This is a genomic window from Neoakkermansia glycaniphila (assembly GCF_001683795.1).
Taxonomy (GTDB): domain Bacteria; phylum Verrucomicrobiota; class Verrucomicrobiia; order Verrucomicrobiales; family Akkermansiaceae; genus Akkermansia; species Akkermansia glycaniphila.
This window is the reverse complement of record NZ_LIGX01000040.1, coordinates 1-56,436: the sequence shown is the minus strand read 5'-3', so window position 1 is coordinate 56,436 and position 56,436 is coordinate 1. Positions and strand designations below refer to the sequence as shown.

General features: G+C 54.4%; 55 protein-coding genes, 2 tRNA genes and 1 pseudogene (1 of these 58 only partly in view). 44 read left to right on the top strand and 14 right to left on the bottom strand.

The genetic code is table 11. From position 1 onward, the window contains the following. The 5 genes from AC781_RS11575 to AC781_RS11555 form a co-directional block, all read right to left on the bottom strand. A protein-coding gene (locus AC781_RS11575; RefSeq protein WP_067777628.1) for a GAP1-N2 domain-containing protein crosses the window boundary here: on the bottom strand, positions 1 to 1,551 show its 5' portion. The gene continues 873 nt to the left of window position 1, outside the view; the window shows 1,551 of its 2,424 coding nt (coding positions 1-1,551); it begins with the start codon at positions 1,549 to 1,551; its stop codon lies beyond the left edge, outside the window. Between the two features lie 18 nt (positions 1,552 to 1,569). Continuing rightward, positions 1,570 to 3,489, bottom strand: coding sequence for a hypothetical protein (locus AC781_RS11570; RefSeq protein ID WP_067777627.1), 1,920 nt, complete (start codon positions 3,487 to 3,489; stop codon positions 1,570 to 1,572). A 170-nt stretch (positions 3,490 to 3,659) separates the two neighbouring features. Continuing rightward, positions 3,660 to 3,926, bottom strand: coding sequence for an HU family DNA-binding protein (locus AC781_RS11565; RefSeq protein ID WP_067777626.1), 267 nt, complete (start codon positions 3,924 to 3,926; stop codon positions 3,660 to 3,662). A 191-nt stretch (positions 3,927 to 4,117) separates the two neighbouring features. Next, a complete protein-coding gene (locus AC781_RS11560; protein WP_067777625.1) occupies positions 4,118 to 5,050 on the bottom strand; it encodes a CAP domain-containing protein in 933 nt (310 codons plus the stop codon). Between the two features lie 33 nt (positions 5,051 to 5,083). Then, the gene (locus AC781_RS11555; protein ID WP_067777624.1) at positions 5,084 to 6,751 is read right to left on the bottom strand and encodes a S8 family serine peptidase; all 1,668 of its coding nucleotides are present in this window, start codon (positions 6,749 to 6,751) and stop codon (positions 5,084 to 5,086) included. 123 nt (positions 6,752 to 6,874) lie between these two features. Here AC781_RS11555 and AC781_RS11550 point away from each other — a divergent pair, with 123 nt between their 5' ends. Then, a complete protein-coding gene (locus tag AC781_RS11550; protein WP_218107275.1) occupies positions 6,875 to 7,648 on the top strand; it encodes an acyl-[acyl-carrier-protein] thioesterase in 774 nt (257 codons plus the stop codon). A gap of 24 nt (positions 7,649 to 7,672) precedes the next feature. Here AC781_RS11550 and AC781_RS11545 read toward each other — a convergent pair whose 3' ends face one another. Next, a complete protein-coding gene (locus AC781_RS11545; protein ID WP_083077039.1) occupies positions 7,673 to 9,547 on the bottom strand; it encodes a M60 family metallopeptidase in 1,875 nt (624 codons plus the stop codon). A gap of 663 nt (positions 9,548 to 10,210) precedes the next feature. Between AC781_RS11545 and AC781_RS11540 the strand changes: the two genes are divergently transcribed. The 7 genes from AC781_RS11540 (at position 10,211) to AC781_RS11510 (ending at position 17,175) form a co-directional block, all read left to right on the top strand. Beyond that, complete coding sequence (locus tag AC781_RS11540; protein ID WP_067777621.1) at positions 10,211 to 11,128, top strand: phage capsid protein; 918 nt, start codon at positions 10,211 to 10,213, stop codon at positions 11,126 to 11,128. A gap of 25 nt (positions 11,129 to 11,153) precedes the next feature. Continuing rightward, positions 11,154 to 11,579 (top strand): hypothetical protein, encoded by a 426-nt coding sequence (locus AC781_RS11535; protein WP_067777620.1) that lies wholly within the window; start codon positions 11,154 to 11,156, stop codon positions 11,577 to 11,579. 75 nt (positions 11,580 to 11,654) lie between these two features. After that, positions 11,655 to 12,254: a hypothetical protein gene (locus AC781_RS11530; protein WP_067777619.1), complete on the top strand. Its 600-nt coding sequence runs from the start codon at positions 11,655 to 11,657 to the stop codon at positions 12,252 to 12,254. Between the two features lie 4 nt (positions 12,255 to 12,258). After that, positions 12,259 to 14,685 carry a phage tail protein gene (locus tag AC781_RS11525; RefSeq protein ID WP_067777618.1) on the top strand — a complete coding sequence of 809 codons (2,427 nt, stop codon included), beginning with the start codon at positions 12,259 to 12,261 and terminating at the stop codon, positions 14,683 to 14,685. Beyond that, positions 14,682 to 15,080: a hypothetical protein gene (locus AC781_RS11520; protein ID WP_067777617.1), complete on the top strand. Its 399-nt coding sequence runs from the start codon at positions 14,682 to 14,684 to the stop codon at positions 15,078 to 15,080. Before AC781_RS11525 ends, AC781_RS11520 begins: the two co-directional genes overlap by 4 nt. After that, positions 15,077 to 15,607: a hypothetical protein gene (locus tag AC781_RS11515; protein ID WP_067777616.1), complete on the top strand. Its 531-nt coding sequence runs from the start codon at positions 15,077 to 15,079 to the stop codon at positions 15,605 to 15,607. The genes AC781_RS11520 and AC781_RS11515 overlap by 4 nt, the downstream gene beginning before the upstream one ends. Next, a complete protein-coding gene (locus AC781_RS11510) occupies positions 15,604 to 17,175 on the top strand; it encodes a hypothetical protein (RefSeq protein ID WP_067777615.1) in 1,572 nt (523 codons plus the stop codon). Before AC781_RS11515 ends, AC781_RS11510 begins: the two co-directional genes overlap by 4 nt. 68 nt (positions 17,176 to 17,243) lie before the next feature. Here AC781_RS11510 and AC781_RS13820 read toward each other — a convergent pair whose 3' ends face one another. Genes AC781_RS13820 through AC781_RS11495 form a run of 4 tightly spaced genes read right to left on the bottom strand, consistent with a single transcriptional unit; the run spans position 17,244 to position 20,358 of the window. Then, entirely contained in the window at positions 17,244 to 17,507 is a 264-nt protein-coding gene (locus AC781_RS13820) for a hypothetical protein (protein ID WP_141675899.1), read from the bottom strand. A 24-nt stretch (positions 17,508 to 17,531) separates the two neighbouring features. Next, a complete protein-coding gene (hxsC, locus tag AC781_RS13485) occupies positions 17,532 to 18,617 on the bottom strand; it encodes a His-Xaa-Ser system radical SAM maturase HxsC (protein ID WP_083077037.1) in 1,086 nt (361 codons plus the stop codon). 11 nt (positions 18,618 to 18,628) lie between these two features. After that, on the bottom strand, positions 18,629 to 20,041 hold the full coding sequence (hxsB, locus tag AC781_RS11500; protein WP_067777613.1) for a His-Xaa-Ser system radical SAM maturase HxsB: 1,413 nt from the start codon (positions 20,039 to 20,041) through the stop codon (positions 18,629 to 18,631). Further along, on the bottom strand, positions 20,038 to 20,358 hold the full coding sequence (locus AC781_RS11495) for a hypothetical protein (protein ID WP_067777612.1): 321 nt from the start codon (positions 20,356 to 20,358) through the stop codon (positions 20,038 to 20,040). The genes hxsB and AC781_RS11495 overlap by 4 nt, the downstream gene beginning before the upstream one ends. A 133-nt stretch (positions 20,359 to 20,491) precedes the next feature. On the opposite strand from AC781_RS11495, the gene AC781_RS11490 reads away from it, so the two are divergent. Further along, positions 20,492 to 21,658 (top strand): hypothetical protein, encoded by a 1,167-nt coding sequence (locus AC781_RS11490; protein WP_067777611.1) that lies wholly within the window; start codon positions 20,492 to 20,494, stop codon positions 21,656 to 21,658. Between the two features lie 307 nt (positions 21,659 to 21,965). On the opposite strand, the gene AC781_RS11485 is transcribed toward AC781_RS11490, so the two are convergent. Then, positions 21,966 to 22,247: a hypothetical protein gene (locus AC781_RS11485; protein ID WP_141675898.1), complete on the bottom strand. Its 282-nt coding sequence runs from the start codon at positions 22,245 to 22,247 to the stop codon at positions 21,966 to 21,968. Positions 22,248 to 22,572: 325 nt separating this feature from the next. On the opposite strand from AC781_RS11485, the gene AC781_RS11480 reads away from it, so the two are divergent. Further along, positions 22,573 to 22,776 carry a hypothetical protein gene (locus AC781_RS11480; protein WP_067777609.1) on the top strand — a complete coding sequence of 68 codons (204 nt, stop codon included), beginning with the start codon at positions 22,573 to 22,575 and terminating at the stop codon, positions 22,774 to 22,776. Between the two features lie 147 nt (positions 22,777 to 22,923). Here the strand turns inward: AC781_RS11480 and AC781_RS14230 are convergent, their stop codons facing one another. After that, on the bottom strand, positions 22,924 to 23,448 hold the full coding sequence (locus tag AC781_RS14230; protein WP_067777608.1) for a hypothetical protein: 525 nt from the start codon (positions 23,446 to 23,448) through the stop codon (positions 22,924 to 22,926). Positions 23,449 to 23,503: 55 nt separating this feature from the next. On the opposite strand from AC781_RS14230, the gene AC781_RS11470 reads away from it, so the two are divergent. From AC781_RS11470 to AC781_RS11325, 30 genes are all read left to right on the top strand, one after another. Further along, a complete protein-coding gene (locus tag AC781_RS11470) occupies positions 23,504 to 23,725 on the top strand; it encodes a hypothetical protein (protein ID WP_067777607.1) in 222 nt (73 codons plus the stop codon). Positions 23,726 to 23,774: 49 nt separating this feature from the next. Next, entirely contained in the window at positions 23,775 to 23,999 is a 225-nt protein-coding gene (locus AC781_RS13480; RefSeq protein ID WP_071133501.1) for an AP2 domain-containing protein, read from the top strand. Between the two features lie 22 nt (positions 24,000 to 24,021). Beyond that, a complete protein-coding gene (locus AC781_RS11465) occupies positions 24,022 to 24,387 on the top strand; it encodes a hypothetical protein (RefSeq protein ID WP_067777606.1) in 366 nt (121 codons plus the stop codon). A 258-nt stretch (positions 24,388 to 24,645) separates the two neighbouring features. Continuing rightward, complete coding sequence (locus tag AC781_RS11460) at positions 24,646 to 25,251, top strand: hypothetical protein (RefSeq protein ID WP_071133502.1); 606 nt, start codon at positions 24,646 to 24,648, stop codon at positions 25,249 to 25,251. A 294-nt stretch (positions 25,252 to 25,545) separates the two neighbouring features. Continuing rightward, positions 25,546 to 26,124: a hypothetical protein gene (locus tag AC781_RS11450; RefSeq protein ID WP_141675897.1), complete on the top strand. Its 579-nt coding sequence runs from the start codon at positions 25,546 to 25,548 to the stop codon at positions 26,122 to 26,124. Beyond that, positions 26,121 to 26,786 (top strand): hypothetical protein, encoded by a 666-nt coding sequence (locus AC781_RS11445; protein WP_067777602.1) that lies wholly within the window; start codon positions 26,121 to 26,123, stop codon positions 26,784 to 26,786. The genes AC781_RS11450 and AC781_RS11445 overlap by 4 nt, the downstream gene beginning before the upstream one ends. A 188-nt stretch (positions 26,787 to 26,974) precedes the next feature. Continuing rightward, positions 26,975 to 27,418, top strand: a complete 444-nt coding sequence (locus AC781_RS11440) for a hypothetical protein (protein WP_067777601.1) — start codon at positions 26,975 to 26,977, stop codon at positions 27,416 to 27,418. Then, entirely contained in the window at positions 27,415 to 28,092 is a 678-nt protein-coding gene (locus AC781_RS11435) for an ImmA/IrrE family metallo-endopeptidase (RefSeq protein ID WP_067777600.1), read from the top strand. The genes AC781_RS11440 and AC781_RS11435 overlap by 4 nt, the downstream gene beginning before the upstream one ends. After that, a complete protein-coding gene (locus AC781_RS14415) occupies positions 28,082 to 28,549 on the top strand; it encodes an HNH endonuclease (protein WP_067777599.1) in 468 nt (155 codons plus the stop codon). Before AC781_RS11435 ends, AC781_RS14415 begins: the two co-directional genes overlap by 11 nt. Next, a complete protein-coding gene (locus tag AC781_RS11425; protein WP_067777598.1) occupies positions 28,549 to 29,361 on the top strand; it encodes a DNA adenine methylase in 813 nt (270 codons plus the stop codon). Before AC781_RS14415 ends, AC781_RS11425 begins: the two co-directional genes overlap by 1 nt. A 3-nt stretch (positions 29,362 to 29,364) precedes the next feature. Then, complete coding sequence (locus AC781_RS11420; RefSeq protein WP_067777597.1) at positions 29,365 to 29,652, top strand: hypothetical protein; 288 nt, start codon at positions 29,365 to 29,367, stop codon at positions 29,650 to 29,652. Positions 29,653 to 29,655: 3 nt separating this feature from the next. Then, positions 29,656 to 30,186 (top strand): hypothetical protein, encoded by a 531-nt coding sequence (locus tag AC781_RS11415; RefSeq protein ID WP_067777596.1) that lies wholly within the window; start codon positions 29,656 to 29,658, stop codon positions 30,184 to 30,186. Further along, a complete protein-coding gene (locus AC781_RS11410; RefSeq protein WP_156850371.1) occupies positions 30,134 to 30,778 on the top strand; it encodes a hypothetical protein in 645 nt (214 codons plus the stop codon). Before AC781_RS11415 ends, AC781_RS11410 begins: the two co-directional genes overlap by 53 nt. Before the next feature lie 27 nt (positions 30,779 to 30,805). Beyond that, positions 30,806 to 31,897, top strand: coding sequence for a hypothetical protein (locus AC781_RS11405; protein ID WP_067777594.1), 1,092 nt, complete (start codon positions 30,806 to 30,808; stop codon positions 31,895 to 31,897). Positions 31,898 to 31,902: 5 nt separating this feature from the next. Next, positions 31,903 to 32,277, top strand: coding sequence for a helix-turn-helix domain-containing protein (locus AC781_RS11400; protein WP_141675896.1), 375 nt, complete (start codon positions 31,903 to 31,905; stop codon positions 32,275 to 32,277). After that, positions 32,274 to 32,729 carry a hypothetical protein gene (locus tag AC781_RS11395; protein ID WP_067777592.1) on the top strand — a complete coding sequence of 152 codons (456 nt, stop codon included), beginning with the start codon at positions 32,274 to 32,276 and terminating at the stop codon, positions 32,727 to 32,729. Before AC781_RS11400 ends, AC781_RS11395 begins: the two co-directional genes overlap by 4 nt. Positions 32,730 to 32,791: 62 nt before the next feature. Continuing rightward, positions 32,792 to 33,937 carry a hypothetical protein gene (locus tag AC781_RS11390; RefSeq protein ID WP_071133506.1) on the top strand — a complete coding sequence of 382 codons (1,146 nt, stop codon included), beginning with the start codon at positions 32,792 to 32,794 and terminating at the stop codon, positions 33,935 to 33,937. Next, positions 33,934 to 34,521 carry a hypothetical protein gene (locus AC781_RS11385; RefSeq protein ID WP_067777590.1) on the top strand — a complete coding sequence of 196 codons (588 nt, stop codon included), beginning with the start codon at positions 33,934 to 33,936 and terminating at the stop codon, positions 34,519 to 34,521. The genes AC781_RS11390 and AC781_RS11385 overlap by 4 nt, the downstream gene beginning before the upstream one ends. Then, the gene (locus AC781_RS11380) at positions 34,518 to 35,063 is read left to right on the top strand and encodes a hypothetical protein (RefSeq protein WP_067777589.1); all 546 of its coding nucleotides are present in this window, start codon (positions 34,518 to 34,520) and stop codon (positions 35,061 to 35,063) included. The genes AC781_RS11385 and AC781_RS11380 overlap by 4 nt, the downstream gene beginning before the upstream one ends. After that, positions 35,060 to 35,662: a hypothetical protein gene (locus AC781_RS11375; RefSeq protein ID WP_067777588.1), complete on the top strand. Its 603-nt coding sequence runs from the start codon at positions 35,060 to 35,062 to the stop codon at positions 35,660 to 35,662. The genes AC781_RS11380 and AC781_RS11375 overlap by 4 nt, the downstream gene beginning before the upstream one ends. Continuing rightward, entirely contained in the window at positions 35,659 to 36,096 is a 438-nt protein-coding gene (locus tag AC781_RS11370; protein WP_067777587.1) for a hypothetical protein, read from the top strand. The genes AC781_RS11375 and AC781_RS11370 overlap by 4 nt, the downstream gene beginning before the upstream one ends. A gap of 5 nt (positions 36,097 to 36,101) precedes the next feature. Beyond that, a complete protein-coding gene (locus AC781_RS11365) occupies positions 36,102 to 36,311 on the top strand; it encodes a hypothetical protein (protein WP_067777586.1) in 210 nt (69 codons plus the stop codon). 5 nt (positions 36,312 to 36,316) lie between these two features. After that, complete coding sequence (locus AC781_RS11360) at positions 36,317 to 37,012, top strand: M15 family metallopeptidase (RefSeq protein WP_172801830.1); 696 nt, start codon at positions 36,317 to 36,319, stop codon at positions 37,010 to 37,012. A 4-nt stretch (positions 37,013 to 37,016) separates the two neighbouring features. Further along, positions 37,017 to 37,406, top strand: a complete 390-nt coding sequence (locus AC781_RS14140) for a hypothetical protein (protein WP_067777584.1) — start codon at positions 37,017 to 37,019, stop codon at positions 37,404 to 37,406. 8 nt (positions 37,407 to 37,414) lie between these two features. Then, positions 37,415 to 39,076: a portal protein gene (locus AC781_RS11350; RefSeq protein ID WP_067777583.1), complete on the top strand. Its 1,662-nt coding sequence runs from the start codon at positions 37,415 to 37,417 to the stop codon at positions 39,074 to 39,076. A gap of 10 nt (positions 39,077 to 39,086) precedes the next feature. Continuing rightward, positions 39,087 to 39,314 (top strand): Bbp19 family protein, encoded by a 228-nt coding sequence (locus AC781_RS11345; RefSeq protein ID WP_067777582.1) that lies wholly within the window; start codon positions 39,087 to 39,089, stop codon positions 39,312 to 39,314. After that, on the top strand, positions 39,311 to 39,823 hold the full coding sequence (locus tag AC781_RS11340) for a hypothetical protein (protein ID WP_067777581.1): 513 nt from the start codon (positions 39,311 to 39,313) through the stop codon (positions 39,821 to 39,823). Before AC781_RS11345 ends, AC781_RS11340 begins: the two co-directional genes overlap by 4 nt. 31 nt (positions 39,824 to 39,854) lie before the next feature. After that, positions 39,855 to 40,706, top strand: coding sequence for a hypothetical protein (locus AC781_RS11335; protein WP_067777580.1), 852 nt, complete (start codon positions 39,855 to 39,857; stop codon positions 40,704 to 40,706). A gap of 106 nt (positions 40,707 to 40,812) precedes the next feature. Beyond that, positions 40,813 to 43,098, top strand: coding sequence for a glucosaminidase domain-containing protein (locus tag AC781_RS11330; RefSeq protein ID WP_067777579.1), 2,286 nt, complete (start codon positions 40,813 to 40,815; stop codon positions 43,096 to 43,098). Next, the gene (locus tag AC781_RS11325; protein ID WP_067777578.1) at positions 43,095 to 50,999 is read left to right on the top strand and encodes a MuF-C-terminal domain-containing protein; all 7,905 of its coding nucleotides are present in this window, start codon (positions 43,095 to 43,097) and stop codon (positions 50,997 to 50,999) included. Before AC781_RS11330 ends, AC781_RS11325 begins: the two co-directional genes overlap by 4 nt. On the opposite strand, the gene AC781_RS11320 is transcribed toward AC781_RS11325, so the two are convergent. Together AC781_RS11320 and AC781_RS11315 are read right to left on the bottom strand one after the other, a co-directional pair. Further along, positions 50,996 to 52,189: a tyrosine-type recombinase/integrase gene (locus AC781_RS11320; protein WP_067777577.1), complete on the bottom strand. Its 1,194-nt coding sequence runs from the start codon at positions 52,187 to 52,189 to the stop codon at positions 50,996 to 50,998. The two genes, AC781_RS11325 and AC781_RS11320, sit on opposite strands and share 4 nt — an antisense overlap. A gap of 149 nt (positions 52,190 to 52,338) precedes the next feature. Continuing rightward, positions 52,339 to 52,428: transfer RNA gene (locus AC781_RS11315), tRNA-Ser, on the bottom strand. A 266-nt stretch (positions 52,429 to 52,694) separates the two neighbouring features. On the opposite strand from AC781_RS11315, the gene AC781_RS11310 reads away from it, so the two are divergent. The 4 genes and pseudogenes from AC781_RS11310 to AC781_RS13470 all read left to right on the top strand — a co-directional run. Then, positions 52,695 to 52,785: transfer RNA gene (locus AC781_RS11310), tRNA-Ser, on the top strand. Between the two features lie 145 nt (positions 52,786 to 52,930). Next, complete coding sequence (locus AC781_RS13475) at positions 52,931 to 53,857, top strand: HamA C-terminal domain-containing protein (protein WP_083077035.1); 927 nt, start codon at positions 52,931 to 52,933, stop codon at positions 53,855 to 53,857. 1 nt (position 53,858) lies between these two features. Beyond that, entirely contained in the window at positions 53,859 to 55,973 is a 2,115-nt protein-coding gene (locus tag AC781_RS11305) for a DEAD/DEAH box helicase (protein WP_067777576.1), read from the top strand. Between the two features lie 51 nt (positions 55,974 to 56,024). After that, a pseudogene (locus AC781_RS13470) lies at positions 56,025 to 56,436 on the top strand (IS5 family transposase); the annotation flags it as partial.

Below are 56,436 nucleotides of genomic sequence, written 5' to 3'. Positions count from 1 at the left end.
CGGGGAGAGTGTGAGGGTGAACAGGGGGTCGAATGCGCCACTTTTCCGGTAGGAGAAGCTATATTCGTTACCGGATTTTTCGAGTTTGACAGGGTGGGCGTCGCTGGCGATTTTTTCGCTCATGCCGGATTTCGCTCCCAGAGGGATGATGGCGATGCGGCCTTGGGTGAATTGGCCTCCCTGATCAAGATAGTTCAGGCTTTGGGCGGGTACGGGATCTCCGTATTTGATGGCGTCGGAGCAGGAGGAAGCCGCAGGCTGCTGTACGGGGGCAGGCTTGGCTGGAACGTCAGGGGCGGGCGGCGGCGGCGTTTGCGGTTTGTCCGGTGCAGGGGCGGGAGCTGGGGGTGGCTCCGGGCGATCCGGGGGGTGTGCCTGTGCGTTGCGGGCGCCCGGGAGGTCGCGGGCGATGGCGGGCGTCGGAGCAGGCGGCGGGACGATCAGGGGCGGTATGGAAGGAGTATCTTCCTGAACGGCAGCCATGCTCTCCGGCGATGATGCGGAGTCGCTCCCTCGCTGGGTGTAGAGGTAGAATGCCGCAAGGCACAGGGCGCAGGAGATGGCGAAAGCCAGCCACATTTTCAACGAGGAATGGGATGTTTCCGTTTCTTCCTCGTCTTCGGGGATGTCGTCTTCCCGGGAATCGGATGTATGTTGCGCACGAATGCTTTCTTTCATGCTCCGCATGTGGAGGTGGGGAGGCGGAGTGCCGGGGATTTCGGGCGCATCCTCGATGGAGATGCCGGGTGCATCGGGAATGGAAGAGTGGAGGCCGGGCGCTGAGGAGGCCGGAGGAGTCAGTCGGCGATCGACCCGAAGCATGCTGCGCCGCCCGGTTTCGGCCTGTTTTTCTTCCGGAGAACCTTGGCGTATGCAGATGCACGTAAAGTCGGCCCCTTGGTAGTTGGGGTCGAAGTCGGTCGTCCATGTGAATCCCCAGCCTTGGCGCGGGCACTGAAAAGAGGTTTCGTCCAGCAGGCGGAGTGCGATCTCCGGAGTGGCGTCGGGCGGGAGGAGGAGGTAGAGTCCCTGCGTTTGAAGGTCGAGAGGGTGCCGGGAGTTGTTCTCATGGCCTGTCAGGCTTTCCCAGAGGGAAGGAACTCCGCTTGTTGCTGGGGTTGCCGGTTTCCAGGGGGTGTCGTCTTCCAGCAGTTCGGGATTGTTCGTCCATTCCGTTTTCCAGAAAGCCTGCCGTTCGAGAGCGAGGGCGAGTCCGGCCGGGGTGAAATCCGTGTGCAGCCGCAGGTCGTCCACGTCCTGTTCCGTGAGGACGAGGTGATGCGCCGTGTGGTTGGTGCGGCCCGTGTAGTCGGAACCGGAATCGGCGATGGAGGTGAGGATGTGGAAGTTTGAGGCTCCGAGGGTGATTTGCCTGTAGGCGAAGATGCGGCGCGTGCCTTCCGTTCCGGTGGTGCGGCTGAATGTGCTGATGCGTTCCAGCGAGGCAGTCAGAGCGGCACCGAGGCTTCGGTTGCGTGCGACGGTGCCGAAGCCCGTGCGCCCGGCGTCCAGAAGACGCGGTGCGCTGGTGTAGATGAGCTGGCAAGCCATGAGAGTGGAGGGTGAGGGTTACAGGGAAGGGATGAGGGTGGGTTCGAGGCGGCTGAGGAGCCAGAGGGTGGGGTCGCAGATATGGATGGGGGAGAGGTGCGCCGGATCGGGGCCGATTCGTTTCGTGCTGTTGTCCGTGTCGGTGAATTCGACGGGAGGCGTGCCGAATGCGGAGGCGGCAAAGTACCGGACGTCCGAGGAGATGGCTTCGACGGTGGTGCAGATGGACGGATGGAGGCCGAAGAGGAAGCGTCGGAGGTGTTCCGAATTGGCATCGATGTTGTGCTGCAGGATGCGGCCGTTTTCGGATGCAGGGAGCAGGGGGCCACCTTCGAGGAGGTGCTGCCATGTATCGCATTTGCCGATGATGAAGGCGAACGGCGTCCGGATGCGTTCCTGTGGCGCGAGGTTCAACAGGGTTTTGATGCGGACTTCCATTTCCGTGAGAATGGTGCTTTGCTGGTCGATGGCGCGGCAGGCGTTCTGGAGCTGGGGGTCGTTGACGTCTTTGAGCATCCGGCGGAAGTCCGGGTTGACGGTGGGATCGAACAGGAAGCAAAGTCCGTCTGCGACGGCGACGTGTTGCGCTCCCGGAGAGTCTTCGCTGTTGCGCCCAGGCTCGAAGTGTTCGCCCGCGTTGTCGTAGAAGACGAGGCCCGTGGGGCTTTCGTCCGAACCGATGCCGGAGATGGTGTAGATAAAGGGCTTGGGCAGGCGGGTCATGCGGCCGTGCCTGGGCAGCGTTTCGTAGAGAGTCCCTTCCAGATCGGTTTTGGTGAGGTAGGCTTCTTCAGGCGAGGATGCGGAGAAGAGCCGCTTGCGCATGTCGTTGATGATGGCGTTGCACGTCGGGTCAGCATCGCGGAAGGTAAGGCCGTATTCCCGGGGCAGGCTTTGCTCGAGCTGCTGGAGCAGGGCGGCCAGATAGTAGGATTTCCCTGATGAGGGCGCGCCGACGATGGAGAAGATGCGCTGGCGCAGTTTCAGGAAGAAGGCGGGCAGGCGGCGGCGGCAGTGCGGGCAGGCGAAATCGGTGCAGGGTACGCCTTTCGCATCGAGGGCCTGCCCTTTGTCGTTGAAGCTGGTGGCCCAGAACCGCTGCATGGCGTCTTCACCGAGCAGGGAGTCGCCCCGGAGATCCGGATGGGAGGCGATGTTCATGATGTCCGCGAGCGTGAATCGCTGCCAGCAGACCGGGCACAGCAATTCGCCGTGTTCGGGGTCGATATCGCGTGCGGGCTGTTCGGCTGAGGGAGCCGACTGGGCTGCCGAAGGGGGTTCATGGCGGTGCGCCGAGCGCATGGGGCGCGTGGCTGCCGTATCGGGCACATCGCAGCCGACGGCTTCGCAGGCCTGTCGCACGGCGGCTTCCGGCGGTATGGGCGGCAGGTTCGCCTCTGCCGGTTTCTGTTTCTTCGATGCCGCAGCGATGGGGTAACGCGAGGAAATGATGGGCAGAAGGTTTTTCAGGTAGAAGGCGGAGCGGTCCAATCCCTCGAATGTGGCGAGGCAGTCCTTGGGGAGGCTGGCTGAGGCTGTTGCCAGCTGGCGGAAGGCGTAGGGGCCGTGCCATGCCTTGTTGGGTTTGTCGTACAGGTACCATGCCTGCAGATTGTAGGAGGAGAAATTCGGCATGTTGTCCTCGTCGCCGTACCAGCAGATGAAGCAACCCATGGCAGCGGTGAACAGGTACAGTTTATTGGGCAGCAGTTCGGAACTTGCCGTCTGTTCCGTGCCGTTGACTGTATAGGCGCCGATGCTTCGTTGCGGGAAGAATGTATAAAAATTTCTTTTTCGGGAAAAGGAGCCTGCTATATCGGCGTCCATGTCCGCTCGAACCGTGTTGTCCCTCGACTTGCCGATGGAAACGAGGTCGCCTTGTGAGGCACGCAGTTTACCCGAAAGACAATCGAATATATACAACGTAGAACTGGACATGAGTCCCATAAAGCTACACGCGCAGGCAAATCAAGTCAAGCCTTTGCTGTAGCAAAATGGGCTTTTCCTGCCAGCATTTGCCGTTGGAGGACGGGCAATCCATGGATAGACAAAGAACCTTCACCCATGCGGAGTGAAGGTTCTGAAAATGAACTCGAATGAGTTTCTTCTTACTTTTTGAGGGCAGAGGATGCCTTGAATGCCACCGTCTTGGAAGCGGGGATCTGCATCGTAGCGCCTGTCTTGGGATTGTGGCCAGTGCGAGCCGGACGGGACTTGGTTTCAAACGTCCCGAAACCGATGATCTGAACCTTTTCGGTCTTGACTGCGGTCGTGATGGACGTAAGAACTGCGTCGAGGGCTGCAGCAGCGCACTTGCGGGTTGCACCTTCACCGAGATTCTTCTGGATGGAATCGATGAGTTGAGCTTTGTTCATAGGCCTCTAAGCTAGCACCGCAGGATGCCTTTTGTAAAGGCAAATCCACAACTTTTAGAGAAAAAGACGCTGTTAGTAGTGAAAAAAATGCGCCAATGGGGCCATGGCGGCCTTAAAACGGTGCCGGAGAGGCAAAAAGTCCTCATTTTGGTAGATAAAATGAGGACTTGACACCGATTGGCCCGCAAGACTCAAAACAGCTCGACGACGTACTGATCCGTGAAATCGCCGGATACGATACGTACCCAGTAGATGCCTTTTCCTTTGGCATTGGCCGGAAGCTGCGGTTCGAAGACGAGGTTGCGCGGGTGGGCATAAATCTGCCCGACGGCAATTTTCTTGCCCTTGGGTTCCGTGTCGGTCGGGAGGGCGGCTTTCGGCGAGGACGTGACCTTCCACATGTTCACCTTCGTGTCCTTGTCCAGCGTCACGCCGTCCGGCGGGTAGTAGCTCCAGCCGTTTCCGAGCATCCATTCCTTCGGGTAATATCCCCGGCCCGGGTAGCTCCATCCCTGTTCGGCCCGTTCGTTCCGCGTGCCCTTGCCGAATACGCGCATGGCGCTGAAGTCGCCTTTCTGGCCGAAGCCGACCTTGTCGAGGTTGTAGCTCATGCTGTTGCGGCGGTGTCCGCGTTCGGCGCGGTTGTTGTCGCCGGGGTCGTTCATGTAAACGTGCATGGAATTCGTCAGGGTCCCTTTTCCGGCAAACAGGTTGCAGGATTCGGTATGGCCTCCGAGATCGTGGGCGATCTTGTTGTTCTGGGCGCAGACGCGGGCCGCTTCCTGAGCCTGCGTGTTGAACTCGGAATCGGCCGCGACTTCGGAGTATAACCCGCTCAGGTAGCGGTAGGAATTGAGCGTGTTGACGGCGGCCTGTACATCGGGGGCGATGCCCGATGGCGCTTTTCTGGCTGCAATGAGCTTGAGCTGCTTGCGGATATCGCCCTTGCTTCTGGGATACAGGGCGAGGCGGCCCGCTTCCTTTTGGGCTTCCGGGGAGGCCTGCGCGGCGGGCTGTGCCTTCTGACGGATGCCCGGAGCGGTTTCCTGTGCCGAGACCGGGTGGAAGGCGAGGAGAATGCCGAACAGGCAGCCGGGCAGGTAGAGACGTTGTGTGGTTTTCATGTGCCGGATGTGTGTGATGCGGTGAAAGAATGGTCAGCGGGTGGCGGGGGGCGGGGTGATGCTCCATGCGGTTGCGCTGGGTTCGCCTTGTGCGGGAGGTGCGCCGTAGGTCATGCGGTCGAACGTGATTTTCAGGCAATAATCTCCGTCTTGCGGTATCTGGAAGCGGATGTGCTCGACCGTGTTGTTCGGTGTGGCGGATGCGGCTACCGGAATGGGTTTGCCGGGTGCGGTGGGATCGATCCGGCATAATTCGAGGTTGAAATCGGCCATTCCCCGGTAATCGATTTCCGGTTTTTCGACAGGACTGGGTTTGCCGTCCTTCAGAAGCCGGTCCAGCTCTGCATCGCCGGGCGCCTGGGCAAAGCCCTTGATGGCGCAATCCTGAAACCATGCCAGAGTGGCGGTCACCGTGGAGCCGGACGGTATGTTGCCCAACGGGATTGTTTGCGATTGCCCCTGTTTCAGCGAATAAAGGTTCCAGAACTTGGAAGGAGCCGCTTCACCGTGCTGCTTCAAGGCCTGCGCGAGGTTGAGGAAGCCTGCGCCGAATTTATAGTCGAGGCCCTGCGTCGTCAGCCAGACGTCGGCCTGATCGCGGTAGGCGGCATGATGCGCGCCGTTGTCCCATCCTTTCGGCTTGTCGGCGGCATTGAGGAGGACGGCTTTCAGAACGCGGGCGTCCGTGGCTTCGGCGGGGAATCCGTTCTTTCGAGCCGAGGAAATGAGCAGGCAGGCGCCGCCCGCCACGATGGGCGCTGCTACGCTGGTACCCGAGGCCTTGAAGAAAAGGTCGTTGCGCTTCGGGTCCTTCGGGTTGATGGTGGGTACGACGATCATTTCTCCCGGTGCCGTGATGTCGACCCCGGCTCGTTTGCCCTCCTGCTTGTTCGTGTGCGGATTGATGAAATCGACGGGCAGATGGCAACTGTTCGGGCAGAGTTCATCGTAGGCCGGGGCATTGCCCTGTGCGCCGACGGCTATATTGTTGAATCCCGAGGCGATGGTGCTGACCTTGCCCCGCTGGGCGGGGTTGGGAAAGGTACCCGTATTTCCGGCTGCCGCCACGAAGAGAGTTTCCGGGTGCGCCCGGCAGAAGGAATCCAGCAGGTAGGAGTAGAATTCGACCGTGGGTGTGGGCCAGACGGTGCCCCATGAAGTGTTGATGACATCGGCCTTGCCGAAGAAGCGGCGGTAGGTGGTGAGCAGGGAGGTATGCGAAAAGGGCGGGGCTGCGGCATTCTGCGGTTTCTTGAAAAAGGAAGCGGAATACAGGTCGGCTTTCGGTGCGATGCCCATGGCTCGCGGATTGTCGGCGGATCCGGCAGCGATGGCGCCGCATACGCCCGTGGCATGGAGATCGCTGTAATCGGCGGTGGCTTGTACGCCGTAGTACAGCCTGTCCTCCGGAATGCCGGTGAAGATCGCATGGCCTCTCCACAGCGTGCCGGGTTCGATGTTGGCGACGCGCACGCCCTCTCCCCGGATGCCTTTTTTGTAGAATGCATCGGCTCCGATGCGCTCGTTCACGGAATAGCGTTGGCGGGAATCGTTGCGCCCGGCGGCCTCAAGGTAATCCGTCCATGCCGATACCGGAATGGTTGGCTGAGGCGTATCGGTCGCGAGGCTCGCATGCAGCAGGGACATCCCGGCAAGGCTGCACACGGCGAACGGCCGTAGAAAGAGGAAGGAACGGATCATCGTGAATGGCGGTGGAATGATGCGAAAGGATACGTATTCAACAACATCGATATTCTGTCATACATGGCATGGCTTGGCAAGGATGGATTGGAAATCCACGGGAATTGTGCTATGAAACGCTTGATGGATACGTGGCAGAGTTCGGCGAATGTGTGCAGTTACGAATGCGATGCCTCCGGGCTGATGCGTCCGGAAAGCCTGCTTCACTGGATTCAGGATGCTGCCGAAACGCATGCTGCCGCACTCGGATTCGGTTACGACTGGGGCATGGCGCAGGGGCTGGCCTGGGTGGAAACGGCGGTGAACCTTCGAGTCCTGCGCTGGCCTGCATGGAAGGAGTCAACGGCCTTTCGCACATGGACGGGCATCGCCTCACCCGTGCAGGCTCGGCGGCGATTCGAGCTCTTCGATTCTGCGGGCAACCTGCTGGCGGAAGCGGATTACCTGTGGGTGCTGATCGACACGGAACGCCGTCGCCCCGTGCCTCTGAAGCGCATGGGCGAACTCCTTCCGAAGACGGAATGCCCTGCCTGCGTGCCACCGCCTCCGGTGTGGGAACCCGGCTTGAATAACGGAGACCTGCAACGGACGTTTCGCGTGACGGGCCGGGACATCGACTTCAACGGGCATGTCAACAACGCCTCGTACCTCGTCTGGGCCTTGGATGATCTGGGCGAACGGCAATATTCGGCAGGACGCCTCCGGGAAATCCATATGGCTTTCCGCAAGGAAACGCTGCTGAATGAAGAAATATCCATCTCCTGTGGCATCGTTCCGGGAAGGACTCGACACCTCGTTACGGCGGGCGGGCAGCGCCGCGCCGAAATCGACCTCGTCTGGCAATCAAGGGGCTTCGGTACAAAGAAAAAGGGCGAAGCACCGGAATGCACGCCCTGAAAACATTGTCCGCTGACCGGAAGCCTATTTGCCTGCCGTGTAAACCGGAAGGCGCTTGCCGTCCCAGCTCACGGCCATGATGCGAGTGGAACCTTCGGGGAACACCACGCGCGTGGATGAATTATCCGGAGAATCCGTGCCCACCATCGTCACGCGAACCAGATCGTCGCCCTTGTACGTCTCGAAAACGGCCACATTCTTCCAGACATCGTGCGACACGATGCGGGAATTGCCGTCGCCCGACACGCCCTCGTTCTCCTTCCCGGTGACGGGCAGCTTCTTGGCATAGGCATCGAGGGAATTCACGCTGATATAATAGATCACGGGACTGTCCGGCTTGCGGTACTTCTTCGCATAGTCGGCAAGCTCCTTGCACTCTTCGGCGGTAATCGTCAGCTGGGCGCGGCGGTAATCGTCCATATCCTTGTCGATTGGCTTCAGCATCCCGGTCTTGGTAAAGAACTCCGTCAAATCCTGCTTTGTGGCATCGCACACATTCTTCATGAAATCGAGCTGAAGGCGGCCGTTGCTCTTGCCCTCCTGGCTCTCGTTGCGCACCTTCTCGAAAATATCCGCGAGGAAATCGGGATTGCCGCGCTTGGCTGCCATGAAATAAAGCTGCAGCTGCCACAACGGCACCAGCTTCACGAAATGGTCGCCGCCGTTCTCATAACCCTGCATCTTGTCCGGTCCCTTCTGGCACAGCCACTGTTCGCCGTTCACGATGGCGGCATTCAGGAATGCATTGAAACGGCCGCCGATCATATTGCCGTCGCCGCCGTTGATGCGCTCGTGTTCAAGGCGCATGCTCTTCGGATTCAACTTGAAATTGGCCCATGCCGAAAACAGGTTATTCGTCACTTCCGTGGTGGAAACCCACATCATGCCCGGGCGGGTCTGGTTCACATGGCCGAACTCGTGGGAAATCCCCCATGCCTCCTGCGGAATCCTGTCGGGATTCGCCACGCTGTTCATCGTCCCCTTGTGGAACGCTGCGCCCAAACCGTCCGCATGCATGAAACCGCGCCAGATCACACGGCCCAGAATATGGTTGCGGGGAACCTTGTTGTACTTCACGAGCCCCATAATCTCATGCTGGTAACGCATGATCTGATCGTACAGATTGATCAGCTCCAGCCCCTTGTCCGGGCAGGACTTCCGCAGCTCCTCCACGGAATAGATCAGCTGCACCTGCTTGCCCTTGATATCGATCACCTCGCAAACGGTATTCGCGAGAAGCTTCTTCCAATCCTCATTCGTATTTTTGGAGGAATCGAACACGCCGTTCACCTTGCCTCCGGCCACATGGACGGACACCTGCGGCGCATTCTTGAAATCGTCCGTATAATAGCTGATATAGCCAAGCCCGTTATTCTCCATCTTGATCACGTTCACGCCATTCTTGAGAATATATGACTTCTCCTTGCCGTCGGGACCGAAATCGTGCACCTTCAGCTCCACCTTCTCATTGCCGGCTCCCTGCATGATCACCAATGCATCTTCCCCCGCCGTGAAATAAATGCCCGTGGGATTCTCGAAACGGCTATAACCGCTCGTCTTCAGACGCTTGGCCAAAGAATCAACTGGCTCATAGGCCATATACTTGCCCACGCGCGGGTGAACATTGTACGTACCGGCACGCAGCTCCTCGGCCAGGCGGCGCACGGCAGGATCGGGCAGGGCGGCGATATCCGCAAGCTTCACATTCTTGCGAAGCGAGCCAAGCAGGCTATTCGTAAACACCTTGGCATTGGGATCGTTCTTATCGGCAAACGCATAGGCAGCGGCCTTGGCGGAAGAAGAAGCCGGAGCGGAAATGCCGGACAGCGGAGCCAGACAGCAACAGACGGTCGAAGTCAGAAGCATCCGGGAAACAAACGAGTGGGAACGTACTTTCATCAATGGAAACAAGGTTGAATGATACTAAACTACGGAAAACGGGAGCAAATCTTTCACGGGAAAAGACGACAAGAGGTCGTCTCAATGTAAAATGAAACTGAAAAACAATGAGTAAGATATATAAATGATGGAATAATATATGAGACATCCCTCCATCAGCTCCATACTCTGTAGACTCCGGTGTCACCAAACGGTGTGTCCAAAAGTGTCACTAGGTGACACCAATGTGACCTAAAGTGTGCGTCAGCAAATTGACACACTTTGCAGCACTTGGCAACAAAAAAGCCCCATTTACAGGGGCTTGCGGTTTACTCTGCGTTGCTTTTTCTGGCGGAGGAGGTGGGATTTTATATTTTATCGTATTTGTTTGTTGAGAATACGTTTATTTGTTTTTCTTGATAATATATTGTTTCTTGTTACGCGGTTTTTGATGGTGCGTTTCAAGGCGTTTTCGTTTTCTGTCATAACAGGCGCGGCCGGGTGTTGTATCTGGTCGGTTGTTGCCAGTTCCGATTTTTCGGGGAGCTGGTAAGTTCATATCAGCGCAAGCTTCGCAGATAACCGGTTGTTTCGACGGTCGGCCTGCTTGATGGGGTAAGCGTAGCAGGGGCCCTGTTCAGGATAACCCAATGCGTTCTAATCAATTCAAAAATTAAAACGAATATGGGTAACAACGATATACCGGCCTTTTTCCGGCCGGAGTTTGAAAACAATTTCCGGCACGCGACGCAGCAACAGGTTTCTCGGCTGAATGATTATTTGACTGTTCGCACCGGAGCTTCCGGGAACAAGTACGTATGGGATATTCTCGATGCGAGCGAAGCTCACCTTGAGACGAATAACCGTCTCGGACGTACGATTGTCGATGAGGTGACGGGTACGAGGCGTACCGTGACGCCTGAGATTGTGCGAAAGACTTCCGTTCTGGACAAGAACGACAGTATCTTTCTCGGTACGCAGTCCATTGCGACATCCGATCTTTTGCATGTTCACAAGATGGCTTTTGCCCGCAAGGAAGATGGACTGATTATTGGCGGCGCTTTCGGCGTGAATTATGGTGGCATGGAAGGCAATACGCCTCTTACGCTGCTGGAGTCCCAGAAGATTCCCGTGAATTATACGGATAGCGGGACACCGGTCGATTGCGGGATTACGATGGACAAGCTGCTTACTGTTCGCGAGATTCTGGAGTCGAACGAAGTGCTGTACGATGATGAAGAAAACAGCGATCCGTTGATACTGCTGATTTCTCCCGCCGTGAAGAAGCAGCTTCTCGGACTGGACAAGCTGACGAGCGCCGATTATGCCGAGGTGAAGGCTTTGGTGGAAGGCCGCGTGAAGAAGGCTCTGGGCATCCGCTTCGTGACGACGAACAAGCTTCCGAAGGATGCCAACGGCAACACGCGATGCCTGGCCTACGTGCGTTCCGGCCTGAATTTCTTCCCGTGGGCTGCTGACGATATTCGTGTCGATTCCCTTCCTGAGCGAAACTATGCGATTCAGGTGTACACCGAGAAGATGTACGGGGTGTGCCGTTCCGACGAGCTGAAGTTCGTGGAAGTGGTGTGCAAGACCAAATGACCAACGATAGAAAGGAGTAGATGATATGTCCGATTATTTGACAGACGATATGCAGTACACGCAGCAGCGTGTGCAGGGTAGCATGACCCGCCGTGCGGAGATGACGCAGGGGTATTTGACCTCGAAGCGTTGCCGCATTACGCTGCCTGCCGGGGTTGTTTCCGGCGACAGTATCCGCGTGACGAGGCTGATGCCGAGGCAGGTGCTGATTCCGCACCTGTGTTCGCTGGCCGTGAGCGGTTCCGTGACGAACTTGACGGTGAAGGTGGGTACGGATAAGGAGCCGACGAAGTTTGCCGATTCGGTGAATCTTGCGTCGAGCAAGGCGTTTATTGCGAAGGATGCCGGTTCTCTGGATGAGGACGCGGATCTTGTGGTGACGCTGACGGCCGCCCCGACGTATACGCAGGGTGCGGTGCTGGATTTCTGGCTGATTTTTTCGGCCTTGTAGTCTTGTGGGTAAAACAAGTGTCCCCCGTTCCGCTTCAGTTGTTTCGGGCGGGGCGGGGGATTTTTCTTTAACGATATGGCAACAAAGCTTGAAGTAGTGAATATGGCGCTCTGCCGGATGGGCGAGGGGTGCCTTTCCGCGCAGGATCTGGCGGATCTTTCCAAGAAGGAGGCGGCGGTGGCGGCTGCTTTTTACGGGCAGGCGGTGGCGAGCGTTATGCAGCGGTATACCTGGGCTTTTGCCCTGAAGGGCGAGCTGATGCCGGTGGAGGAGACGGAGGACGGGAAGGCGGCGATTTTCCTGCCGGATGATTTTTTGAGGATGGATTCCGTGGGTGTGCTGGCGACGTGGCTTGTGAGGGGGCGTGAGGTTGTGTTTGCTGAGTGTCCGCGGGTGGAGGAGGTGTTTGTTTCGTATGTGTCGTCCGATGTGGCGGAGGAGGAGTGGCCCGCGTTGTTTACGGATTGCGTGGTGTTGTCGCTGGCTTCGTATCTGGCCGGGAATCTGGCTGCGAATTACGAGCTGGCGGCGCAGTTGACGGCGACGCTGGATCAGGTGGCTCTGCCTGCCGCGATTTCGTACGATGCGAAGACGACGAGCAGCGACAGAAGGAATCAGAGTGTGGCCGAGCGGTTCCGAGGGTCCGCTCTGTTGAAATCACGTTTGGGCTGGTGAGACGATGAAGGAGATTTTTGTGAGTTTGAATGCCGGTGAGGTGAGTCCGCTGATGGTTTGCCGACTGGATGTGGAGCGGCGGGCCGCCGGGATGGAGGAGGTGAAGAATCTGCTTGTGCTGGAGCATGGGGGCGTGGCGAAGCGGCCGGGGATGGAGATGGTGAAGGCGGTGGAGACGGCGGATGAGGGGAGCAGGCTGGTTCCGCACGAGGCGAAGATGACGGATCCGGCGGTGCTGTGGATGTTCGACCGGCGGCTGTATACGGTGAGGCATGGCGCGGTGGTGCCGGATGCTTTTACGGCGACGGCATTCAGCGGGGCGGCGGCGCGGGATTTGCAGTACACGCAGGTGAACGATATTGTGTTTTGCGCGCATCCGGAGGTGCATCCGTTCCGGCTGGAGCTGGCGCCGGGCGCGGCTCAGGTGGCGCTGAAGGAGCTGACGCTGACGCAGCAGCCCTGGGAGACGCTGGTGCAGCAGGAGGCGACGGTGCAGTATGTGCCTGCCGGTACGGGGGTGGACGATGCGGTGACGCTGAAGGCGGACCGGGATTTGTTTGCGGCGGCGATGGCCGGGAAGGAGTGGATTCGGCTGACGATCCATTGCAACGAGTATACGGCGCGGCTGAAGGCGGAGCCGGATGCTATCGGCGAGAAGAACGATGTGGGTACGGCGGTGTACCATGAGCCGGGGGCGCGGATGTATCAGGAGGTGGCGGACGGGAATGTGGTGGGCGGGGTGTGGCGCTACCTGTACGAGTGCATGCGGACGTACGGCGGGCCGACGAAGGACGGGCGGCAGATGAGCGATTGCTACCTGCAAGGGCAGATTGCGATGTACCCGCGCTATGTGGACGGGGATTGGGAGATCAGGACGACGGGGCTTTGGGGGGCGAGCTATGTGCTGATGAGGAGCTACGATACGCGGGCGGATGATGCGGACTGGCGCCGCTGGGACTGGCATGCGGTGAAGTCGTTCGAGCAGTTGACGGATATGAGCCAGATCAGCCGGAATACGTCGAGCAGCACTACGACGGGGGAAGGAGCGTCCAGCACGACGCAGAGCAGCGGTATGGCCGTGGCACGACCGAATTACCAGTTTTCCGGGACGGAGAGCAAGCCGTGCCATTTGATGCTGGTGATTACCCGGATTGTTCCGGCGGATGTGGCGACGGGTAGCAAGGACGGGAAGGTGATGGTGACGATCAAGGCGTGCGACCGGCCGTATACGCTGCAAGTGCAGTCCGTTCAGAATGCCCGGCAGGCGACGGCGAAGCTGGGGAAGCAGTATTTGCAAGGGATTTCGCCGGGGTATACGCGGTATTGGAGTTTCGGGGCGTTCGGGCCGAAGAACGGTTTTCCTTCCGCGATCGCGTTCCATGAGAACCGGCTGTATTTCGCCGGGACGCGGGGGAAGCCGCAGACGGTGTACGGGAGTACGGTGGACGATTACGCGAATTTCTGGATGAGCAGTCTGGACGATTCCGCGCTGGCTCTGACGATTCTTTCCCGTAACCGGAATGCGGTGCAGTGGATGCTTTCGGCGAACGGGCTGCTGGTGGGGACGGGTAGCAATGAGTGGCTGCTTCATGGCGGTGGGAACGGCGGGGCGGTGACGCCGCAGAGTTTTTCCATTTCGTTGCAGTCGTCCGTGGGGAGTGCGGACGTGCAGCCGGTGCAGGCTCCGAACAGTGCGCTGTTCGTGGCGCGGGGCGGCGGGGATGTGTTCGAGACGGCGTTCACCTACGAGAGCGCGAGCTACCATGCGACGAGCCTTTCGGTGCTGGCCGAGCATTTGCTGCGGGATGCGGGCGGGGCCGTGGAGATGGCCTACCAGATGCTTCCCTGGCCGATGATCTGGGTGGTGGCGCGGGACGGGCGGCTGTTCTGCTGTTCGTACAATAAGGATCAGGGGGTGGTGGCGTGGTCCCGGCATGAGGTGGATGCCGGGGAGCCGGTGCTTTTCCGGTCCGTGTGCGTGACGCACGATCCGACGGACGGGGAGGCGAGCGGGTACGATATGGTGTATTTGTCCGCCTGGCTGCCGGAGAGCGGTCGGGCGGCCCTGCTGCGGATGCGCTGGAAGCCGGAGGCGAGGCTGGCCGCCGACGTGCTGGACGGGGTGCAGCACGCGGTGCGCGCCCGGATGGTGTCTTTGCCCGTGGATGTGTACGGAGGCGCCTTGCAGCATACGATGAGCGATGTGAAGCGGGCGTGCAATATGGGGGTGAGGCTGCACGCCGGGAGTTCGTTGCAGGTGGGTATCGCCGGGGAGGGGATGAGGGCCGTGGATTTCAAGGACGGGGGCCGCTGGGGGTTCGTGATGACGCCATGCGGTTTCAAGCGGGATTTGCGCTTTGTGGTGGAGCATGACGGGCTGGAGGAGATGAGCCTTCTGGCGGTGACGCTGGACTGGAATATACGAAAATGAAGACGATGTACGAGGCGAAGCTGGTGACGAATGACGGGTGGCGGGAGTTTGCCGCATGGTTCCCGGAAGGGGGGCTGCGCGGGGAGCTGGTGTCTCCGGTGGGTGTGTGTGCGGTGGCGGACGGGGTACCGGCGGCGGTGTGTTGGCTGTTTTCCTGCCCGACGGCGGCGGGCGGGTGCCTGATGTGGCTGCACCTGATGGCGACGAACCCGGCGCTTCCGGCGGCTGTGCGGGCCGGGGCGCTGCGGTTCGGGCTGCGGTGCGTGCGCGGGTATGCCCGGGAGGTGGGCGCCGCGACGATTCTTTCTTCCGTGGAGGATGCGCGCCTGTGCCGGGTGGCCGGGCGCATGGGCTTCCACTCCCGACAAGGTTTTACGATTTCGATGCAACCATGACAGGCTTATCCATTATGAGCGGGGCTGCTTCCGCAGGCAGTACGGCCATGCAGTACCAGGCGCAGCGGCAGCAGGCGCAGGCCGAGCAGTATTTCGCGGATTACAATAGCGGGCAGGCGGCGAGTACGGCCGATTCCATTTTCCGGGATGCGCGCGAGAATGCGCGGCGGTCCGCGCTGGCGGAGGATCGCTACATGGGGGCGCTGCGCGCCCGTACGGCTGCGGGTGGCGCCGTGATGGAGGGTACGCCGGAGATTGTGGAGCGCGATGCGGCGCGGGAGTTCGATACGCAGGTGGAGGATCTGATGAAGCGGGCGGCGAACGATGCGGCGGCGGTGCTGCGGCAGGCGGAGATAGGGCAGTACCAGGCGCGGCAGGCGGCAAGCGGGTACCGGCAGGCGGCGACGGGTACGTTGCTTTCCGGCGCGGCGTCGCTGGGATCCATCGCGAGCAACTGGCATGCCTATTCCGAGCGGCAGAATGCGTACAGCAAGCTTCTTCCCGGTATTCAGACTCCCGGCTTATGAGCGATATTCTTTCAGCTTTGTCCGGTTCTCCGTTCGCTTCTCAGGCATGGCGGTTGCAGAATATTTACGCGATCAAGCCGAAGTCCGGCCCGGTGTGCAAGTTCAAGCCGAATGAGGCGCAGCGGATGTACTACAACCGGATGTGGTACTGCAACCATATTCTGAAGGCGCGGCAGATGGGGTTTTCGACGCTGATTTCGATTGATAATCTGGATGCTCTGCTGTTCCGGCCGGGGACGATTGCCGGGATTATCGACAATACGGAGGATGATGCGAAGAAAAAGCTGCAAATCGTGAAGCGGGCTTACGAGTACCTGGACGATCCGAAGGTGCATCCTGATACATGGAAGTTCGGGGCGTGGCTGAAGAAGCAGGTGGCGATGAAGGCGAGCGCGTCCGAGATCAAGTTCAGCAACGGTTCTGAGATTTATTGCGGGGTGTCGCTGCGCGGCGGGACGTTGCAGCGGCTGCATGTTTCCGAGCTGGGGAAGACGGCGGCTTTTTCCCCGGCGAAGGCTGCGGAAATCAATTCCGGCGCCCTGAATACGATCGAGCCGGGGCAGATTATCAATATCGAGAGTACGCACGAGGGCGGGCGTACGGGGCTGCACTACCAGAAGCTGCGCGCGGCGATGAAGAGGGTGGGGCAGGAGCTGACGGAGATCGATTTCCAGTTCCATTTCTACCCGTGGTTTCTGATGCGGGAATACAAGCTGGATTACCCGCACATCAAGGTGCGGCCGGAGATCGTGCGGTATTTCGACGAGCTTTCCCGCGAGCTGGGCCGGACGTTCACGCACGGACAGATGCTCTGGTACGATCGCAAGCAGGAGCAGCAGGGCTTCGCGATGCTGAAGGAGTTCCCCTCAACTCCGGGGGAGGCTTACCAGGCGATTGTGGAGGGGGCGATTTACGGGACGCAGATTGCCGCTCTGCGGGCGCGCGGCGGGGTGGCGGAGTGGCCGCTTGATCCTTTCGCGCCGCTGTACACGGCCTGGGACATCGGGTCCAGCGACCATACGGCGATCTGGCTGGTGCAGATGACGGCGGCCGGTCCGCTGTTCGTTGACCACTACCAGGCGAATATGCAGTACGCCGCGCATTATGCGGACGTGGTGCGCGGGTGGGAAGCTCAGTACGGGCGGAAGGTGGCTTCACACCTGCTGCCGCACGATGCGGCCGCGGTGATCCGGGGGACGGTGCAGAACTATACCGCGCTGCTGGAGGAGTGCGGGCTGCGGAATCTGACGGTGGTGCCGAGGACGCGGGACAAGTGGCTGACGATCGGGAATATGCGCGCGCTGCTGCCGCAGTGCCGCTTCCACGCCCGGCTGGACGTGGAGGAGGAGGATATGAACGGCGAGGTGAAGATGACGCCGCTTGCGATGCTGGAGGCATACCGCACGAAGGAGACGGCGGCCGGCGGCGAGATACGGGAGGCGCCGCTGCACGACGAGACGAGCCATACGGCGGATGCCGCCGGGTACTTCGCCGATGCGTGGAAGCTGGGGCTGCTCAATGTGCATACGGAGGGCAGGGTGAAGCCTGCGGCGACGCGGAGGTGGTAAAAGAATATTTATAAAAGAGCTATTGCTCACTATGTGAACAATAGCTCTTGAAGTTCTTATTGTGCAAGTTAGTAACTTGAACGATGAGAACTGTGCGAACTATGAGAGCTGTGCGAACTGTGGGAGCGGTGAGAAGAATGCGCCATCTCTCGAGGCATATCCTTATCCACAATGGCCTGGTCGAAATACAAAGGAGAAGTTTCCTGTGTATTGGCGATTTGTTCATTGCGCGCTTCCAATTCAGAACGAATGCTCACATCAGTTTCCGCTTTAGCTCCTCCTGTCAATGACAGAAGACCCAAAACGGATGTCAATATGGATGCGAATTTCATGGTTCTTTATTGTGTTGTGGCTCGTTATGGAGCCAGTGTAATGGGAGTAATGCCTTGAGTCAGGTATGAACCGCTCGTCAAGAATACTCCACAGCATTCATCTCTTTTGGTACAGGATTCGCAGGCAGCCACGTATCCCTGTTTCCAGTCCGAGATTGACCTTGTCGCAAAGTGCCGATAAGGTTCTGGTAAAAGACAAAGGGGGATATTGTAAATGGAAACATTCATCCCCATATCGTCAACAATTTTGACGGCATGGCACAAACGATCGATGTATTCAACAGGATCAACCCATATTTGCTCATAATTCTTTTGGGCATGACCTATAATTTCCTGTCCCATGAATGCTACATGGTCGACAAATGGAAAATTACGATAGATGAATCGCGCAAAATCTTTCAAATAATGATGATTCTTTTGCGTAATTACCGGACGTATTTCTATATGTTGTCGAAGTTTTCCCAGATTGCCTATACCTTTAATTGTTTTAGCGAACCCTCCTTTCAGGCCATTGATTGCTTCCTGTAAATCAGCCACATCGGAATGCAGGGAAACACAAAATGTTGTATTCAAAGGAGCTGCTAATGCCAACTGCTTGGCCCTGTCAAAATTGGACAAGGCTACGGCATTGGTCAGGATATCTACCTGGCAAGATGGGAACTTTTCATTGATGAGTTGAAAATATTGAAGGATGCGTTCAGGAAATAATGTTGGCTCACCTCCTGAAATGCAAATGACTTGCGGATTTTCTTTGAGAAGTTCGAGGATTCTCAAATTTCTTTGATGCACTGATGGGTCATCCTTTTTAGGGGGCTGAGGACACATAATGCATCGAACATTACAAGCATCCGTGGTAAAGAGGGAATTATGAATGGAATCCTGTTTCCACACCAGATAACAGGATCCATCCGGCTTTACAACGACGATATCACCTTCATTCAAACAATCTGTATTTTTTGCAATGGCTGGATACAAGAATGCTTTCCTCACCGTATCCGAAAGTAGTAGTGTATTTTTCCGGTCGCGATATGTTTTACGTTTGGATACGCGCAACGTTTCTCCATCAGGATGTAATCGAGAACTGACTATTTGTAATTGAATGTTTCGCATCGATTCAGTTTCTATTTAACGATCCAAGAATGAACAATATCCGAGAAATCATGGTCTTCCAGCCGAGAGAAAATATGCTCGAAAATACCTTTTTGTTTTTGGCAGAAAAAGCTATTGGGTCGGGCATTTGATATGTTGCCTGTTTCAAGATAATTTCTGAATACATCAACCCCGCAGTACGTCCTGAATGCACATTCTGAACACCCGGGCATACATTCAATACAACTTGAGGATACAATCTCTTTGAGAATATCACTCTCAAAGATTTCCTGATATGTGTTGGTAAATACATTCCCCATGCGGAAGTGGGTGTTGTTCATGCGAGCAAGCATGCGCCCTTCATCAGCGGGATAAACATCGCCATTGTAATCATAGATTACTCCGCTAATTCCTGCGCCCGATGGAGATTGCAGGTCCACAAAACCCGTGGAGAACGGAGTGAGAATACGGCGAGTTAAAAGTTCTGTATAGAATTCAATAAATTTTTGTCCTCGTTTATTGATTTCCACGATGTATTCGAGCCCCTTCTTATACATCTCAATAAAGCGATCCGGCGTATAGAAGAGTTTATTTTTATAGGCATCGCCATATGGGTTTAGACAGCGGAAGAATATTCCTGTGAATCCAAGCTTGATATATTCGTCGATGATTTCTTCAATGCGGTCAAGAGAATCACTGCTCGCGGTCATCAGAGCTGCAACCTTATCATGTCCAAGAATCTCCCGCGCATGCTGCAAGCTTTTCACGAATTTATCGTAGCTACTGGTACTGGTGCGCATGAGGCGGTGGCAATCATGGAGATCACGCGGACCATCCAATGATGTCGAGATATAGATATCATGCTCTTTGAAAAAAGCCAAATGTTCATCATTCAGAGCGAAGATATTTGTGCACACAACGAAAGATAAATCTTTTTTTGCCTGTTCATTGATCTTTTTCGCATAAAGAACAGCCGTTGTTAATGTTTCCCAATTTAGAAGAGGTTCTCCTCCCTGAAATTCTATTTTAAGATGCTTGTTTGGAGCTTTGAAAATAAGATCGATGATCTTCATCGCCACTTCCGGAGACATATCGTATTTATAGGCATCTTCTTCTTCGCTAGAAACTTGGCAGTATTCACATTTATGATTGCATTTCAATGTGATTACCATCATATGCAGCACGGTGAAATCACGTAAGAAAGCTTTGCGTGTGCGATATTTGGCTGCACTTAACTCAATAGCCGTTCCCAAATGTTCCGGTTTGGAAATAAAGTGCCGACTTTCCAGTTCATGCAATAAGTTATCAGGCAGCGCATCGAAAATACCATGCCTGATATCATCGAAGTGTTGTGGCAGAAGCCATGTATAGTCTCCACATTCGTTGACTAGGAGAATACGATGCCCAATGCGGCGATATTCAAAAGGCAGTAATTGGTAGTTCATTGTATCTTTTTGAGTTCTTCATCAAGATTGGCAATCGGAGCAAAGGCTTGTTTTACGATAATATCGCGTATGACGCCGAATTGTTTGTTCAAATCAAGCCGGATCTGGCTATCAATGAGGAGGGTTCTCAATTTTTGCTCGAAATCCTGCGGATCGCTTGATTCAACAGCAAGGGGTGTTACTTCTACTACAATGTCAGAAGTATTCGGTGAAAGTATATTGATGCTGGCAAAAGGAGACAATTCCCGACATGCTGCAAAAATTGCTTCTTTTTCATATATCTTGCCGTCAAGAATTATTTTAAGAGGTTCAGACATAAACGTAATGAAGATGTTTGGATTATGCCTTGCAAGGAAGATAGAATCAATGTTATTTTTCTAACTAAATTTAATTAGTAGTATATTTTATATTTTATTTTGTTAATGTTAATGATATAATAGATTCATAAGTATGAATGATATGATAAGGGATTCTCTAAAAAAGACAGGATTTTCACACTATATCAATACAATAATTATTGTATTGATAATCATTTGGCTCGCAATCTTGAGTTTTTTATATTGTGAGGATCATCAGATTAAGAATCAACGTGAAGAACGCTTAAATGGAATTTCCCAAGATGTTCAACAATGGAAATCGCGTGTTGATCATTTGGAGATGACGTTAGAAAGCATGAAATCCATTCATTCAATAGATGATTGCGAGGTTCTTTTTGAAGATTTAAAAGAAAATGGGATTGCCCGGAGGAAGGCTGAAATACTGTATGGTAAGATATGGCTTGAAGACTGGGATCTCAGTTCCGAAGAATCGCGACACATGCGGGCGGTGCGCATGGTAAACGATCTTATTTATGGTGGAGGAAACGATGGTTATAAAAAGATGGCGGACGATATGGGATTGCCATCTTCTACGTCGGATGAGGAATGGTACCAATTTTTCAAGAAGCGTTTTTCCGATCATAAGCGATCACAATTTGCTCAGAAGCAGGATTCACTGGTGGAAATAAAAGAACGACAAGACCGATTGGAGGCGCAAATGCAGGAACTATCATCGAAGTTGGATATCCTGGGACGGTTCACATATGGATGGTTCAAAAACGTCACTTCGCAAGAAAAGGATTCCTCTGTTCCTATTGCAAAGCCTGTAGACGAGGATTCAACGGCTCTTAATCATTTACAAACGGAATATGATAGTATTGAATGTACTTCCAGCGAACGCAGGATGTTACATGATTTGTTGAAGAAGTATGTTGCAGCAGAGCAAGCAGGCAATTCTTTTGAATTGAGGCCATTATATGCACCACATGTGCAATACTGTTATAAGAAGGATGGCCCTGCAACACCAGAAGAAATTTTGCAGTCCACCTACAAGAATTGGGATAAATGGCATCTGCGGAAGTATGCCATTTTGAAATGGGATTGTTGTAAGTCGCCATCTACACACAGTATCTATTCATTAGTGGCCGAAGTAGAATATTCCTATACAAACATCAAAACAAACAAAAAGGCGAAAGGTGTCGCCAAATGGGTATTTGCCATTGATCCGCCTGAGCAGTATGGGAAAGTTCGCATTGTAGGATTCGATGAGAAGATTATTCGGAGAGATACTGGACAATAGATACGGAGTATCTCTTCTGTAAAATAGAAAGCCCTGCGGGTTCGCAGGGCTTTTTTTGTGATCTTTTGAGGCAGTTCTATCAAAAAATGTTTTTTGTCTAAAATGCCTCTATTTTATTTTGTTGTATTTTATTTGTTATCAGTATTGAGTGAATGTGCGAAAAAGATTCTTTCCTGCTTGAAAATGGTGCATTATGCCCATAAAATGATAGATACTTTTACTCATTCTCCCCACTCCGACAGTGAAACGGTTTCCCCCTTGGGGCAGTGCGCTCGGCAATAGTTGAGCGCAGCGTGCATGGTCGCCCTCAGGAGAGAGACGGTTTATTCTGGGAGGAATCCGGCTGCGGAGCCAGTTGCTGGACGTGCGTTCCCGTGCCGATGAAGGTGGTGGGGATGTCGGGTACGGTATCCGGCGCGGGCATGGCGGCCCGTTTGGCGGCGAGGCGGGCGGCGAGGCGCGCGCCGATGTCCGGCTGGGAGCAGCACCATTCTACTGCTTCGGTGCAGTAAGCGGAGAGTTCCATGCCGAGGCGCAGGGCTTCCTTTTCCACCTTGAGCTGGGTTTCATAGTCCAGCCGAAGTTCCATTTTCCCGCGCGAATCAAGATCGGGAAGATCAATGCATACAACCTCTTGGGTCTGTTCCTCCATCCAAGATTTGATGAGTAGTAATTTCTTTTTTGGAATTTTCCCATTTACTGCAAACCAATTGTAACATTGCCCCGGTTGCACCAGACATTTTTCAGCCAACCATTTGCGGTTCTTTCCAATAGCTTTTAACCAATTGTCGATATCTTCTTTTGTGGGCATGCAAGAAATTTATCAGGTTTGCTGATAAAGTAAATAATATAATTATAAGGAAAAATGATATTTTGTGTTGACGCGTATAAGTAAAACTGATAATTATATTTTCATGCAAGCAACGAAACGCGCAAAGATCGACTGGTTGAGCTTGAGCCCCCGCACAATGGCGCGGGTGATGGAAATCAGCAATGAACTCCACATTACGCCGAAGGATGCTTTCGAGCTGATGGTGGCGGAGGCTGCCGACAGGCATGCCGACGTGACGCCTAACGGACTGGCGGCTACCGTGAAGGAGGCGAAGCAACCGGCCTGATCAGGGAAGAGGTAACAGGTAAAAGGTAAGAGTATGAAGGAAGAACGTTCAGGGAAAGAGGGCGGCATGTACCGGGAGGAGTATCCGCGGATGGCGGTGCATCCCTGCGGCTGGCCGTATGAAGTGATCGACCTGCGGGGGCGTGGTTCAGCGGCGAGGCAGAAGGCCTTGCTCCAGCAGGAAGGCTCTTCCGTGGTTGGTGAGACTGTAGAGTGTGGGCCGCAGGTAGTTGTAGGCGGCGCGGATGGTTTGCGCCTGCAGGCATTGGCTGATGATGAGTTCAGTGAATTGAGGATTCCACTTGATGGAATGCGCCACTTGAGCGGCAGTAAAAGCCTGTTGCTTCGCGGCGAAAAGGAGGACGGCCAGCTGATCATCGCCCGTTTGTTTGTTTTTCTGCGAGAACTGGAGGTTCAGCTGTGCAATCTCTGCATGAAGCCTTTTGTTACGAAGGATGAGCTGTCTTTGCTGGCGGACGAGGCGTGCGAACTGAAGTGTATGGCGCGGGAAGCTTTGGTGGGGCCGGAGGAGGTGGCGAGTTCTGTTGATACGCCTTTTCAGCCAGCTGGCGATGATTTTTCTGCACCAGCAGATGAGGGAAATGCCGCCGGTGACACCGAGGCCAGTGATGATTTTTTCCGTGATGGAGAAGGTGTCTAGTATTTCAAGCATCGGATCGAATATAACATTTCAAAAATAACAAGCAACCATAGAAAGAAACAACAGGATGAACGACAAGATGATTATCGAGCTGACGAAGGAGATGTATGCAGAGCTGGAGGAGGCAGGGCGCATTACGCTGCTGGCCGGGTGCCGGCTGCATGAGCTGGAGCGCGTGGAGGATGGATGCGTGTTCTGGGCGAATGGGGAGAGGTGCCGCATTGTGGCGGAGGACGAGGAGGTGTGCGGGATGGTGAAGGTGAAGTTTGTGAAGAATCAACCGGCCTGATCAGGGAATAGGGAATAGGTAAAAGGGAATAGGTAACAGGTAAAAGGATATGAAGAAGCATAAGAATATTACGAAGTACACGTACCGGGAGACTTCTTTTTATGGGTACCGCGTGGCGGTGAGCCGGGGCGGCCGGAAGATTTGCCGGTATTTTTCGGTGAAGTCTCACGGAAGCGAGAAGGAGGCTTTGCAGGCGGCACTCGGTTTCCGCCAGAGTATCCGGGAGGATTTCGAGGCGGTGTATGAAGCCTGCGCCGCTGCTCCGAAGGCTTGACGTTTGAACCACACGATACCCCATGAGCGAAGAACAACTGCAATTTTTTGAAGGTCGGCTGCTTGCGTTGGAGCGCAAGCTGGCCGGGGTGGAGGAAGCGTGGCTGAGCCGGAAGGATCTGGGCGTGAGGTACGGGGTGGCTCTGCCGTATGTGGACAAGGTGTTTGCGGCGGTGGAGCTGCGGCGGGTGCTTTCCGAGGAGGAGGTGGGCGGCGTGGTTCCCGGCGTGGTGAGGTTTTTTGCCACGGAGGATTTTGCGGATCCGGACGCAGCTGCCGGCCGGGCAAAGAAGGCGGGGGTGAAGAGGTACAACCGGGAAGATTTCTTCCAGGCGATGACCCACATGCACGAGTTTGCCGGAAGGAAGGCGGCGGCGGCCGGATGCTGACGGGGGATGACTGGTTTTATGTGGCGTGCTGTGCCGTGTTCGGACCGTTCGCCTGGTGGGCTTTTCTTTGCGAGTTTTTTTAGCCACAGATAGACGCAGAGTTTGAAGATTTTCCCATAAAAACCGGAAAGGAGGAAGCCATGAAGTAACGATTTGAACGACTGTACATAAGATTCTGCCCGGCGGCGGAACGTGCGTGCCGCTGCCGGTCTTTTTGAAGCGCACAAGTCCACTTTTCATTTTTACCCACAAAAAATCATGAGCAAGAAACAACAAGATAAGAAGGCGAATCCCGATGTGATGCCGAACGCGCATTTCCGGGATCTCGGATATATGGAAGCGAAGATTGCCACTGTATGCGGCGCAAAGAATGTCCATTGGCGTTTTTACGATGAAGCCAAGGTGTTCCCCAGTTTTTTGGATATTGTGCTGGATGAAAAGACGACTATCAAAGGTCTTTTTCAGGCGCGGGAGATGGTTCTTCGGTTTGTCAGTGTGTTTGAGGGGCGTGTGCTTGATGCCCTCGATTCCTACGAGGTGCGGGATAGTTCATGCCGAATGAATTACCGGTTCGATCCGGCTGCTTATGACGAATATCTGAAGCGTGGCTGGCTTCAGGATGAGATTCTTGCAACGCGTCCGAAGCAGAGGGAGCTGAAGGGCATAGGAACTCCAGAGGTGAATGAGGAGCTGTACCGCCGCTGCTTGGCCGAGATGATCCGTGAGAAGAGGTGTAGCCATTCGATGCTTCAACGGGCGTTTTTGATCAATGCAGGTGAGGCTGATGCCGTGATTGAGCTGGCGAAGAAGCGCGGAGTGATCAGTGATGACGGGGTTGTTTTGATGGAAGGAGGCGAGGTATGACGAAGGCTTTCAAGGCGATGAGTCCGGCGGAGAAGCGGGAGTATGTGCTTCAGGCGTTCGGCGGGGCGTGGGTTCATATCAAGGCGCTGCCTTTGCGGTTCCGGGAGGATGGGTCGTTTTACATAAATTGCCCGGATCTTTTGCGATACCCGTGGCAGGTTCCCTGCGCCGGGTTCGTTCCGGATCGTGCGGGTATTGTGCCGGATGAAGCAGAAAAAGGGGGTGGACGCGGCCAGAAGATGCGTTGGGTTCATGTTTAGCCACAGATTTAACAGATTACACCAATTATAAAAAATGAGTGCTGACAAAAGAAATAAGCTCGCAGCGTGTCCTGTTTGCTTCAAAGCAGGGCGTAAGCTGATTGTTCGCGGCGCGCGCCTCTATGGGTGCCTTTCATGCAAGATGTATTCACACTCCCGGAAAGGATGGAATGATATGGTTCGTTCCGTTGAAAGCATTGGATCCGAGGAAAAACGTAAGCTCACCATCCTTGAAGAGATGTTCTCGCGCCGCCGCCAGTTCAAAGGTTGGGGTGCCGTTATTTCACTTTATGAGGTGCAGGTGGATGATTCCAATTTTGCGATTTGCGGCGAGATGATGACGGCGTTCGGTGATCATTTCACTTTGGACGCCGGGAAACATCCGGTCTTTATGGCGCGTGAACTTATTAGAAGAAATACGGATTCCGTTTTACCCCCACTAGACAAATTCCGTTTATATTCAAAGAGAATGTCAAGCTGCGGTATTATTCGCGCCGTATTCTTGGAGATTGCGAATCAAGCAGCGGATCATGTTAAGCGCATGCCTGATTCGGGTGGCGTGTGTGTCCCGTCGTTTTTCATGCGAATTGCCGAGATAGGAGGCACGAAATGAACACACGACCAATCCTCATGTCGGCACCGATGGTGCTGGCGAACCTTGCCCGTCGCAAGACGCAGACTCGCCGGATGACGGGGCTGAAGAACATCCCGGAAGGGTATGAGTTCGTCAAAATGTTCTTCACGGAACAAATCGTGAAGGGTGATGAATTGGGAATAGCTATTGTAATGTTAAGCAATGGCTCAAACCAAATCTGCATCCCATGCCCCTACGGCACGATTGGAGATCAGCTGTGGGTGAGGGAGCGACTCTGGAATGATGGTGACGGCAGCTGGCTCTACGGCGCGGATCATAAATTCCTGCCAATGGACTACCCCGAAGGATGGCTCGCCAAGGTCGATCACAAGCGGTCTATTCCCGCAATCCACATGCCGCGCTGGGCGAGCCGCATCATGCTTGAGATAACCAACATCCGCGTTGAGCGGTTGCAGGATATATCATGGGATGATTGTATGGCCGAGGGGGTGCTCTCCACGCGAGAGTATGGTTATACTGCGTATTTTGACTTTCGGAGGGAAAAATACACATGCTCCACCCCACGGGAATCCTATGAGTCGATAATCGACTCCATCAACGGAGCCAAGGCATGGGACAGCAACCCGTGGGTATGGGTCGTCGAGTACAAAATCATTGAGATTAAGGGAGGCGAGAAATGAAACACGAATACTCGAAATGTCCTATTTGCGGAAATACACCAAGTAATTTAGTGTATGGAGTAGGAGACGGAGAGACAAGTTGCATATTTTGCGAATGCGGACTATCAACAATCCCCATTGCGTACCACCTCGGTATTCAAAAATGCTGGGATGCGTGGGAAGAGCTTGTGAGCAAATTCCCGGCCTGTATGCGCATCCAGATTGGAGACGTCGTGCAGCTCCTAGACGGCAAGCGCGTTACGGTTGCCAGCGTATCATCTCCCGACACGGATTACGGATGGTTTTTCGAGGATTCCGACGAAAATCAATACTATGCCGAAAGCGTAGGCGTGTGGCCTTGGGGTCTCCGCGAGGACGTTACCCCGCCCCCATGCCCGCCGATATGCAAGCCCGGCTGGCGGGGGCGATGGAGGAAGCTAGGGAGGAGGGGCGGGATGGAAACGTTTGAATATCGAGTTGTTAAGGTTTTAGGTTTCAATACCGAAGAGTACGAACATCAGATGAATCGTTTATCCATTGAAGGTTTCGAGCTTTTCAAAATAAATACGCTCCCCGAAGGATTTTTTGTGTCTGGTGGAAGCATCCTTGTTTTCAGAAAAATCGTCAGTCATGGAAAGGAGGAGAAGCCATGAACATGGAACGACAGGCGAACTTGTTTGCAGTCGATCTCTTGTGTCCGCCCGAATCCGTCAAAAAGGCGGTTGCTGATGGACTTTCCATCGCTCAACTCGCCGAAAAATTTCATGTCGAAGAATGTGTTATTTGCGAAGCTTTGAAAAAATCCGACAAGGCGGGACGCGAGCTTTTGCGAAAATACAGGGATGGATTCACTCATTTCGAACTGTGCAAAATCGCAGAAAAATGGTTACTGAATGCCGGGAAGTGCAGCGTAGCAATCGCCGAACCAAACTGCATCATCACAACCGAGCAGCCTGACGCAATCGGATTCCGGTCGGCGTGTAGCGTGCTGGTAGAGGCCAAGACAAGCAAGGCTGATTTCGCGTCAGATGCGAAAAAGCCGTTCCGTCGACTCCCCGAAAAAGGCATGGGCGATTTCCGATATTACATTTGCCAGCCCGGAATCATAGGGATTTCCGAACTTCCTGAATCATGGGGGCTTTTGCACGTCCTACGATCCGGCAAAGTGCAAAAAGTCAAATCGGCACTCAGGCAACCACAGGCAAATCTCATTGAGGAGCGGCGGCTCTTGATAGCTTGCCTGCGAATACGGAAACCGCTCAAAGTGAGAACCGTGTACGGCCCTTCCGTGTTGACGATTGGAGAGGAGGCCATCCATGCCAATTAAGGACAAATCCAAGTACCCGGCCAACTGGGCAGAGATCAGCAAGGCGCAGCGAGAGCGAGCCGGGAACAAGTGCGAGCTGTGCGGAGCTGTCAACCATCAGCCTCACCCCTTGACTAAGAGCAAAGTCGTGTTGACCGTCCATCATTGCGAGTGGCTGGCCGACCCAGAGATCAACAACGCATATCCTAACCTGATTGCTTTGTGCCAGCGATGCCACAACCGGCTCGACCTCGGCAAGCGGCAGCGTAATGCAGCCGCAACGCGGGCGGAACGGCAAAAGGATGATGATAATGCTCCGAACACTTGCGGAAATTGTAAGTATTTCGAAGTATTCGCATATCCGCTTACTTGCGGTCATCCATCGCTTCTTCTCAGTGACGTGGAGCCTCCGACCCTATCATTTGATAGCAATGTGTGCGATAAGTACGAGCCTGAGAGCGGAAAGGAGAGCGAGTGATGGACACCAAGTCACCCCGTAAACGAGCCTTGGCCCGGTACCCCGGCGGCAAAAACAGAATCGCGCCGTGGATCATCGGATTTTTCCCTGAGCATAAATTCTACGTTGAGCCGTTTGGAGGATCTGCCGCGGTTCTACTCAACAAAACACCCGCATTCCTTGAGGTTTACAACGATCTTGACGACAGAGTGGTGAATTTTTTCGAGGTTTTGAAGGATCCTGCTCAATCCGAAAAACTGGCACGCCTGATTGAGTTGACCCCGTACGCACAAGAGGCGTATAGCCGGTCGTTCGATCTTACGGGCGACCCGGTAGAGGATGCCTTGAGATTTGCCATCAACTCCATGATGAGTTACGGCGGTGGCATCTATAAACCGGGATTCAAGCGCGACGGGTTGACCAGGACAACGCCCTACCCGAAGACATGGCGTGAATATCCTGACGTAGTGCGAGAGTGCGCCGCGGAACTGAGGAGTCGCAATATCGAGATTAACAAAATGGACGCCCTGTCCATCATGTCCAGATACGATTCGCCGGACACGCTCCACTATGTGGATCCGCCGTACATTCAGGAAACGCGGAACAAACGGTTCCGCTATGCGCATGATTACCGAGACGCCGATCACGAACAGCTTCTCGCGTTCCTGCAGGAGTTAAAGGGTCGTGTCGTACTGTCTGGCTATGACTCCGAAATGTACAATGACCGTCTGCCCGGATGGTGGAGGGAGAGCACGGTTTCCCACACGACGCAAGGACAGGCGAAAACAGAAGTCCTCTGGCTCAACTACCAACCCCAACCCATGCTTTTTTGATAGATGAAACCGAATGAAAGAAATAAGAGAGATCTTCCCGTGAACGTGGCGCGGGGTGCGGATGGTGTGCCGTATTCTGCGGTGCGGGCGGCGACGTTCTACGTGCATTGCCGGATGGATGCTCCGCCGGTGTTCGATGCCGGGCTGACTGAGGATGAGGTTCACCAGCTTCATTTTCCCACGGCAAGGCCCCGTTTTTCCTCAGCCGCCGGGGTGGTGGCTGTGCTTGCAGTTTTCTGGGCGCTGGTTCTGCTGGCGTGCTGGTTTTTTCAACTTTTTCCCTTTAATTGAACGATGAATAAACCCCTTGACAAAAAAGTAACTCCCTTGATGGATGAGATGATCAATAAATTGAAAAGTAGTTCTGATGAGGATATGCCGCTTTTTTCCTATTTTTCGGAATGGTGGAAGAATTTTGCCTTGGAGCTTTTGGATCGTCTTTCAATCAGTGAAGCCCAAAGGCAAGCAGCGGAAGCAAAGCATGAAAAATATAAACATATTCAGAAATGTTATTATGTGGCGGTTGAGGGATGTTCCAAGTTTGAGAAAGAGGTCGAGGAATTGAAGGAGAGAGAGTATCAGACGAAGCAGGATGCCGAGCGCGAGATTCGCCGCAAGAAGGAGCAGGTTCGCCGGTTGCTTGAAAAGCTGAGGTATCATCATCGGCGGAGGCAGAAGCGCGCCCGCGAGTACAAGGCTCAGCTGGCGGCGGGTACGAGGACGCGGAAGAAGAAGGTGGCGCCCCCGGCGGAGCCTGTTGTTCCGGTGGCTGATGAACCTGGTGAACCCGGAGAGGAAGGAGGGAGCGATGCTTCGGTTCAGTAATTTCCATGCTGTGCGTGTGGAGCGTGATGATTTGCGTGCGGGTAATGCCGTTTTTTGCCTGGTGACGATGCTTGAGAACGGTCAGGGGCTTATTGTGCATCCCTCCAGTATTCAGCGCGGAGAGGAGCCTGATAATGCGTGGATCAATCATAGCGCCTATGAGTGCGCCATGTATGAATCCAGCGAGCGTTCCCGGCTGATTCAGGAGCATCAGGAGCGCGAGAAGCGCGCCGCCGCGCGCCGCGAGCAGGAGGTGATGAACGATTTGCGCGAGCGGGAGCGGTGGAAGGAGGAGCGGGACCGGGATAAGGCGATTCGCGATAGCCGCCTTTCTCTGGGGGATTCCGCCGAAGAGGCCGGGAAGTGCTGGAAGCTGCCTTTTTCCGCATCGGTGGCGCGTGGCGGCTCGAAGGTGTGGACGCAGTATGTGTATGTGGGCAAGTCGCTGTGCCGGGACGGGCGGTTCCCGGTGTGGGCTGTGATGCAGTCCTGCGATAAGCTGGCGTTCCGCCACCGGGTGGTGATGTGTGGGTACGGGCTGACGATCGAGGCCGGAGGCGGGCAGGCGGCAAGCCTGTATCGTACCATTTGATTTTTTACCTCTATTATATATATAGCGATGGCGATTCAAAAAAAGTGTTCACTTCGGTGGATCAAGTATGTGGGCGGGCTGACGGATAATGCGAAAGTCCGGATGATGGCCCGCAAGCTGGAAGTTGACCGGTGGAAGCTGGCCGGGCATTTCATGCAGTGGATGGACTGGATGGATCTTAATAGCCGGTTCGGCGAGATTATCATTACGGAGGGTGAGGTGGATGAGGTGGCGGCGCTGCCGGGGTTCTGCGCGGCGATGATGAGCGTGGGGTGGATTCAGACAGATTTGTATGGCGTGCTGGAGATGCCGGAGTTTTGCGAGCATAACGGTACGTCCGCCAAGCTGCGGGCGGAGGGGGCGCAACGGCAGGAGAAGAGCCGGTCGAACAGGTCGGCAAAAAATCAGGGGGATGAGGCGTGCCTGGATGGTGTCACAAATTTTTGTGACCAGAGGAGAGGAGAGGAGACTTTACCCCCCTCTATCCCCCCCGGCTTTTCCGGGAAGGGGGGGGCGCGCCGCCCCCCGGCTGCGCCGGGTGAGGCTCCGGCTCCTGCGGGGTGCTGCTCCGGGCGGCTGCGCGGCGCGGCAGGGACTGAGCCTGACGGCTCGCCCTCTGCCACTGCCGCTTCGCCGTCCTACGCAGACGTCTCCCATCGCTTCGACGCGGGAGGGGAGGCGGATGCTGGCGCATCCTTGCCCCCTCCCCCTGTCTCCGCTCAGGTCGCCTCACCCCTTGTCGCCTACGCCTCACCCGGCGCAGCCGGGGGGGAGGTTGGTGGTATGGAGGCGCCGTACGGGTTCGAGCAGTTCGTGTTCGATGTGCGGTCCGTTCGTCCGGTTTGGTCTGTGCCGGATTGCGGGAGCGCGGTTGGCAGGCTGAGCCGTGCCGAGCGGCGGGCTGCGGAGGAGGCATGGCGGGCGGTGGGGCCGGAGTTTTACCAGTATCGCCTGATGGTGGAGCAGTTCATGGCGTCTCGGATGCCGCAAGACGAGAAGGGCGGGCGGTATTTCCGGCCGGATTCGCTGAAGTCGATGTTCCGCGAGATTCGCGGGGTGCTGGTGCAGGCGGAGCGGTGGTGGAAGGAGAATCAGAAGTACAAGAAATTTCACGGATGAAGGCGATGGATTCAACGATGCTGATGGATGTGATCGGCCGGGTGCGGCGGAGCGGGCTGACGATGCTGCAAGTGCAGATTCTGCTGCTGGCGCAAACCGCGGACGGCCGGAAGAGCGTGAGTTCTCTGGCACGGGCTTGCGGGGTGAGGCGGTTTGCGGTGCGGGCGGCGCTGGAGAAGATGGAGGATTTGCTGAGGATCGAGCAGGTGGCGGATTGTCCGTGCCGTTCGGAGCTTCGGATTTCCCCGACGCGGGCGGGGCGGGCTGTGCTGCGGAAGCTGTGCCGGGTGGCCGGGCCTTCTCCGGTGCGGTCGGCCGGACGAAGGAAGGGCGATTCTTCGCCGGGACAAAGGGAGTTTGATTTTGTTGCAAAACCATGAAAGAAGAACTGAAGGAGCTGATGACGGAGGGGCTGAGCGAGAAGCTGGCCCGGTTTGTGATGTACCTTGCCCAGGGGATGGGCAAGGCTGAGGCGTGGGCGAAGGCTAGCAAGAGGAAGAAGCCGTTGGCCGGTGATGGTACGGCAGCTTCCGAAGCCCTGAAAAAGCCTGAGGTGCGACGCGCCCGCCTGCGCTTACGCGAGCGTGCGGAAAAGGGGTGGGAGATGGAGACACCGAATATCATGTTCAAATTGAAAGATTTGTATGAGGACGTAGGTGTGAATGATGACGGGACGCAGAAGGTGCCGTTCAGCGTGAAGCTGAAGGCGATGAGGATGATGCTTCAGATTCTCGGCAGTGTGACGCAGAAGGTGGAGGTGAGCGGTTCGGATGAGTTGAAGTCGATTCTTGAGGCGATGAGGATCGATGTGCTGCCGCGTGATATGATTTAGATTTGGCATCTGGTCGGTTGTTGCCAGTTACCGGATGCAGGTGCTGCGTGTAGAGTGGGGTCGTGAAGGATGTTTACCAGACGACTCCCCGACAACCGTATGCCGTGACGCTGAGGCTGAACGGCGGTTCTGCGCGGCTGGTGGCGCTGGATAACCGAGGGGTGGAGGAGTTCGTTTATTCGGAGTCGTTGCCTGATGGGCAATGGTTTTTCGTGTCGGTGAGCCGTAAGGTTCGGCTGGAGGTTTCCGGTGGAGCCGTTGGGCGAGTGGATCGTGTTTGGCGGGTGATGATGCAGGATGAGGACGGGCTGACGTTGGATGTGCCGTTTCTGAATCTCCGGGCGGAGGATGTGGAGAAGGCGGTGAATGCTGCGCGGGAGGCGGAGGCTTCCGCCGTACGCTCCGGTGAAAGTGCCGCGGAGGCTGCCGGTTCGGCAGGTAAGGCGGCAGACTCGGCAACAGCTGCCAAGCAGGCATTAGACGATTTCAAGGCACGGGCCGATGCTCTTTTCAAGGAGTTCGAGAAGAGGGTGAATGATGCTGTGGATGTGGCTACGAACCGGGCGGAGACAGCTGCGAATGCCGCGGGTCAGTCAGCTGTGAATGCTGCGTCTATGCTTTCTCAATGTCAGGCGATCAAGGCCGAAATCCTGCAGCTCATTGAAACCGGAGCAGTGGGAGACGCGATCACGGCGGCGACGGGCAACATTCTTGAAGAGATACTGACGGATGCCAGACTTACGAACCGCTTTGTGGCGGCCATGTCAGGCTCCGGCGTGTTCGTTCTGATCAACAATCTGGGACGAGCTTTGACGGTGAATCCCCTTGGCATGGTGGATGTGGACTTGTCCAACTACTCCGGAACCGTCGTCAGCATCAACGGCACCACGTCCGCGACCGTCAAGAGCGGCACCACGGCCAGCCTGACGCTCTCTGCTGGTTCCGCCGCCTTGTATGGCGGCACGTCGGCTAGCATTACCCACACCAATGACAACAGTATCACGCTGTACAACTACGGAGGATCGACCGGCAACATTTGCAGCACGGTTACCAATACGTTGTCCAGCAGGGCTATCCGGCAGATCAACCTCGCAATCTCCGATACGGAAAGCGGTAGCAACAAACCATTAGTTACAATGTCCACTGCGTCAAATGCCATCTATCATCCCACGAAAAACACAGCAACACCAGCATTCACACTAGTATGAGAATCATTAACACAACGCCGGGCAAAACCTACGCCGTCACCACTCCAGGGGCGTGCCAAGTTAAATACACACTACAATCCGGCGATACTGTCACCGTTCTGGACGCTACGACAGCCGGTCAATATTATTTTGTTGCCATTGGCCTGCACCCCGATGTGACAAACGATAACGCAGCCCTTACCGAATGTTTTAATGCAGCCCCTGCCGGTGTGTCGTCCGGTGGGGGCGGAACTCCTGCACCGACCGTCATTCCCGGACAAAAGATTGTTACGGGTAATCCGGCAGACAATATTTTACGTCACGGGGAGATTTATCACTTCCCGTTCACCGATAACCCAATTGACTGCACCTTTGCAGATTGCACGTTCGACGATGCGGCCGGGCGCGTCATCACGTTTGAGGTATGGGTAGATACTGGATATTGCGCCCCTCCCATCGACTTTAACGGCGGCTGGCAATGGGTCGGCGTTGTTCCTCTAATGAGCAAGGAATATACCTCCTACCGCGTCACAATTCGCAAAGTGCCGGGCATGACCCCTGAAATCAACTACGCTTATTGCGTGCCCCTCCCACATCAGCCATGACGATACCGACTCCATTCCGGCCCACTGGCGGCGGCCCTCTGTATCAGTGGACGCAGCCGCCGCTTATCAAGCCCGGCACATGGGGAGGCGGAACCATCGCCGCCCGTGCAAGCAACGTGTACATCGGCTATGCAGACGGCTGGACATCGTTTACGCCCATGAATGTTGTCAACCAATGTTGGATGGGCAAAAAAAACGCCGATGGAAGCTTGCCATATCTGGAACTCTGGTACCCTGCCGGGCTTGTACTCCGCACCATGTACTACACCAATGTTCAATGGGGATGCCAAGTCAAAAAGTACAGCATCACAGGCATAACAGCAAGCGGCGAAGAAATCGACCTCGGCACTTACACCAATACGTATTTTGCGGGTAATCAAGGCTATTATGTGGACATCATCGCGCCGTATGACAAGCCGTGCGTCGTCATCCGCTGGCAAATCCTCGAAGTAACGGCCAATGAGTTCCGCTTTTTCAAAATCGACATCGGCGACGCTTTAACTCCCGCCTCACCCGAACAACAAAACGCCTACAAACAATGACCACATACGCAAAAATAATCGACAAATACAACATAGAGCCAGCGCCGCCCGTCAACGTGACGGACTCCGGGCTTGTCGTCAACTACAACAGCGAAGCCAACGCCGAGCAACTGCTGGCCGACGGGTACTTGCCTGTCACATACTCGGAGCAGCCTGCCGCGCCGTGGGAGGTTGCCGTTTACACCGCCCATGCCGGACAGATCGTCCAGACGTATGAGGCGGTGCCTCTGGAAGACTACCGCGCCCAGTGCATCGCCGAGATTCAAGCCGAGGCTGGGAGTCGGTCTGAAGCAGCCAAGACCGGGTTCAGCTATCCGGAAGTTGATACGCGTGAGAAGCAGGCATCCGGAGCGCGTGCATTGCAAGCGGATCCGGAATCCGCTACGCCGGAAGCACAGTTCGTCCGAGCCATTGCCTCTGAAATCGGCATTCCGGTAGAAGCTCTCGTCGAGCGGATCCTTGCAAATGTCAAGAAGGCCGGTGATGCCGAAGCGAAGATCATTGGCATCCAGAATCGCCTCGAAATGGCAGCCCGTGCCGCCACTACACATGAAGAACTTGCCGCCATCGCGTGGCCGGAAACCACAGAAGAACAATGAGCGAAACCAACAACACACCGGAACCCACGCATGATTGCGCGGAAACAATCGGCATATATCTCCGTGATGTACACACGCGTGCTGAAATGGAGTACGACAAAAACGACGGATTGCTTGGCTATGGAATCCATAAACATGCATGGACAGCCGTAGCCAAAGCCGCGCCGGGAATTATCGCCACACACGCAGGCGACGACGTGCGGGAATGGCTGGCCAGACAGGCCTCTACGTCTTCAGGCTGGCGCAAATGGCTATTCGGCATTGCCTGCGCTTCCGTGGGGGCGGTGGTCTTGTGGGGCGCGTCCTTCTTCACCTCCTGCGCCCCGGTGACCCCGGAGCAGGTGCAGCAGATTGACGCAGCGCATGCCATCATGCACCGCGTGACCGGCACGGGTTGCACCTTGTGTCGCTCTGTAACCTCTAAATTCAAATAACGACCATGTGCGACAAGGTTAAGGGATATTTTTCAGTAATGAGGGAGTACAAGGCGGAGTTTATTATGCTCTTGGGCTTTGCCGTGGCCGGAGTGATTTACTGGGATTTCCGAGGATTCGTTTCCGAACAAACAAAATGGATAACGGAAAACGCTAAAGCATTACAAGAGATGAATATACGAATCCAAAACCTCGAACACAAATCAAGCAAATGAAAAATATGATTAAGGCTATCCAGCGCAGGCTGGGAGTGACGGCTGACGGTATCGCCGGGCCGAAGACGCTGGCGGTTATTGTTGAGGCGCTGCAATACAAGGGGATGATGAAAGGAGAGAATGTTTGTACATGGCCTGCGGTGCAGCGGGCCGTGGGGGTGACACCTGACGGCGTAGCCGGGCCGAAGACGTTTGCAGCGATTGCCGGGAAGCTTGATATTCATCTTCCGACAATGTGGCCTTCACAGGCAGAGGTGAGGTCGAACAAGTCGATTTTCGGTTTTTCCGGCGACGAGAGCAATCTGGTGAATGTTTCTTTGCCGTACCCGATGTTTTACGAGGGGAAGAAGCTTTCGACGATTCGTGTTCACCGGCTGGTGGCGAATGCGGTGAAGGATGCCCTGACGATGGTTTTTAGGTATTACGGCGCAGAGCGTATTCACGAGCTTGGGCTGGATGTGTACGGCGGCAGTTATAACAACCGTTCGACTTCAACAGGGAAGGCGAAGAGTATGCACGCCTGGGGGATTGCTCTGGATTTCGACCCGGAGCGCAACGATTATTCGACGAAGAAGCCTAAGGCGACTTTGAGCCGTGCTGAATGCGATATTTGGTGGGAGATTTGGGAGTCCGTGGGTGCGGTTTCTCTTGGACGGGAATGCAATTATGACTGGATGCACGTTCAGTTCGCTACTCTGTGAAATCATGTTCGGGATAGGCAGGACATTTAAGAAGGTTTTCGGCGATACCGGGTCGAAGGTGTTGCTTGGAGTGACTGCCGGTGCTTTGACCGGCGGCGTTGCTGCCGGGGCATTCGGTGCTACTGGTTTGGGCATTGGAGCAACGGCTTCGACTCTTGGAGTGAGTACGACAACCGCCGGGGCGCTTCTTGGCGGTGCGTACGGCGGTACGGCGGCTTTGATTGGTTCCAGGATGGCAAAAATGGCTAAGGGGCCTTCTGCGGCTTCGCTGCTGCCTGATGATTCCGGAAGTACGGCGACGGCCGGGACGACGAGCGAGAGTTCTACGGGTTCGGCGGATAATTATGCCGCGCGGAGGAAGGCCGGGTTTCATTTCGGCAAAACACTTTTGTAAAGTAAGATATGGATGCGAAGGTTATTTTGAATCGCTTCGACAAGATGAAGGGACAGAGGGCGAATTATGATCGTGCGTGGAAGCCGGTGAGGGAGCTGTGCTATCCGATGTCTGCAAGCGTGTGCAGTGCGAAGAGCGTGGATCGCGATGCGGAGGGGTACGATCAGTATGCGGTGGCGCGTTTGCTGGATGTGACGGCGATGCAGTCATGCCAGATTCTTGCGAATGGGCAGCTGGTGCAGATTACGCCTATGGGGGAGAACTGGTTTTCGTTCGATGCCCCCGCCAATATGGAGCATGATGAGGAGGTGAAGGAGTGGCTGGCGGCTTGTACGGATGTGGCGAGGAAGGCGCTGGCCGGGAGCAATTTCTATACGGCGGCGTATGAGCATTTTGCGAACAGGAGCGCCTACGGGTGCGGGTGCATGTATGCGGGGTGGAGCGATAAGAGGGATATGCTGTTTTTCCGGGAGGAGGTTGTGGGGAGCTATTGCCTTCAGGAGGATGCGGAGCAGTTTGTGGATACGGTGTTCCGAGAGTTTAATCTTACGCCACGGCAGGCTGTGCAGATGTTTTCCGGAGATGATGATCATTTGCCGGATGTGGTGCAGAAGAATGCGGCCGATGAGAAGAAGCAGGATGAGGAGGAGCAGTATTTGCATGCGGTGTTCCCTCGTACGGATGGATACGGTAAGGCTGGGAACAGGGGGATGCCTTTTGCGAGTGTGTATGTACACGTGAAGAGTAAGTCGATCGTGCATGAGGGCGGGTTCGAGCGGATGCCGTATCTGACGAGCCGCTGGCTGCGGTGGGAGAATGGGCCGTATGCGATTTCTCCGGGGATTTTTGCGCTTCCGGTGGCGAAGCAGGCGAATTTCCTTGAGGCGATGACGGATCTTGCGACGGAGAATGCGACGTTTCCCCGTGTGCTGGCGCCGGATGCGCTTATTGGTTCGATCGATCATTCACCCGGAGGAATTACGCCGTTCAATCCGAATAATGGAGAGGTGGCGAAGCCTTCCACATGGATGACGGAATCAGGGTACCAGTTCGATAAGGACCGGGTGGAGGATAAGCGGAATATTATCGAGAATATGTTTTTTGTGCCGTTGTTCAAGCCGATTCTTCAGGAGGATAAGCGGATGACGGCCATGGAGGTTTCTGCGCGGCAACAGGAGTCCCTGGGTATGTTTCACCCGATTTTCGCGCGGTTCAGTTCGGAGTTTCTGACGCCGATGCTGCTGCATGTGTTTTGCCTGTTGTACGATCACGGGATGTTCACGAAGCCACCGGCTTCTTTTTCCAAGCAGGCTTCCGGAGGGCAGGCGTTTATCGGGGTGCCGAATGTTTCGTTCAGCTCGAAGATTGCGCTGGCGATCAAGGCGCAGCAGATGGGTGCGTTCCAGTCTCTGAGCGAGATTCTGCTTCAGGTGGCGCAGGTGTCGCCTGAGGTGCTGGATAATGTGGATTTCGACAGGTTCGTGAAGGATGCGTCCCGGATTATGGGGCTGGATCCCGACTGGATGAAGAAGTCGAAGGCGGTGCAAGAGCTGCGCGCTGCGCGTGAGGAGGAGCGGAAGCGGATGCTGGCGGCTCAGGAGGAGAATGTGCAGGCCGATACGATGAAGAAGGGGGCTGATGCGATGAAGCTGGCAGAAGGCATTCAATGATTTTTTTACCATGAACAAGAATGAGAGATTGATGAAGCTGGAGGAGGGGGAGAAGCGGGTTCACTCGCTTTTCTCTTCGCCTGAAGGGGAGGCGGTGCTGGAGTTTCTGAAGGAGCGGACTGGGTACGGTGTGCCTTCGTTCGCTGCGACGAGCGAGCCGGTGCAGGCGGCGTTCGCCGATGGGCGGAAGTCGGTGGTGTATGAGGTGATGATGATGATGAAGAAGTTTTCCCAATGAATAATACATACGAGATAAAAGATGACGGTGCCATTTTCTTCGATGGGAAGAAGATCGGCGTGAATTCGGAGGTGGGGGTGGATTTCGTTTCCGTTCAGGCGAGGAATAAGCATGCGGCCGGTTTGGCCGAGTGGATGGCTGCACGTTCTTCCGGGGATGATGGCGGCGGTTCCCTGCTGCCTGATTTGCCAGGGCTTTCCGGCGAGAATAAGCCGGAGGAGTCGAAGGAGGGCGGTGCGCCTGATGAGAAGCCGGAGAAGCCGGAGAAGAAGGAAGAAGGCGGTGTGCTGCCTGATGAGAAGATGCCGGAGGGAGAGGATGAGGTGGATGGACCACCGCCGCGCGATGAGTTGTGCATGAATTTCAATGCAGCATGGCTGCGGTGGGATTTTGAGCATTTGCCGGAGGCTAAGTTCATGCTGAAATGGGAGCGGTATGCTGAGGGAAATCCAGCCAATTTCGCCGTTTTCAAGTCGGCTGCGAAGATTGAGTTCTGCTATGGGCTTTAACTTTTTTAACCTTTTTACTTTTTGATTTTTTATGGATCCACAGAATAATGATGAGAATAAGGGTGGTGCGCCTTTGCTTAATGGGAATGGCGCAGGAGGCGCCGGTGGAGGAGGAAGTGCCGCATGGGTGAATGCGGACGGTTCGTTCGTCGATGGCTGGCATAACCAGTTCGGAGAGGAGTATGCCGGGCTTGGCAAGTTCAAGTCTGCCGCGGATTTGGCGAAGAGTTACAGGCATCTTGAGAGCAAGCAGCCGCATGTTCCAGGAGAGGGGGCGACGCCGGAGGAGGTGGCCCGCTGGCGCGGGCTGGCAGGAGTGCCGGAGAATGCCGATGGCTACGGGCTGAAGAAGCCGGATAATCTGCCCGCTGGCGTGGAGTGGAATGATGAGCAGGTGAAGGTTCTGGCCGATGTGGCGCATCAGCACCATGTGCCGAAGGCTGCGCTTCAGGCGATGCTGGATAAGCAGGTGGAGCTGGAGCGCGTGGCAGCCGAGAAGCAGGTGGCGGAGCAGGCGGCCGAGCAGGAGAAGAGGGTGAATGAGCTGAAGGGATCGTGGGGCAATGAGTTTGCTGCGAAGATGCAGTCTGCCGGGCAGGCGTGGAGTCAGATGGCCGGGCGTCTTGGGCTGGATGAGAATTCGGATGAGGCGATGGCTTTGCGGAATAATACGGCGTTCGTGAAGATTATGCACCATGTGGCTCAGTTCATGCAGGATGACGGCCGGAAGTCGATCGGGACGCCGGGCAGCCAAGGGGGCGGTGCGATCGGCAAGGAGAGGGCGATGCGAATTATTACGGATGAGAGCGATCCCCTGCACGATGATTACATTAAGGGCGAGCCGGGCGTGACGGCGCTTGTGCGCGCCGGGCTTGTTTCCTGATACAGGGAGGCAGGATGACGATGCGGAGGCGCGGGGCGGGATGCTTCGCGCCTCTGGTCGTTTGCTGCCAGTTCCGGGGTGCATTTTTTTCTGGTAAGGTGGAGGTATGTCAAACGGTGTAGCGATCGGTTACGGTGATGCTTCGAGCGGTGTGAGGTTTATGCCGGTTTCTCCGGCTTCCGGCAATTTGCAGGGGGCGCAGGCGGTGGCCGGAGGGTTGAAGCATGTTTCTTCCGCTTTGATGCAGTCCAGTCAGGATTTGGCGCAGCTGGACGCGATCCGGCAACGGGAGCAGGCTGAGGCTTCCCTTTTCCAGACGAAGGCAGGGGCTGAGCTGATGTACAGCAGTTTGATGACGGACGGGAAGAAGGGGTTTGCGAACAGGCTGGATGCCGAGAATTTCATGCCGGAGTATGAGGAGAGGTGGAATGAGTTTTACAGTGCGGCAATGGAGTCGGCACCTGCGGAGGTGCGGCCTCAGATGGAGCTGGAGCTGGCGAAGATCCGGACGGCACAGGCTATTTCTCTTCAGGGGTACGGGGCGCAGGTGGCCCGCAAGAGCAAGATTGCCGGGCTGGATGCTTTGGCGCAGGTGTACGAGGGGCAGGGGCGGCTGGAGGAGGCGGAGCAGGCGATTCTTGCCCGTCCTGATTTGACGCCGGATGAGAAGTTTCTGGGGGTGCAGACGATGCACGCACGGTTTGCGGATTCCCGGCAGAAGGCGGAGAAGGCGCAGCGGGAGGGCGAGCAGGCGCGTTCTTACGAGGGGTGGTTTTCTGCGGTGAAGACGCAGCGGGGGGCGATGGAGTTTCTGGTGAAGGCGGCGCGGCCGGAGGATCGTGATGAGCTGATTCGTTCGGTTGGGCCTGCGAAGTATGATTCTTTGCTGAAGGATGCTCAGGAGATGGCGGATTGTGACGGGACGGTGGCGGTGAGCGATGCTATCCGGAACGGGAAGGTGGAGGATTTGAGGAAGGCTTTCGAGGGAGGTTCATGGAGGGCCGATGAGCTGGATATTATCAATTCGATTTGGAAGAATGAGGGCCGGATCGATGAAGATACGTGGAACAAGGTTTATTCCGCGATGGAGTGGGATGCGGTGCGGTGCCCTGATGCTCCGAAGGGGAGTGTGCAGATGCAGCAGTATCAGGATGCGTTCAAGCGGAAGTGGGAGGCGATGGGGGTTGGCGCGGATGTGATTGCCGATAAGTTGAAGTTGATGGATGAGGCGGGGGCGGCTGTGTACGGGAAGTTCGATCCTTCCGATGCGATGTCTTCTCTGAAGGGGATGAATTATCTGCACCCGAAGACAAATATCCACAGGTATGCGGATGGGGATGATGCGGATAAGCGGAGGCTGGACGGGAATATGATTGCGGTGCAGAAGGATGACGCCGCGAAGGAGGTGGCGCACAATGAGAGGCTGATTCTGGAGGCTTTCAATAATTACCGGCTGACGGATGAGGGTAAGAAGGCGACGAAGATGCAGCAGAAGCTTAAGTTTTACGATTTGGTGACGGAGGTGACGGGGCAGAAGATGACGGGTGAGGTGGTGCAGGCTTTGGAGCGGCAGAAGGCGCAGGAGGAGAATATGAGGACGGCGCAGCAGGGGAGGTTCAGCGAGTTCAACCGGGCGGACCGCGTGCCGTTTGCCCGTAGGGAGCAGGTGGCGCAGGTGCAGACGTTCGATGTGGAGGATTTGGCGGTGCGCGGGGCTGTGGTGCCTGCGGCCGTGCTGGATGCGTACGGAGATACGCCGCTGATGATGGAGGTGGAGACGGCGGATAAGAAGGTGATTCTCGTGCCGGTGGTGGGGAGTTCTGAGGGTGGAGGTGTCGGGGTGACGGAGAGTGTGGCCGCGACGGTGAAGGGGTGGGAGGCGAAGGTGGCCGGAGGTGCGCGGGTGTCGATCCGGCCGCAGTCCGAGGAGGAGCGTGCGCGGTATGGCGAGCAGGAGGTGATGAAGGGGGTGCAGAATAGGCGGTCTGTGCAGGTGAATGCGGAGAGGCTGAAGCAGGCGGCGGCAGGGACGGGGCTTGAGCGGCTGGCACCCGTTTTTGCGGCGGCCGGGAGGAAGTACGGCGTGGATCCGGATTTGCTGATGGCGATAGCCATGCACGAGACAGGGAACGGTACGAGTTCGGCTTTCCGGAATAAGCGGAATGCGATGGGTGTTTCCGATGCGAAAGGGCCGCGGACGTTCGGCAGTGTTGAGGAGAGTGTTTTTTATATGGCGAGGCAGTTGAAGAGGAATTATATCGATAAGGGGCTGAGCGATGTGGCTTCCATCGGGGCGAAGTATGCGCCGATCGGCGCGGGGAATGATCCGGGCGGGCTGAATGCCCACTGGGTAAGCGGGGTGAACAGGAATCTTAAAGCGATCAAGGGATGAATATGACGATTGACGAGCAGGCGGGGCCGAATACGGCCGTTTTTACGGGTTTCAATGCGGAGCGTTCCGGTTTGGTGGAGCATTCCGTGGATTTGGATAATTTGGATGCTGCCGGTTACGGGGCGTTGTTCAATGCCGGGCGGGACGGGTTCTTTTCGGCGGAGGGCGCGGCTACGCCGATGGCGCGTTTCGAGGATCAGATGATGTTCCGCGAGGGGTGGGATCCGCGCGAGAAGGCGGAGCGTGAGCGGGTGGATGCTGTTTCGCAGAAGGCTGAGGTGCTTTTTCTCGATCCCAAAGAATACCCGGGGATGAGATGGGATATGATTGCATTGCATGGAGAGGTCTATGCAGATGAGTTTCTGGCGCTTTCTGAAGAAGACCGACAGCATGTGGCCGTTCGGTACATTAAGGATTCCGTTTATGGCGCAGGTGATGCCGGGTATGCACGTATGGCAGAAGAGTACGGGATGCCTTTTTCGATGAATGATGCGGAGTGGTTTTCCGTGTTGGGCCAGCGTTTGAAGCAGTCCAAAGCGGATCGCCAGCGAGTGGATGCCTTGAATGCGACGGTAGAGAAAGAGAAGAAACGCATCTATCGTGAGGTTATTTCCGGAAAGTCTGCGAATACGGTGTACGAATCCATTTCCGACCTTGATCCGGAAGTACAGGTTCATGTGTATGAGGTGTTCGATTTCGCGCGGGCACGCCGTGAGAGTATTGATACCTTTCTGGATGATGTTTTTCCGGAAAAATCCGTTGCCGTAGGTATGGAAGGTCTCAAGAATGAAGCGTGGAGACCGTCGGATTTGAGCGATTTGGCTGTGAAGCTTGTGAAACTCAAGAAACGCGATCAGGTAGCATACGATGAAGTATTGAAGCTGATTCAAGAGGGGGTGACTACGGTTAAGGAAAATCCGTATGAAGGAGAAAGCCTTGGAACAATATACCTGAAACATGGCATTATTCCTTTGGATGCCATTCTTGAAAAATCAGGTTTTCTACGGCAGATCGGGGCGACTTTAGGAAATGTTCTCGGTTCGACTGCAGATTTGATCGAGAAAGGCATGCACGGGCAGGTTGTGTATGATCTGGAGAAACGAGTGGAAAACGGATCGATGACGCAGGAGAGGATGAATCATGCCTTGGAGAAATATGACAGGAAATACAATCTTTCTCAGGAAGAAATGGAAGTGAGGAATGATCTTCTTGGCATGGTGCGGGATATGCAGACTTCTTCTACCAGGAAGGATTTGTTTTACGGCGAGTGGCGGGACACTTTGGCGCAGGGCATGGCTTCCACTCTTACTTTCCAAGCGTCACCATGGTTGATGTTCGGGTCTCGCACGAACGACAGGATGGATGAACTGATTGCGGATGGCAGCAGCGGGGGAAACGCTCTTTTGCGCGGCATGTTGATCGGCGGCGTGGAGGTGGGCAGTGAGTTCATGTTCGGCATCGGGAAGGTGACGCGGTGGGGCGGACCGCGGGCCGGGAAGCTGTTCAAGGAGGTGGCGCAGACGAAGGCCGTGCAGGCTGCCCTGAAGTATCCGCTGGCTTTGAAGGCTGCGACGGGCCGGGCATTTCGCCTGAACAAACTGTGGGGGTATGCGAGCGGCGCGAAGATTGCGTGGAGCAGGGCGCACTACGGGAGCGCGATGCTGAGGTATGGCGTGGCAACCGGCCGCGCCGGGCTGGGTGAGATGGTCGAGGAGTACGCGGGTATTCTGGCCGGGGTGCCGGGCGACTATTATCTGGCGATGATGCTGGGGGAAGACAATGCGACTTCCCGCACGGCAGACGGCGGGCGGCGTACGCTTTCGCAGGAGGTGTACAGGCAGTGCGCCGATCTGACGCTGGATACGGGGACGTGGTTTTCGATGATGGCGATGGGCGGTATGTTTGCCGGGGCGAATCTCGGCCGGTACCGGAGGGATGCGATGTGGATGACGACGAAGCCGAAGAATCTGCAGGCGATGGGGCTGACGGAGGAGCAGGCCGTGGAGGTGGCGAATACGGTGAAGCCGGAGGAGAAGTTTCAGCTCGGGAGGAGGTATCTGGCGGATAATCAGAGGAAATCCGTGGACGAGCTGATGCAGAATGTCCGGGTCGGGTTCACGTCGATGGAGCAGGATATGGAGTGGGTGGAGGATCTGGCGGGGTATGAGGATGCCGTGGAGAACGGTATGCTGCCGCGTGCGGAGAGGATGGAGGACGGGAAGTGGAAGATGACGATGCGTGTGCGCAACGAGGCCGGGGAGCTGGTGGAAGCTGCGCCGTTCATGCTGGACGATAAGACGGCTACGGGCTATATGCAGACGCTTTTCGAGAATGAGTTCATGCGCGGAGAGCTGATGGCGCGGGATAACATGGTGGCGAATGCGATGGTCGGCAAGCTGAAGACGGATGAGAACTGGAAGGTGCGGGATATGGGGCAGGCCGATACTCAGGAGAGTATGGAGAGGCTGGCCGTGATGGCCCGGATTCGGATGGACAAGGCGGCTGCCGACAAGCAGTACATGGTTTCACAGATTGTGGATCCTGCCGTCGATGCCGATTTGACGCTGGGGCAGGCGGCGCGCATGGGGGAAGCTTTCGGCGAGCGCGTGAAGCTGGAGAAGATGCGGGATGCGGAGAAGCTTTCCCGCGAGAGGTCCCTGCTGGATGAGGCGCGGCTGGCTGCCGGGCAGGAGAGGTTCACGAACGAGGAGTGGGACGCTTACGCAGACCGGCATATTTACAGCAGCGCTGCGAATCGGACGCGAATGATGGATTCCGGTAAGACTCTGCTGCGCTACGCAGCCGGGGAGATCGGGGCGATGGATGTGATGGAGGAGGTGATCGAAGACGAGTTTGAACGGTCGAAGCGGGACGGCCGGAGCCTGGGCTGGTGGGCAGGGCATTTTCGGGCTCTTCAGAAGGAGATGGGTATGGCGAACGCTTTCCTGCCCGATTCCGGCAATGTGACGGAGGCGCAGGTGACGGAGGCGGTGTCGAAGATGGTGAAGAGCGATCTGCTGGCACGTTCGGAGAAGCTGAATATTTCCGACTGGCTGAAGGCTTTTCTTCGGATGCTCGCCCGGATGATGCGCCGGGCCCATGCCCTGTGCAAGCTGGGGAAGATGTTCAACGATCTGCATGCCGCCGGGAAGTTGAATAAGGATTTTGTGAGATCTATTCACGAGTTCACGGGGAGGACGGCGGAGTATTTCAAGGATTTGCAGGTGAAGACGGCTGCCGAGGTGCATGGGAAGGCCGTGGCTGCTGCCTCGACCGCCTACGCGGCTCCCGCCTTGAAGGAGATGGGGCTTGCTGCTGCGGCTGCCGAGGAAGAGGACGGCATGGCGGCCGTGGAACAGGCTGCCGCACCTGCTCCGGAGGAGGATGCCGTGGTGAAGGATATGGCGACAGCGGTGCAGGAGGAGGTGAATGCCCAGGGGATCGAGGGCGCGCGCCGGACGAAGGATCCGCTCGCCATGGCGGCGGCGGTGCGCGAAGCCGGTTTGGATGCGGCGGGCTTGAAGGCGCACGGTTTGGAATCCGGATCCCTGGGGAAGGCTGCACGTGTGGGCGCTCTGGCCGGGGAGGAGCTGTACCGAGCTGTTCTGGCGGGGGGTGTGCCGATGAAGGCCGCCGAGCGCCTTGCTGCGGCCGCTCCCCGGAACGAAGACCTGCAGAAGGTGGGCATGGAGGAGCTGGAGCGCGGCGTGAAGGCTGCCGTGGCGACGATGCAGGCAACGGCTGCACTGGGAGAGGGGGCGACGCGGGAGGATGCACGGCGTGCTGCGGAGTATGTGCAGCGGAAGATGCGTGCGCTGGAAAGGAGGCTGATCAGGGAGTCGGATGCCATGAACGAGGATTTCGACCCGGATGCGGTGATGAAGCTGAAGGAGAGTATCGAGCAGGTGAGGAACTGGCCCGCATTCCGCGAGGTGGTGGAACAGGCGCGGGCATGGGACGGGAAGTCACGTGTGGACGGTTCGCCTCTGACGACGGCTGGAACGACGTTTTCACTCAGGCGTGAAGATGACGATTCGCAGTTCCCGGATGCCGGGCAGGTGGCGGCGGCATGGAAGGGCGCTCTGGATGCCTATTTCGACGGGAAGACTGTGAAGCGGACGGCAGATATGAAAGTTTGCCCGACTCCTTCCGTGCTGCGGATGCTGGGGGCGAAGGCTCATGACATGGTGATTACGCCGGGCGTGATCGATAAGGTGATGAAGGAGAAGCACGCCGTGACGCGCGAAGCCATGGAGAGGATACCTGACGCCGTGGCGTCGCCTTTGGCCGTGTTCCAGTCCGTGGCATCCGGCAATTCGCTGGAGGTTCTGACGGAGCTGAAGGAAGGGGATGACCATGTGCTTGTGGTGGTGCATCTCAATGCAAAATCGGCGGAGCAGGCGCATCAGGTGACGGTGAACCGCATCATGAGCGTGTACGGCAAGGAGAATGTGAGGGCTCTTTTCTCTCACCCGATGCTGTATGCAGACATCAAAAAAGCCCGTCCTCTACTGGTATCTCACGGGCTCCAATTGCCCGGACAAGCAGTGAGGAAAGGCTCTGGAAACAAGATACACACGCCAGCGGATCTTGTCAAGTGGAAAGAGAAGCAGAGGATGCCCGGAACGTCGTTTTCGGTGCGCGGAGATTTCGGGCTGGCCGAGGAGCTGCTGGTGCCAAGCCAGAAGGTGCGCGGGCACGAAGTGCTGACGAGGACGATCCACGAGGATATTCAACGCTGTATCGAGCTGTGGAACCGATATGACAATCTGGCGGCGGACGAGCGGGAAAAGGCCATTGTGGCGATCGGAAGCGCGATGCATCTGGCGCAGGCGGTGGCGGGTTCGCTGCCGAGCAAGTACAGGTTCTCCCTGAATCCCTACCTGAAGAAGATGCAGGTGTTCGCCGAACTGGCCGCGACGGGGGATCTGGATTTTACCCGCGATCTTGTCTTTACACGCGATATTATTTTTCAAAAGACGAGAGAGCTGGATTCTCTGCGGGGGAAAATAGATGAAGGCGAACTGGAGGAGATGGTGAAGGAGTATGGCGAGCGGAGGTTACATGAAGTGGTGGCTCACCTTTTGAAGAAGACGGACGAGAGGCTGAACCGCTGGGGGCGCGATTGCGTGATTGTTGAAATCGACAGGCTGCTTGACCGGGTGAAGCCGCAGGTGGACAGCCGGACGATGCGCCAGAAGAAAGGGCTTCTTTCGGCAGCCGGGTACAGGCGGCTTCAGGAGATCGATAAGCTGATGAGCTACACGCAGGAAGAAAAGGAGGAAGCCCTTGGCGTGCTGGAAGGAGCCGTGCAGAAAGCGAAGGATGCGGGAACAGCTTCCGAGCTGGCTGATGCCGAGGACCGGCTGGCTGAACTGGCTCTGTTCGGCGCCCTGCATGATATGACGATGGAGCAGGCGGCGGCGGTGCATGCCGAGCTGAGTTCTTTCATCCAGAAGGAACGGTTTGCCTGGGACGAGGTGCGCGATATGAGGCAGGCCAGAACCAGAAGGATTCTCGGCAAGGCGATACGCCTTTTCGGCGGGCGGCCTTCCTTCAATGCCGTGAATCTGGCGAAGCACAGGAAGAGTACGCTGAAGGATGCGCTGACGATGGACGGTGTCTTGCTGAGCATGCCGCATATTCTGCAGCAGTTGAGAAAATACCCGGCGCTGGAAGGTCTGGCCGGGCTGATGCAGGCCCGGCAGGCTGCCGCTTTTCAGGGTATCGCAGCCGCCCGCAGGCAGCGGGTGGAACAGGTGCATGCCTTGGCTAAGCAGTATCTCGGCAAGAAGAACTGGAAGGCGATGAATAGGCTGAAGGAGGTTCACAAGACGGGTATTTCCCTGCAGAGAATCCGCATGGAGCGGGTGGAGATCGCTTCCCAGATGGTGGATGTCTGGCTGAACAAGACGCCGGAAGAGCGGGAGGCCTACCGGCAGGAGCAGGAAGAGGCAGCAGCCAAGGCCGATGAGAAGCCGACTTCCGAGAATATGGAGAAGATGCGCACGATTCCGACGGAGCGCGATGTGGAGGAGCTGGCCAGATGGCGCAAGGAGCGCGATGCACGGGAGGCCGTATACCGGAGGGAGCTGAACGAGTACGAGAAGGCGACGGACGAGATGCGCAAGACGATGAAGAAGCCGAGACCTCCGAAGGCGGATAATCTGGTGCGGCTGGAGTACGAGGGGGAGATGGAGACGGTGGAGAACTTCGAGACCTCGAAGGATACGGCTCTGTACATTATCCTGATGAGCGAACAGGCGGAGTATGCCGGTACGCTGGCGCGGCAGGGGTTCGATGCCGAAACGATCGGGAAGCTGAAGGAGTGGATCGGGCAGGATGTGCTGCAATTCGGCTACGAACTGAGGAAGCTTTTCAAGGAGCAGGGCGACAGGATTGCCGCCGTGTACGAGGCTACCTACGGCGTGCCTTTCCCGAGGGTGGAGAATTACTTTGCCGCCCGGTTCGACGTGGCGCGCATGAAGAGCGCGGAAGCGGAGATTCTGCAGGGGATGGGCGCCATGCAGGGCGGCGGGAAGGGGTTCATGAAGGTGAGGACATTCCACAATCACGATCTGGATTTGAGGCGTGGAGCGTTGTCCGTGTTCATGGAGGCCACGGAGATTTCCGACAACTGGATGTTTACGCAGGATATTGTGTCCGACTGGCGGGCTTTCCTGTCCGATCAGGATTTTGCCAATGTGCTGGCCGTGCATCTGGGAGAAGAGCTGTACGAGCGGCTGAGGCGCTGGGTCTCCATGATTGAGACGATGGGTGTGCGCGGGGCGATGAGCCTTGGCGCGGCCGATCGCGTGATCGGGAAGCTGTATGGAGCGAAGGCGAATGCCGTTCTCGGATTCAAGCTGGAAACGATGCTGAGGCAGACTTCCGCCGTGCTGAACGGATGGGCCGGGGATCCGAGTATCGGGTTTGCCGAATGGATGAAGGCGATGGCGATGATCCGGGGCAAGAAGACTCCGATGACTGTGGAGAAGATGCTTGCCAGCCCGGAGATGCAAACGCGATTCGGCGGGCAATTAGGACTCGCCGAGCGTCAGATGATGCTGCCGACAGGTGAGAAGGCGAATGCCGTGGAGAGCATGCTGCAGGCGGGGATGAGTCCGATGGAGTATATCGACATGCGGCTGAATGCCATGAGCATGACAGCCGTGTACTATGTCCATTACAACCGGGCGAAAGCCAAGGGGATGAGCGAAGCTGATTGCGATCTGGCGGGATGGGCCGGGGTGCATGGGTCCATCGACATGGCGGCGCAGCCCCAGAACTGGATGCAGAAATCTGAGTTGTGGAACCGGCTGCCTTCGATTGCGAAGCCCGTGCTGTTCATGATGAGCGAGAATATCAACAAGGCCGGTTTGTGCCTGTCGTTGTTTCGCAGCGGGCAGTACAAGAAGTCAGTCCAGGTCTGGTTTGCCTACGGGATCCTGAATACGCTGGTAGGCATTCTGCTGGATTTCATTCGAGACGATCCCGACGAGTGGGAGAAGCGCGATTGGCTGGGGTATGTCTTTGCGGCGGCGTTCGGGCCGTTGAACGGGATTCCCCTAGTGGGGGAGATGCTGGAAGGCGGCGTGGATTATCTGCTGAAGCTGGCGGATATCGACATGGGGGTGTACGTCGGTTCGGCCGGGCGTGGAGTGGTTGATTTAGGAGGTACGAGGCGGGCTGTCGAAAAGATGATCGATATGATGGACGGAGACAAGGAAGGGGATTTCGGGGAATATGTGAAACAGAGCATTCGTTTGTCATCGTCCGTGGGCGTGATCGGAGGCGCTTTCGGGGGGACGGTGGGAAGCGCCATGCTGCTGGGAAGCGCCCTGATGAATCCTGTGAAGACGGTGACGAATTTCATTCATTCTCGCGGCTGGGACGATTAGGCAATCCACGGGATTTTGTGCTGCGCTTCGTCCAGGGTGTCTGCTTCCGGGACGACGTAGCGGCCGAGCATGGCGTTCGAGCGGTGGCCCGTCAGGTGGCGGGCCACTTCTGCCGGTACTCCGCTTGTGACCATGAGGGTGGCGGCCGTTTTGCGGAGGGAGTGGAAGGTTTTGGGCGAGACGCGGCGGCGGTCTCCGGAGAGGTTTTGCATGGGGGCGGACATTGTCCCAAGTACGCCTTTGATGTGGGCATTGACTTCGAGGGAGAGAGCGCCGGTGTTGAAGGATTTCATTAGTTTGACGGCTTGCGGGTTGACGTATGTTCCTGTTTCATGCCAACGTATTGACTGAAGGTAGGCCGCAAGTTCTTCGCGTATGGGAAACATGACGATGCCATTCGTTTTCTGCTGGCGAGCCATGAAAATGCCACGGTCGAAGTCGAATTGGTTCCATTTCAGCATGGCCGTGTCACCAAGCCGAAGTCCATTCAGGTAGAGTGAACATCTAATGAGGCGTGATACCCAGTCTGGCGTTTTTTCGAGTAGCAGAGAGATTTCCTGCATGGTGAATGCTTTCTTTTCTGCTGGATCTCCTCGAAGAACTTTTGCCTGTTCCATTTTCAAGAATGGATTTCTGTTGATGATTTCATGATCAAAGGCATCGCTGAAGAGTGCGCTTAGGCTTGCACAATATCGTTTGACTGTTCCCCCTGTGACGCGCTTTGCTTGCTGATGAATGAAGTCCATGGCATCGCCTTTCGTGATTTTGTCGATGGGGCAGTTTTTTCCGCCTTCCGCTTTTTTGTAGATTCCGGCCCAGGCCATGAATTGATTGAATGCGCGTTCGTCGGCCTTGATGGTGGCCGGTTTCGCATGGCCTGATTTTTTGGCGGTGTATTCTTCGATGTAGGAACTCAGGGAAGGGGATTCCGTTTCGGTGGTCCGGTCGTTTCCGGAACCGGATATTTCATAGACGCGTGACGCTGCTTTTCTGGCGTTCCGTTCGCCGCGGGCGGATGCTTCGAATTCTTCCGCGATCAGGATGGCCTTTGCCTTGGCTGCTGCCGGGGTGTAGCCGTCTTTCTTTTTGTCGGGGTTGATCAGGATTCCGGTTGCTCGCGTGTGGCGCTTTCCTTCTTCTCCGGTAAACTGAGCATACCAGTGCCGTTTTCTTTGTACGATGCTTGCCATGATTGTGATTTTGCGTGTACGTAACTTTTACGAAAAGTTACGTAGTAAGTTACGCAAGCAATCTAGCATAAGCCGGGATAAGCTGGGAATAAAAAAGCTCCGCCTTCAAGGGGATAGCGACTAGGCTTCTCTCAGCTTATTCAAAAAGGTGGCGGAGGAGGTGGGATTCGAACCCACGGAGAGGTTACCCCCTCGACGGTTTTCAAGACCGTTCCATTAAACCGCTCTGGCACTCCTCCGAAGAAAACAACGCGGATAACGTGCGCGCAGTCTATCGAGAAGATGCAACCCTGTCAAGCAGGAAGAGGGACTTCATCACACGGCATGTCAGGATGAACCATCACCCTGTTTGGCGAATACTCATGCATTCACTCCCGAAAAGAAGAAATCTCAAAAGAGCCACATCCTCCCGAAAAAACGGTCCGAAAAAAAACGAAAATAAAACTTGCCAAAATGTAGGAAAGCAGGTAGTATGCCGCCCGTCAACGACCGACACAACCTAAGCGGGCAGGTGTCAGAGTGGTCGAATGAGCACGCCTGGAAAGTGTGTGTACCCCAAAAGGGTACCGAGGGTTCGAATCCCTCCCTGTCCGCCATTAATTTCACGCCGTAATATATTCGTAATGAGCATATTGCGGCTTTTGTTTGTAGAGGCATGGGGAAGAAATGGGGAAAAATGAACGTGTATGGTTCTGAAATCTCTTGTTATCTTATAATCATATGTAATAGTATAGGGATGTTATGAGCAGTCTAAATTTTGAGATTTTAATAGATGATTCTTTCTCGAATATTGTTACTGACAAATCACTAAATCCAATAAGTAATAAAAATCTTCTAAGTCTGATAAATGATTTTGAAAATGGCGAATGGAGATATAAAAAATTCCAAAATTTTATTTGGGATAATATTGCAGAAACATCTCTTTCATGTCAGGAAAGAGAAAGTTTGATTGGCGAACCTCATACTACACTACAGACCGCCGCAAAAAATCTTCGACTTACTGATAAAGATAATATTGGAGAAGGGAGCGAATTGGCCGAAATTATTTTATATGGTATCATGAAACATCACTATCAGGCATTGCCTGTTGTCCCAAAAATTTTCCATAAACAAAACCCACAAGACAATGCAAAAGGAGCAGATAGTGTTCACATAGTAATAGAGAATGATAATAATTTTTCGATTTGGTTTGGAGAAGCCAAATTTTATACAAGCATTGAAAATGCCAGATTTGATAGAATCATTAGCTCCATAGAAAATTCATTAAATCCTGAAAAATTGCGTAAAGAAAATACTATTATAACAAATATAAATGATATTGACAGATTAATTTCGAATGAAAATACAAGAAAAGAAGTTCTTGATTTTCTGCATCAAAAAAATTCAATTGATAATCTAAAACAAAAATTGCATATACCTATTTTACTTTTGCATGAATGCGAAAAAACAAAATCATCTAAAGAATTAACACAAGACTATAAAGACTCAATAGCAGAGTATCATAGGGAACGAGCAGAGGCATATTTCAAAAAACAAATAAAAAAACTAGGGGCATACATTCATAAATATGCTGAAATCTCATTTCACTTAATATTGTTTCCTGTTCCCTGTAAAGAAACAATAGTAAATTCCTTTGTTTCACATATAGAATTTTATCAAGGAGTATAATATGGAGTCGATATTTGAAAAATGCCAAAATATCAACGACCTAATTTTATTAGGACAAGAAAAAAACGCTCGCGATGAATTAATAAGATTATTAAATCACCTAGAAGAAAATAAAATAGAATATACGCCACTAATTAATTATCTAATTAGAGAGACTGGTTTGTATCCATATTTGCAACCTCAAACTGCATCTTGGCAAGAAAGATTTATATATGAAGCCTTTAAAGCAGATATAGGAGATCTAAAACCAATAACACTTCATAGAGGACAATCCTCATTATTAAAAAAACTCCTTGAAGGTAAAAGTATAGCAGTAACTGCCCCAACAAGTTTTGGAAAAAGTTTTATTATAGATGCTTTTATTTCTATTAAAAAACCAAAAAATGTTGTTATTATTGTACCAACTATTGCATTAACCGATGAAGCAAGGAGAAGAATTTACAAACGTTTTTCAAATGAATATAGAATAATAACAACACCTGATGTAGGCATAGAATTAGCAAAAAATAATATATTTATATTTCCACAAGAAAGAGCAATCAGCTATATCGGAAAAATTGATTCTATTGACATTCTCATCGTAGATGAATTTTACAAAGCAGGGACATCATTCGATAAAGATAGAGCTCCAATTCTCCTGAAATCTATTCTAGAATTAGGTAGTATAGCCAAGCAAAAATATTTCCTAGCTCCAAACCTTTCTCTTTCATCGTTAGAAGATAATCCATTTACAAAAGGGATGGAATTTGTAGAGCTTGATTTTAATACAGTAGTTTCTGAAATATCAGAAGATTTTAAAAGCTCATCATCATCTGATGAAAATTTCAAAAAAGATCGACTTTTAGAAATACTCTATTCTAAAAAAACAAAGACATTAATATATGCAGGAACATTTACAAACATAGACACAATAACGAATATACTTAATGATAATTTTGATGATAATGATAATAAATTGTTGAACTATTTTTCTGATTGGCTTTGTATTAATTATGGTAACAATTACATTCTAAACAAGTTAGTAAAGAAAGGCGTTGGAATACATAATGGGAAATTACATCGATCATTAAGTCAAATTCAAGTAAAGCTTTTTGAAGAAAAAAAAGGATTAGATAATCTAATATCAACATCATCAATTATTGAGGGTGTGAATACATCTGCAGAAAATGTTATTATTTGGGCAAGTAAAAACGGACGCCCTAAATTGAATGATTTTACCTACAAAAATATAATCGGACGAGGAGGAAGAATGTTTAGGCATTTTATAGGAAAAATTTATTTGTTAGAAGCGCCTCCTGAAGAAAAAGCTACAGAATTGAAATTAGAATTTACAGAAGATCTACTTAATTCTCTAGATACGGAAAAATTCGATCAAGAATTAACGAGAGATCAAATAATAAAAATTGTAGCGTTCAATGATGAAATGGATTCAATTCTTGGAAAAGGTGTCTATAGAAATCTCATTAAAGAAAATTCACTTCCTAGTTTTAGCCCCAATACGTTAAGGGATATTGCGCGAGACATGACATCGAGGCCTCGTGTGTGGAGTGGCATGAAATATCTAAATTCTAATAATCCGAATGATTGGAAATCTAATCTATTCTTAGTCCTCAATTATGTAGGTAATGTAGGAATTTCGTATACAAATATGGTTGCTTACATTAAAGCCATATCGCAAAATTGGCATCTCTCAATACCTAAAATACTCTCTTTTTTACATAAAAATGAAATAACAATCGACAAATACTTTGAATTAGAAAGAATATCAACCTTTAAAATACCATCCGTGTTGCAAGATATAAACTTTCTTCAAAAGAAAATATTTAACAATAACGTTGACATTAGTCCTTTTATTGCAAAAATTTCGCATGCATTTTTGCCCAGATTGGTATACGAATTAGAAGAATATGGGTTACCTAGGATGTTGAGTAAAAAAATTCAGACATCTGGACTTATAGATTTAGAAAATGAGGAAACTCAAATACATCATATTATAAACGAATTCAATCGAATCGGATTTCCTAAGATGGTGAATAGCATCAAAAATATACATCCTTTCGAAGAATTCAGTTTGAGATATTTTTATGATGGAATAACATCTATACATAAAATCTAAATTTGATTAGATATTGTCGACAATTAAAGAGAATGGATTATAATAGATAGCATGAGCGGATCACTCAGGCATCAGTTGAGAGACGACCAATGGGAAAGAATCAAGGATTTTCTTCCCGGTAAAAAGCAGGATGTTGGATGTACAGCCAAAGACAACCGGTTGTTCATCGAAGCTATCATATACAAGGCAAAAACAGGATGTGGTTGGAGAGATATTCCGGAGAAATATGGAAAATGGCACAGTGTACATAAAAGATTTTTGAGATGGAGCCGCAAAGGAGTCTGGCAAACAATTTTTAACACTCTCGCGTGTAGCGCGGATACGGAATGGCTCATGATTGACTCAACAATTGTAAGAGTTCATCAATATGCATGTGGAGCCAAAGGGGGAAAAAAATGAGCAAATAGGTAAATCCCGAGGAGGCCGAACAAGCAAAATGCATGCGCTCTGCGATTCCCATGGC

Excerpts from the sequence above, each read along its gene's own strand:
- AC781_RS11410 (WP_156850371.1), top strand. The coding sequence starts at position 30,134 with ATGAACCTGGTGAACCCGGAGAGGAAGGAGGGAGCGATGCTTCGGTTC.
- AC781_RS11400 (WP_141675896.1), top strand. The coding sequence starts at position 31,903 with ATGGATTCAACGATGCTGATGGATGTGATCGGCCGGGTGCGGCGGAGC.
- AC781_RS11550 (WP_218107275.1), top strand. The coding sequence starts at position 6,875 with ATGGATACGTGGCAGAGTTCGGCGAATGTGTGCAGTTACGAATGCGAT.
- AC781_RS11470 (WP_067777607.1), top strand. The coding sequence starts at position 23,504 with ATGAACGACAAGATGATTATCGAGCTGACGAAGGAGATGTATGCAGAG.
- AC781_RS11330 (WP_067777579.1), top strand. The coding sequence starts at position 40,813 with ATGTCAAACGGTGTAGCGATCGGTTACGGTGATGCTTCGAGCGGTGTG.
- AC781_RS11515 (WP_067777616.1), top strand. The coding sequence starts at position 15,077 with ATGACAGGCTTATCCATTATGAGCGGGGCTGCTTCCGCAGGCAGTACG.
- AC781_RS11525 (WP_067777618.1), top strand. The coding sequence starts at position 12,259 with ATGAAGGAGATTTTTGTGAGTTTGAATGCCGGTGAGGTGAGTCCGCTG.
- hxsB (WP_067777613.1), bottom strand. The coding sequence starts at position 20,041 with ATGAACTACCAATTACTGCCTTTTGAATATCGCCGCATTGGGCATCGT.
- AC781_RS11395 (WP_067777592.1), top strand. The coding sequence starts at position 32,274 with ATGAAAGAAGAACTGAAGGAGCTGATGACGGAGGGGCTGAGCGAGAAG.
- AC781_RS11540 (WP_067777621.1), top strand. The coding sequence starts at position 10,211 with ATGGGTAACAACGATATACCGGCCTTTTTCCGGCCGGAGTTTGAAAAC.
- AC781_RS11445 (WP_067777602.1), top strand. The coding sequence starts at position 26,121 with ATGAACACACGACCAATCCTCATGTCGGCACCGATGGTGCTGGCGAAC.
- AC781_RS11480 (WP_067777609.1), top strand. The coding sequence starts at position 22,573 with ATGCAAGCAACGAAACGCGCAAAGATCGACTGGTTGAGCTTGAGCCCC.
- AC781_RS11520 (WP_067777617.1), top strand. The coding sequence starts at position 14,682 with ATGAAGACGATGTACGAGGCGAAGCTGGTGACGAATGACGGGTGGCGG.
- AC781_RS11345 (WP_067777582.1), top strand. The coding sequence starts at position 39,087 with ATGAACAAGAATGAGAGATTGATGAAGCTGGAGGAGGGGGAGAAGCGG.
- AC781_RS11560 (WP_067777625.1), bottom strand. The coding sequence starts at position 5,050 with ATGAAAACCACACAACGTCTCTACCTGCCCGGCTGCCTGTTCGGCATT.
- AC781_RS11530 (WP_067777619.1), top strand. The coding sequence starts at position 11,655 with ATGGCAACAAAGCTTGAAGTAGTGAATATGGCGCTCTGCCGGATGGGC.
- AC781_RS11435 (WP_067777600.1), top strand. The coding sequence starts at position 27,415 with ATGAACATGGAACGACAGGCGAACTTGTTTGCAGTCGATCTCTTGTGT.
- AC781_RS11485 (WP_141675898.1), bottom strand. The coding sequence starts at position 22,247 with ATGGAACTTCGGCTGGACTATGAAACCCAGCTCAAGGTGGAAAAGGAA.
- AC781_RS11460 (WP_071133502.1), top strand. The coding sequence starts at position 24,646 with ATGAGCAAGAAACAACAAGATAAGAAGGCGAATCCCGATGTGATGCCG.
- AC781_RS11440 (WP_067777601.1), top strand. The coding sequence starts at position 26,975 with ATGCGCATCCAGATTGGAGACGTCGTGCAGCTCCTAGACGGCAAGCGC.
- AC781_RS11320 (WP_067777577.1), bottom strand. The coding sequence starts at position 52,189 with ATGGCAAGCATCGTACAAAGAAAACGGCACTGGTATGCTCAGTTTACC.
- AC781_RS11510 (WP_067777615.1), top strand. The coding sequence starts at position 15,604 with ATGAGCGATATTCTTTCAGCTTTGTCCGGTTCTCCGTTCGCTTCTCAG.
- AC781_RS13820 (WP_141675899.1), bottom strand. The coding sequence starts at position 17,507 with ATGAAATTCGCATCCATATTGACATCCGTTTTGGGTCTTCTGTCATTG.
- AC781_RS11565 (WP_067777626.1), bottom strand. The coding sequence starts at position 3,926 with ATGAACAAAGCTCAACTCATCGATTCCATCCAGAAGAATCTCGGTGAA.
- AC781_RS11375 (WP_067777588.1), top strand. The coding sequence starts at position 35,060 with ATGACCACATACGCAAAAATAATCGACAAATACAACATAGAGCCAGCG.
- AC781_RS11340 (WP_067777581.1), top strand. The coding sequence starts at position 39,311 with ATGAATAATACATACGAGATAAAAGATGACGGTGCCATTTTCTTCGAT.
- AC781_RS11405 (WP_067777594.1), top strand. The coding sequence starts at position 30,806 with ATGGCGATTCAAAAAAAGTGTTCACTTCGGTGGATCAAGTATGTGGGC.
- AC781_RS11335 (WP_067777580.1), top strand. The coding sequence starts at position 39,855 with ATGGATCCACAGAATAATGATGAGAATAAGGGTGGTGCGCCTTTGCTT.
- AC781_RS11420 (WP_067777597.1), top strand. The coding sequence starts at position 29,365 with ATGAAACCGAATGAAAGAAATAAGAGAGATCTTCCCGTGAACGTGGCG.
- AC781_RS11450 (WP_141675897.1), top strand. The coding sequence starts at position 25,546 with ATGAGTGCTGACAAAAGAAATAAGCTCGCAGCGTGTCCTGTTTGCTTC.
- AC781_RS11365 (WP_067777586.1), top strand. The coding sequence starts at position 36,102 with ATGTGCGACAAGGTTAAGGGATATTTTTCAGTAATGAGGGAGTACAAG.
- AC781_RS14415 (WP_067777599.1), top strand. The coding sequence starts at position 28,082 with ATGCCAATTAAGGACAAATCCAAGTACCCGGCCAACTGGGCAGAGATC.
- AC781_RS11385 (WP_067777590.1), top strand. The coding sequence starts at position 33,934 with ATGAGAATCATTAACACAACGCCGGGCAAAACCTACGCCGTCACCACT.
- AC781_RS11535 (WP_067777620.1), top strand. The coding sequence starts at position 11,154 with ATGTCCGATTATTTGACAGACGATATGCAGTACACGCAGCAGCGTGTG.
- AC781_RS11545 (WP_083077039.1), bottom strand. The coding sequence starts at position 9,547 with ATGAAAGTACGTTCCCACTCGTTTGTTTCCCGGATGCTTCTGACTTCG.
- AC781_RS11425 (WP_067777598.1), top strand. The coding sequence starts at position 28,549 with ATGGACACCAAGTCACCCCGTAAACGAGCCTTGGCCCGGTACCCCGGC.
- hxsC (WP_083077037.1), bottom strand. The coding sequence starts at position 18,617 with ATGCGAAACATTCAATTACAAATAGTCAGTTCTCGATTACATCCTGAT.
- AC781_RS11495 (WP_067777612.1), bottom strand. The coding sequence starts at position 20,358 with ATGTCTGAACCTCTTAAAATAATTCTTGACGGCAAGATATATGAAAAA.
- AC781_RS11360 (WP_172801830.1), top strand. The coding sequence starts at position 36,317 with ATGATTAAGGCTATCCAGCGCAGGCTGGGAGTGACGGCTGACGGTATC.
- AC781_RS11570 (WP_067777627.1), bottom strand. The coding sequence starts at position 3,489 with ATGTCCAGTTCTACGTTGTATATATTCGATTGTCTTTCGGGTAAACTG.
- AC781_RS11415 (WP_067777596.1), top strand. The coding sequence starts at position 29,656 with ATGAATAAACCCCTTGACAAAAAAGTAACTCCCTTGATGGATGAGATG.
- AC781_RS11555 (WP_067777624.1), bottom strand. The coding sequence starts at position 6,751 with ATGATCCGTTCCTTCCTCTTTCTACGGCCGTTCGCCGTGTGCAGCCTT.
- AC781_RS11490 (WP_067777611.1), top strand. The coding sequence starts at position 20,492 with ATGAATGATATGATAAGGGATTCTCTAAAAAAGACAGGATTTTCACAC.
- AC781_RS11350 (WP_067777583.1), top strand. The coding sequence starts at position 37,415 with ATGGATGCGAAGGTTATTTTGAATCGCTTCGACAAGATGAAGGGACAG.
- AC781_RS13475 (WP_083077035.1), top strand. The coding sequence starts at position 52,931 with ATGAGCAGTCTAAATTTTGAGATTTTAATAGATGATTCTTTCTCGAAT.
- AC781_RS14140 (WP_067777584.1), top strand. The coding sequence starts at position 37,017 with ATGTTCGGGATAGGCAGGACATTTAAGAAGGTTTTCGGCGATACCGGG.
- AC781_RS11325 (WP_067777578.1), top strand. The coding sequence starts at position 43,095 with ATGAATATGACGATTGACGAGCAGGCGGGGCCGAATACGGCCGTTTTT.
- AC781_RS14230 (WP_067777608.1), bottom strand. The coding sequence starts at position 23,448 with ATGCTTGAAATACTAGACACCTTCTCCATCACGGAAAAAATCATCACT.
- AC781_RS11305 (WP_067777576.1), top strand. The coding sequence starts at position 53,859 with ATGGAGTCGATATTTGAAAAATGCCAAAATATCAACGACCTAATTTTA.
- AC781_RS11380 (WP_067777589.1), top strand. The coding sequence starts at position 34,518 with ATGACGATACCGACTCCATTCCGGCCCACTGGCGGCGGCCCTCTGTAT.
- AC781_RS13480 (WP_071133501.1), top strand. The coding sequence starts at position 23,775 with ATGAAGAAGCATAAGAATATTACGAAGTACACGTACCGGGAGACTTCT.
- AC781_RS11465 (WP_067777606.1), top strand. The coding sequence starts at position 24,022 with ATGAGCGAAGAACAACTGCAATTTTTTGAAGGTCGGCTGCTTGCGTTG.
- AC781_RS11370 (WP_067777587.1), top strand. The coding sequence starts at position 35,659 with ATGAGCGAAACCAACAACACACCGGAACCCACGCATGATTGCGCGGAA.